This is a genomic window from Hymenobacter sp. ISL-91, from assembly GCF_018613725.1.
In the GTDB taxonomy this organism is placed as follows: Bacteria; Bacteroidota; Bacteroidia; order Cytophagales; family Hymenobacteraceae; genus Hymenobacter.
Genome location: NZ_JAGGPS010000004.1, coordinates 57,672 through 115,342 on the forward strand (window position 1 = coordinate 57,672; position 57,671 = coordinate 115,342).

Consider the following 57,671-nt stretch of genomic DNA (forward strand, 5'->3'; position numbering starts at 1 on the left):
TCGCCATTGCCTCCAACGAGAAGTCGGCCTTTATCAGCTACCTCAAAGTGATGAACGGCAGCATCGTGCTCACGCAGTCGGTAGAGGTGCAGAAGAAGCTCGATGAGCCCGACGACGAGATTCTGGCCCCGCTGGTGATGCAGATGCGCGAGGAGTTCGAGAGCGAGTCGAAGGAAATCCTGACCAACGTGGCCCTCCCCCCGCTGCCGCTACCCGGCGTAACGGTGGCCCAGCCCCAGATTGGCGACAAGCGCAAGCTGCTGGAGCTGAGCCTGAAAAACGTGCTTTACCTGCGCAAGGAAAAGGAGAGCATGAACGACCGGAGCAAGGACCTCAATGAGGTGCGCATCATGGAAACCATCAAGAAGGATTTGCGCCTTACCGAGCTGCCCAAGCACATTGAGTGCTTCGACAACTCCAACTTCCAGGGCGACAACCCGGTGGCCGCCATGGTGTGTTTCCGCAACGCGAGGCCCAGCAAGAAGGACTACCGGCATTACCACATCAAAACCGTTATCGGCCCCAACGATTTCGACTCGATGTACGAAGTGGTAACGCGCCGCTACCGCCGCCTCACCGACGAAGGCGCCTCCCTGCCCCAACTCGTGATTGTAGACGGCGGCAAGGGCCAGTTGGGCATGGCCGTTAAGGCCATCAAGGATCTGGGCCTATGGGGTCAGATGGCCGTTATCGGCATCGCCAAGCGCCTTGAAGAAATCTACGTACCCAACGACCCGCTGCCGCTCTACATCGATAAGAAGAGCGAGAGCCTGCGCCTGTTTCAGCGCATGCGCGACGAGGCCCACCGCTTCGGCATCACCTTCCACCGCGACCGACGCGACGCGGGCACCCTCAAAACCGAGCTAACCGACGTTAAAGGCCTCGGCCCCGTCACGGCCGACAAGCTCCTGCTCAAGTTCAAGTCGGTCAAGAAAATCCGCGAGTTGTCGGAAGCCGAGCTAGTAGCCGAAGTCGGCAAAGCCAAGGCCCGTATCCTAGTTGATTATTTCTCCCAAACCGATGCGGCAGTATAGAAACTATAAGCACAGAAAAGCAGCAGGCCCCAACCAAATATGGTCGGGGCCTGCTGCTTTTTAAATATTGTGTTTCTGAAAGGTATCCGCGCATCTGCGTCATCCTATCATCTGCAACATCTGTGATTTAGAAAGACCACAGGTTGTACTCGTACTCGATAAGGTCGGCGGCGGCTTGCTGCGAGGCGAGGATGCCCTGCTGCTGGCTACCGTAAATTTCATCAAGACGCGAATCGGTCGGGTTAGATACCTTCACGATGTAGGAGTTGAACAGCCACAATTCAAACGCATCAGCCAGGTTCTTATGCTGGGCGTCGTTCTGGGGGTTGAACCAGATGGCTTTGTCAGGGTTAGCCCGGAACACGCGCACCAAGTCGCTGTACTTGAAGCTGGCAATTGGTTTTTCGATACCCGACGTGTTACCGCTCAGCGTAGAAGGCACGAGCAGTGTAATCGACTTAATGTCGTGGTACATGCGCGAACGTTTCTTATCGAAAATCATGTCCTCCTTCAGTTCCATCTGGTAGATGTCCTTGGGGCGGAAAGCGTAGCTCGAAGGCCCGGCCGGAGCAGCATTAGCCGCACCCTTTTTGGCTGGCGCACCCCAATCATCGGTAGTCTCTGACGAGAAACCGGCCGCTTTTTCCTCGTCGCTGAGGCCTGCTGCAGCCTCCTGATACGACATGTTGCTCATCACCTCCGTGGAGGAGAAAGTCGTAGTGAGCGAGTCGTTACGGTAAGCCTGCAGTTCACCGCGCTTCACAGCATCGAGAATGATACCGCTGATTTCCCGTCCTTCGGAGAACATGGGCTTGTTCTGCTTCTCGCGCAAATCAATGGCCCGCCAAATCGTTTTGCGGAACATAATGTCCGACGTCGGAATCGGGCGGTACGAGCCGTTGCTGCTCGCCGTGGTAGCTTGTTCCTGCGCCGAAGCTGCCACCGACAGCGTGAGGCCGGCCGCCAGAGCGGCGAGAGAAAATACCTTGTTCATACCAAAGAAATCAAAAAAGCGTCAGGAATGGTTCAGTGCAATCCTATAAACGCTTAGATCAGCGGAATATTGAACGACTTGGAAACTTGTACGTCCTCCACGTTGCCCTGGAAGTTCTGACGCTGAACGCCTTTTACTTCGATGTAAAGACGGTCGCCTTCGCGGGCCGTGTTCACAACAGAACTTAGGTCGACGTTAGGGCCGTTAACCGTAATCGTTGCCATGGCCGGACGCTTGCCACGTACCAGCGTTACCTCGTAGCGCGATACCCGGAACCGGGCGTCGTCGGGCAGGAAGGTAGCGAAGCTGGCATCCGGAATAGCCTTCAGGTTCATGTTGCGAACAGCCGTAATAGGCGTACCCTGCTTCTCGTTGGCCGGACGACCACCTACCCAGCACTGAATGTCGGGCTTAGGAATACGACGTACTTCAAATTTCTGCGAGCCGATGGGGTTTCCACCGCTGCTTACATTCAGGGTTACTTCGCTGGCATTAGGCACCAGAGTTACCTCGCCTTTGGTAGCGCCCTTGATGGTAGCCGCACCAGTAGCCGAGAAGCTGGGGTCGTACTGGGCACCTAAAGCAGGCACGTTTACGCTCAGCTTGTTGCCGCAACGGAAATACAGCGCCTGCACCGAAGCCGACTGAATCTGCATCACCGGCTTAGTAACGGTGTAAGGCATCGTTACTTTAAAAGTAGTGTCGCGGCCATTCTGCTTGAAACGGACAGTGCCGGTCCAGCTTGCTTTAGCGTTGCCATCCTTATCGAAGTTGCCCGGACGAGCCGTAAACTCCACCTTGGCGCGGCCATCAGGACCCACGGCAATTGGCGAGCCGTTGAGGGTCATGCTCGGGTTAAGGCCCGAAGCCGAAGCAGTCAGGAACAACTCGGCCTTATACTTGGTGCCGGCCGCTACCGTGTTCGACTCAGCGCTGGCAAAAGCCCCAATCTTATCGAATACGATGATCGTGCCACCTACTCTATCCGACAGCACTTTCAGCGCGTCCGACTCGTACTTGAGCACCTCCGCTTCCTTCTGCGACAACACAGCCAAAGCAGCTACTACCGGCGTGTTTTCGAAGTTGAGTTGGGCGAAGTTTTTGTTCTTCTGCTTCTTCTCCGTTACCATCGGGTCCTGCGACGCGTCGAGGGCCAAAGGTGTAACGCCGGGAATGATGCCTTTGATGTAGTCGGAGTACTTGTTCAACTCTCCTTTCATCTTGTAGCCGACACCGTCCTTGTTGGCACCCAGCATCAGCTCGGCCACCTTGTCTTCGGCGCTCATGTTGGCAAACTCGTTTTTGCCTTTGTTCTCCGTTTTAGTGAGGAGCTGGTCCCGCACCGAAGCCAAGTAGGCAATGGTCTCTTTGGTCCGCTCGCGCACTTCCTGGCTCTGCTTGAACACCGCCACATCTTTGGGCTGGTTGCGGGCCTTCTCTACCTGGGCCTGAATGCCCTTTACTGTTCCGTCGTTCGCCTTCGACACCTTTCCGTTGATGGAGGAAAGGCTGTCGTCGAGGAATTTAAATTTTAACAGAATTGCTGAATCTACCTGCAAGGCCAGAAGCGCGGTGAGTACCAGGTACATCATCCCGATCATCTTCTGCCGTGGAGTTTCCTTTTCTCCCGCCATCTTGTATGCCTGTTGCTATACTATATGAGTGTTGACTTGCTATACCGGATGCGGCTTAGCTACCGGCCCGCATGGCGTTCAGCATGTTGCCGTACACGCGGTTGAGCGAACCCAAGTTGGAAGTCAGGTTGGTTACCTCCGTCTTGAACTGGTCGGTTTCCTTGCCGGCTTCAGTCAGGTTCTGCATGGCCTGGGCCAATGTGCCGTAGAATTGGTTCATGGACTTGAGGTGCGAGTTGGCATCCTGCAACTCCATTTCGTACACTGCATTCAAAGCACCCAAGTTCTTGGTTACGTTCTGCACCTGCAGCTGGTAAGCACCTGCATCAGCGGTGGCATCGGCCATCGTGCTCATAGCATCAGCCGTCTTAGAGTACGACTCGTTAATGCGCTCCAGCGACTGAGCAGCCGAACGAACCTTGGTCGTGTACTCGTCGGTAGCATTGGTAGCGTCGCCGAGGCCGGCCAGCTGCTGGGTAGTCGTGCTCAGGCGGTTCAGGCCCTGGCCCAGCGAAGAAATAGCTTCGGGAGTTACATTGGCATCCTTCAGCATGTCGTCGAGCTTGCGGGTCAAGCCCGTGCCGTTGTTATCCTGCTGCAGGAAGCTGGAATTACCAGTGGAAGGATCATAGCCTTCGCTCAGCTCCGGGTATACCATCGACCAGTCAACCTCTTTGGAGGTGGGCTGGAATGCACTCAGGAAAAAGATAACAGCCTCGGTACCAAGGCCAACAATAAGCATTTCGCTGGCACCATCCCAGTGCTGGATTTTGAATAGAGCTCCTACAATTACGACTGCTGCGCCGATGCCGTAGATTTTGGGCATCAATACATCGTACAGGAAATTACCGCCTTTAGCTGCCATCTGATTGTGTTGTTGAAGAAGAAGTGGTGAGGTATAAAGAGTCTTAGACAAAAAGGCTGGCTTAGCCGCCACCCGAGCCAATCTGGATCATGGCAGTGCGGAAACCGATATAAGAGCGCGCCGAATCCTGGTATTCGAAATTGCGGGTTCCGGTCTCTAGGAAATACGCAATATCCTTCCACGAACCGCCACGTACTACTTTGCGGGGCTCGTTGTCGTCGGGGTTAGTTGGGTTCATATCCCATACTACTGGCACAGAAGCCTCCATGTAGGCATCGTCGCACCACTCGCCTACGTTACCCGACATGTCGTACAGGCCAAAATCGTTGGGAAAGAACGAGGCAACCGGAGCCGTGTAGGCATGTCCGTCGGAGGCATAGTCGCCGCGGCCGGGCTTAAAGTTAGCCAGCATGCAACCATTGGAGTTCCGCATGTAAGGACCTCCCCAAGGATACGTGGCGAGGTCGCGGCCACCACGGGCGGCGTACTCCCACTCAGCCTCCGAGGGCAGACGGAAATTAGGGTAAGGGGCCAAACCGGCCTCTTCGTTGGCCTGGTTTTTCAGCTTGGTGCGCCAGTTACAGAAATACTTGGCCGCAAACCAGTCAACGCCCACTACGGGATAGTCGTCGAAGGCCGGGTGCGTGTAATAATACTCCATCAGCGGGTCACCCATGTGGTAGGTGAAGTCGCGCACCCACACCGTGGTGTCAGGGTAGAGCTCGGTCATCACGTACTCTTCGCCCAGTACGTCAATCGAATCCTGCCGGATGGCATTCATAAACTGGCGGTACTGGTTGTTGGTGATTTCCGTCTCATCCATGTAGAAGCCGGCAATTGTTACCTGCTTGTTCATGTTGACCATGGAGGCCGAAATATCCTGGTCGGTCTGTCCCATATGGAACGTACCGCCGGGGCAGGGCACCATGCCGTAAGGCACTTCCTGCGGGTTAAATTCTGGCCGGTCTTCCGCACCGACCAAGTCGCCGGTGGGACCTTTGCTGAAACCGCACCCGCCCAACAGCAGAGCCGAGAAAGCGACAAGGGGCAGGAGGAAAAACTTATTCATTATGAAAAGTAAAAAGACGACCGAGGGGGATAACCAAAGATTACAATTTTTCGGGCTGGCAAATCTAATGAATCATCCGTTGGTACGCAAGCAATCCGCCCAACACCGCACATTTGTCTACCAACTAAAGTATCAGCCGGTTAAACGGCTGATAGGCTCATCTGACCGATTGATTGAGCCAACATTCTGTTTTTTGCTACTGCAGCACATCTTCCTCTTCTCCAAAACAGTCCGTTAGAAGCTATATCGGGGCGTCCGGATAACTGGCCGGATATTTAGACTTGGTTTAGGCAAGCGGTAGCTCAGCATAATCTCAAATGAACTTGTTGCCTTTGCTTCTTGGCCAAATGCAATTAGGTCATAGGCCAATCCCAACCGAAGCACATTGTCCTGAGCGAAGGAAACTCCTCCTAGAGCCGTGAATGCGTCGCCTGAACGGTAGCCCAAGCCACCCCAGAACCGGTCGTTGAACGTGGCCCTAGCTCCTACCTCATACGAGGCATTACGCAGGGTCAGTTTGTCGTTGTCGCCAAATTCTCCCGGCAGCACTACTTTCATCAGTGCCGTCGGGGTAATTACAACGTCCGAAGTCAAATCAATATTGCAGCCACCTGTTAGGTAGGCATGGTTCTCAGTCAAATATTGCGCCGTTTTTGCGTTGGCTATGCCTTCACTCTTAAAGCGGTAGCCAGAGCGCAGCAGGTTGTTCATGCTTAGGCCGGCATAAAACTTCGGGGCTTCGTACCAAACGCCTGCCCCTAGGTCAAATTTAGCATCAGAGCCCTCACGCGGCACGGCTATATCGTTCTCATCATTGGACCGATATTTACCGTGATAAATATTATTGAGCAGGCCCTGCACGCCGAGACCCAATGTGCCCTCGCCCAGTTTGAGATGGCGCGAGTACGAAAGCTGCACGTTGGTCGTATATAACTCAGCAATCCGGTCGCGGTAGACACCCAGGCCCAAACCGCCGGCCAGCACCGGGATGGGCAGCGAGGCCGTGAGCGAGGCTGTAGTAGGCGAACCGCCGGAATCGAAGGAGGCATCGTAGCCGTAATACTGAATGCGCCCGATACCGGTTATTTCGCCAAAGCCTTTCACACCCGCGTAAGCCGGGTTCAGATGCATGCCATTGAACCCGTAGTGGCTGAACTGCGGCTGTTGCTGAGCCACGGCTTTGCCCATCATCAACAGCGCTCCGGCGCATAGTATATATCTTTTCATATAAATCTGCCGTGAGTCAGCCCCGGAGTAGTAGCGGGCCTACGTTCCCAAATGTAACGAAAAACCGCGCTAAATTTTTCATCACACTCACGAAGTAAACGGCTCCTGCAGATGCCTTCTGCTCCTGTCGTAACTGCCCGCTGTTCTTCGATTTATACTTTACCGGCCGTTTTGGGCGAGCCACTATTCTGATGCAACCGAATATAGGCCTCAATAGCGCCCGTCATGGAGGGCGCGTTGGGATGAGGAGCCTCAATGTCGAGTATCAGGCCGGCATCGAGCACGGCTTTGGCAGTGGTAGGACCAAAGGCGGCGATACGCGTATTGTTCTGCACGAAATCGGGAAAGTTGACGAATAGCGAGGTGATGCCTGAAGGGCTAAAAAAGGCAATGCAATCGTACTTCACATCGGTCAGGTCCGAAAGGTCGGCGGCGACGGTACGGTAGATAACAGCCTCGCTGAACTTGAACTTGTTTTCGCGCATAAACTCCGGGATGTCATCCTTGCGGATGTCGGAGCACGGATACAGAAACGTTTCGCCCTTGTGCTTGCGGATGACGTCGAACATATCGGCGGCCGTACGCTGGCCGACAAATAGCTTGCGCTTGCGCAACACAATGTATTTCTGCAGGTAATTGGCCGTCTGCTCCGAGATGCAGAAATACTTCATCTCGGCGGGCATCTCAATTTTGGCTTCCTGGCAGATGCGGAAGAAGTGGTCGACGGCGTTGCGGCTGGTAAAGATGATGGCCGTGTGCTCCGCAATATTGACCTTTTCTTTACGGAAGTCCTTATATGAAACTGGCTGAACGTCAATAAATTCGCGAAAATCTACCTTGATACCATACTTTTCGGCAATCGAGAAATAAGGAGAGACGTCGCTGGTCGGCTTTGGTTGGCTGACCAGGATAGTGGCTATAGGAACGGCATGACGGCCTTTTCCCGGCTGGTCTTTATTATCGGCCATTGGGTAGAGAATGAGGGTAAAATCTGGAGCGATAAGGAAGCGTTAGAGAGCGAAAAAGGGTTGCGTGAGTCCCTGATTAGTAAGTAAAAACGATTAATTTGAGCAAAACGACCAACGGAATTACTTCTGTGGCGCAAAGGTACGAAAACAAATGTAGATTCAGGAGTGACCTTTTGCGGTGTAGTGTGCGGGCGATGCGCCATACGGTGCCAACCAACAACAAGGAAACCACGCCGTTGGACACCCACAGCACGGTTTCGGGCAGTTGCCGGTTGAGCCCCAGATAGAGCAACATAACGCCGGGCAGAAAGAGCCCCATGAATAGCACCGTGCGAATGAACTCGCGGTACTGAATCGTAACCAGCTCGGCTACATCGAAGATATAGCCCATCAGCTCCAGAAACAGGTATTTGCCCAGTACGAAAGCCGCCACGAGGGCCGTATAGAGCAGCACTTTTACCACAATAGTCGATTCGGCCACATCGAAGAGACGGCGCAGGATTACGATATTTTCGATATTGGTGTGGATAGCAACCAACAGCAGCGCAAACGACAGCGCAAATAGCATCACCAGCACTAAGTTGAGCCAGGTAAGCGTGGGCTTAACGAGGAAATCCTGCTCGGCGGTGCCCTGGCCCCAAAGGCCCTCTAGCTGGTAAATGCGTGCAAAGCCGGGCTGATAGGTGGCGCGCAGACCTCCGTAGCCGAGCCCGATGAGCAGCAGAAAGCCCAGAAACACGTTCTGGCCCTGGTGCCCCCGAGGCCGGGGCTGGGCAGCTGTTAGCACATCCCGCACTCCCACAGGACTTTTGACCGGTGCCAGCGCGTTCTGGAATGAGGCAAGGTTAGGAACGGCCTCGGGATGCCACACGCATAGCAGGTGCAGCCCGCCCTGCTGGGTTCCGGCGGGCAGCAGCGCTGCCAGGTCCAGGGTGTAAGAGGCGGGAGCGGGAGCGGTAAAAATGAGTTGGTTGTTGAGAAACAAACTCAGGTTTTCGCGGGCCGTGAATGTGATGGGTAGCGGACGGCCGGGCCGCACGCTCAGCCACTGATAATAGGCCTGCTCGGGGGCATGATAGTCGGGCAGGTACAGTACCAGCCGATTGCGGGCCGGATCCTTAATAAGCCAGTCGGTGGTAAGGCCAGACCGGGGGGGAGGGGGCAGCCGGCGGTACTCGGCGGCTCCGGCAGCCAGCGGCAGTATTGCCATCAGCAACAACCACAGATTCCGGATGAAAAGCGGGCGGCGCACAGATTTAATAAGTGGAGTTATAGAGGCGGGAGTGACCCTGACACGCACAAGTATGGTCGCGGCCGCCTTCCATCAGGAAGCAATACGCTGACGCTCGGCCCTGCTGTGGTACACTCCTAATAGCAGGCTCAGAAGCAGCGAGAAGCCAATCAGCAGCCCAATCAACATCATGCTACCCAGATAAGCAAAATTGATGACCAGCAGGATAACCACAACGTTGAGCAGGCCCAGTAGCATAACCGTGCTGATTTGCTGGAAGCCCATGGCCAGAATGCGGTGATGGACGTGGTTTTTATCGGGCGAGAAAGGTGAGCGGCCGGCCATCATACGCACGATAAATACACGCAGCGTATCGAACAGCGGTACGAACAGGATACCCAATGCCACCGCCGGGGCCGCACTGCCAAATGGCTGGCCCACCTTCAGGCCCATCTCGATAAACTGAATGGTGAGAATGGATACGATGAAGCCACACACCAACGAACCAGTGTCGCCCATGAAAATACTGGCCCGGTGGAAGTTGTAACGCAGAAAGCCCAGGATGCCGCCTACTACACACACCGATACAAAAGCGTAGTTCTGGAAAAACTCGCCGCCGTACTGGTAGAAGTAGTAGCCGAAGGTGCTCACAATAATGAGCACGATGGAGCCCGCCAAACCATCAAGGCCATCGATCAGGTTGATAGCATTGGTGATGCCCACAATGGCGAAAAAGGTGAAGGCGTAGCTGATACCGATGGGTAACTCGCCAATGCCCAGAATGCCCTGGAAGCTGGTAATACGCACGTCGGCCATAATCATCACCACGCCGGTAGCCAGCAGCTGTCCAACAAACTTTTTAGCCACCGAAATGCTCACCAAATCGTCCTTCAGGCCCACGAAAAACAGCACAATACAACCTGCCAGCAGCTGCTGCACGCCATTATCAAGCGGGGCGAAGATGGTGAGGGCCGACATAAAGCCGGCAAAAACGGCCACCCCACCCAGGCGCGGCGTCAGCGACTCGTGCACGGTACGCACGTTGGGCGTATCGAGCATGTTTTTGAGGTGGGCGATGTAGATGATGGACGGCACGGCGAACATAGCTACCAGAAAGGCCCACAGGAAGGACAGGCTTAACTGTATTCCAAGTGCATTCATAAAGGGGGTGGCGCTTATGGTAAGGGGTGGCTACTGCCAGAGCGAAGAAGACAGCTAAAGCTGGCTGATTTAAGAAGCCAGAATCCCTTGCGGAATAAGCAGGCTTATCGGTTTCAGCTGCTTGAAGCCAATAGAGTCAGGTGCGAAAACGAATTTCCTATCAAAGACCTGACCATCTATGTAATAGCTTACCCAATATTGGTTGTGCAGATGAAAAAGCGCCGAGTCGAGGGCTTCAATGGGCGTTGCAGCGTGCGGTGGCACCTCGGGCAGCGCATGGCGCAGCGTGGAAGTACGGATGGCTTCGCCCTGCTCATCAGTACCGTAGCCGTTTGAGCTCACGATAACGTTCTGCAGGGGCTGGTCGTTGTCGTTGATAAGGAACACCTGCCAGCCGGGTGCGTCGGGCGTAGCTGTGGCGGCCTGTTCGTCGGGCGTTATGGCCACGCTAACGCCTACAACGGGTCGGAAGGATATATCTTTTTTCATGCACTCTCAGAAATCAGGTCGGCGGCAAATAATGTGGCCAAGTGGGGCATCAAACGCTCCTGCACTTCGGCAACGGGCACCGCATAGCCCAACTCGCGTTGCAGCGAGGTAACAGCTTTGTCGGTAATGCCGCAGGGAACGATATGGCCGAAATAGCTCAGGTTGGTGTTTACGTTGAGGGCGAAGCCATGCATAGTTACCCAGCGGCTGCACTTTACGCCCAGCGCACAGATTTTGCGCGGGTTGGGGGCACCTTCTTCAAAATCGAGCCAAACTCCGGTAAGCCCGGCAATACGGCCCGCCCGCAGGCCATAGTCGGCTAGCGTGAGGATAACTGCTTCTTCAAGCAGCCGCAGGTAGCGGTGAATATCGGTGAAGAAGTTGTCGAGGTCGAAGATAGGATACCCCACCAGTTGGCCGGGGCCGTGGAAGGTAATATCGCCACCGCGGTTGATGCGGTGGAAGGTGGCCCCATGTGCTGCTAAGCCAGCATCGTCGAGCAACAGGTGCTCGGGTTTGCCGCTTTTGCCCAGCGTGTATACCGGCGGATGCTCGCAAAGCAGCAGATGGTTGGGCGTAGCAACCACCGGCTGGCCTGCTTCGGCAGCCAGCCGGTTTTGGGTTTTCAGGGCCAGCGTTTCGGCCAGCAATTGCTCCTGCAGCTCCCAGGTAGTCTCATAGCCCACCATGCCCAGCCGTCGCACCAGCACTTGGCGGCTTTGGCCAGGGCTGGCCGGTGCGGCGCCGGCGGCTGGTGGTACCTCTGGGGTAGCAGCCGGACTTGCGCAGGTAGAGAAGCTAGTTGACATGGCAGATTGAACGGGCGGGGCAGACGAGGCCAAACATACGGTAGCGGGCTGCCGCTTGGCTTTCAGCAGATTGCCAGTTTATAGCTGGCCGGATGCAGCCGTTTTTCTTTCAGGAAAAGACAGCAACTTACCAGCATAGAACCAAGTATGGCTGGTTTCAAATGGCAGACAAAGGTACTAGATTTCGGCCCAACCCGGTACCCGGATTACTGGCCTTCCCACCTTCCCGAGCTTCTTGCTCTCTATAGCTCACCCGTCATGCTCATTCCATCCCACCAGCTCGGCCACGATGGCGAGGCGGCCGCGTTGCGTTACCTGCTGGCCCAGGGCTACGAGCTAGTACACCGCAACTTTCGCTTCAGGCGGGCCGAAGTGGATTTGGTGATGCGCCGGCCACCCGCGCTGCTGGTGCTGGTGGAGGTAAAAGCCCGCTCGTCGGAGCACTATGGCTACCCCGAGGAGTTTGTAACTGAGCGTAAGCGGCAGCTGTTGCGCCTGGCCGCCGAGCACCTGCAGGAGACGCTGGTTTGGCCCACCGATATCCGGTTTGACATTGTGGCCCTCACTCCTGCCGCCACTGGCTTACGAATAGCGCATTTTGAGGATGCCTTTTATTGAGAAGTGAGAAAAGGAACGTCATTCTGAGCGAAGCCGGAGGCGAAGTCGAAGAATCTCGCGTGCAATAGTAATCCTGCTACTAGGAACTACTGTGGCACGCGAGATTCTTCGCTGCGCTCTGCATGACAGCTGACTCACTTCTTAGCCTCTTTCTCGCGGTTATCGAGCTTGTCTTTCTCGTAGATGAGCACGCCGTTGCGGTTGTACTCCTTTAGAAGCACCGGCTCCTTTACCTCGGGCTCGTAACCCGACTCGCCGTAGCCGAACACGTAGTGGCGGCGGTCTTTCAGGTTACGAAAGCCCCAGTAGTTCACCCACTCCCCCACACGCTTGCCGTTCTCAAACTGGCCTTCCCATTCGCGCTTGCCAGTGGCCAGAAAACGCACATAGTCGCCCTCCATCTGGCCGTTATAATAGGGTACCACTTCTTTCAGTTGCTTGCGCTCGGCATCGTAGTAGGTTACGTTGGCGTCGCGGGGGAAGCCTCGCTCGTAATGCGTTTTGGCAACCAGGATGTTGTCGGGCGTAAACCGTTCCCAGCGCAGGTGGCGGGTACCGTAGGCGAAAAAGCCGGTTTCGATGACCTTGCCGCCGCGCATCTTTTTGTAAGGCCCGTGCATCACCTTATCGGTAGCGGGGTTTAGCTCACCTGTTGCCTTAAATACCTTGCGCTTACGCGGGTTGTAGTAGTACACCGCCAGCGCCATAGGGTCGGGCTGCCGGAAGGTGCGCAGGTAGTAAAAGATTTCCACCTCCTGCCGCTTGCCTTTCGGCCCCGACTTGGTGTAGCCCTTTTTAATAGGCTCACTTAGAAAGATATTCTTCTTCTTTTTAGGCTTGCGCTGAGCGGCTCGTTCCTTGGAACGGGCGGCCCGCTCCTGCTCCTTGGTCAGGGTTACTTGCTTGCCGCCCAGCATTGGGGCCGCGGCTGTGTCGGCAGTCGTGGTGAGGCTATCAGGAGCAGCGGCAAACTGGCCGGCGGCGTCAGGCTGGCTGCTGAAGGAAACCGTTTTGCGCGTGCAGGAAGCAAGGGCACCAGCCAGTAGCAGAAACACCGGCAGAAGCAGGGCTGGCAAAGAAGTTAATCGGAACAGACGCATGTGGAAAATCGGGCAGGATTCGTTCGGAGCCAGAAACGTAAAGATATACGGATTTGGTACCCTCGCTTTTGCGCTACCGGCCATCAGCTTACGGCTGCCGACCCGCAGGTACTTACCACAGCAACGATTCGCTCTGGGTTCCCTATTGCCTCCCAAACACAAAACCCCGACGACCAAAGCCGCCGGGGTTTTATACTCCCTATAACTTTATATACCGTCTAAAGCTATTCAGCAGCCAACAAATCGGCACTGCGCTTCACAAAGGCTGTTAGCGCCTCTCCTTTCAGTAGCCCTTGGGCCAGCAAGGCTAAGTCGAAGGCCTGGCGGGCCAACTGGCTGCCGGCTTCACCGTCGGCACTCAACACGCGCTGGGTAACGGGGTGATTGGCATTTACACTCACGGTGTAGGAGTCAGGCAACGAGCCGAACATCTGCATGCCGCCGCCACCGCCGGTGCGCTGCATATCCTTCATGCGGCGCATAAACTCGGGCAGCGTGATGATAACGGGCGCATCCTGGGGAGAAAGCGCCTCTACCTGCACCTGCATGTGCTCGTTGCTGATAGCCTGCTTGTACACGTCGGTCAGGCGGGTTTTGTCGTCTTCACTGAGCACACTTTCGGGCGCGTCGTCCTTCTCGATGAGCTTGCCGGTTGTTTCGGCATCTACGCGCTTGAAGGTCGTTTTTTCGAGCTTCTGCTCCAACTGGCCGATGAAGTGCGAATCGAGCGGGCCATCGAGCACCAGCACATCGTAACCGCGCTCCTGGGCCGCCAGCACGAAGCCGTGCTGCGCCTCGGCGTCGGTGGTGTACAGGATAACCGTCTGCTCGTTCTTGTCCTTCTGGTTGGCCTGCACGAATTCCTGATACTCGGGCAGCGTGAAAGCCTTGCCGGCTGTGTTTTGCACCAGCACGAAATCCTTGGATTTCTCGTAGAACTTCTCGTCCGAGAGCATGCCGTACTTCACGAACAAGCCGATATCCGACCACTTCTGCTCGTAGCCTTCCCGGTCTTTGCGGAACAGCTCGGCCAGCTTGTCGGCTACTTTTTTGGTGATGTACTGGTTGATTTTGCGCACCGCGCCATCGGCCTGCAGGAAGCTGCGGCTCACGTTGAGGGGGATGTCTGGCGAATCGATGACACCGTGCAGCAGCATCAGGAACTCAGGCACCACGTCCTTCACCTCGTCGGTAATGAACACCTGGCGCGAGTAGAGCTGAATTTTGTTGCGCTGCAGCTGCAGCTCGTCCTTCACCTTCGGGAAGTACAGAATACCCGTCAGGTTGAACGGGTAGTCGACGTTGAGGTGAATCCAGAACAGGGGCGGCTCCGAGAACGGGTACAGCTCCTGGTAGAATTTCACGTAGTCCTCGTCGGTGAGGTCGGCGGGCTGCTTGGTCCAGATGGGCTTGGTCTGGTTGATGACCTCACCCTCGAACTCGATTTCGATGGGCAGGAACTTGCAGTACTTGGTAAGAATGCCCTTCAGGCGGGCTTCCTCCAAAAACTCGTCCGAATCGTCGGCTACGTGCAGTACCACGTCGGTGCCGCGCTCGGCCTTGGCGTGCTCACCCTCGGTTTCTTCGAGCGTAAACTCAGTGCTGCCGTCGCAGGTCCAGTGGGCCGTGGCGGTGTCGTCTTTATATGATTTCGACCAAATTTCTACCTCCTTGGCCACCATAAAAGCCGAGTAGAAACCGAGACCAAACTGACCGATAATCTGGTCTTTTGCCTGCGCATCCGTCTCCTTGTATTTCTCCACAAACTCGGTGGCACCCGAGAAGGCAATCTGGTTGATGTACTTCTTAATTTCTTCGGCCGTCATGCCCAGACCGCGGTCAGAAACTGTGATTTTGCGGGCTTCTTTGTCAACGGTTACGCGCACTTTCAGCTCGCCCAGCTCCCCTTTATACTCGCCCTGGCGGGCCAGGCTCTGGAGCTTCTGGGTGGCATCAACGGCGTTGCTAACCAGCTCGCGCAGGAATATCTCGTGGTCGGAGTAGAGAAATTTCTTGATGATAGGAAAGATGTTCTCGGTGTGAATCGAGATGCTGCCTTTCTCTTGCATAACAGAATCAGAAAAGGTGAGTGAAAACAGAAACCGGCCGTTTTGCCAGCCCATAGGGCCGGCAACGACGCAGGAATCCGAATTCAAACCTTGTTCCAGTCTCCTCCCGGCTGTCAGTTTGACAGCGGCCGGTGCTGCTCGATCCGGCCCCCACCCCTGCCCAGGTGGCCGGCGCCGGATTGCCGGAGCCAGTCGAGGGCCATGGCGGCATCATCGAACACCTGCACTTCGTAGGCAGGGGCCAGGCAACTTGTAGCGGCGAGCAGAGCCTCATGCTGCCAATCTGCTTTAAATACCAGTGCTAAGTGCTGCAGAGGCAACGCGGCCAGCTTCACCAGCAAATGGTATTCCGTCTGCGAATGCCCCATCGACGACAGATCGGGCATATACTGTAAATCCAAGAGGCAGGCGCGCACCGGCGGACGGGCGGCAGCGTCCAGGAGGCTTTGAAGAGCGGACGGAGCGCGGTGAGGATGCGCTAAAAACTGCCACTGCGCATGCAATAGTGTATCATTCCGTTCGTATCTGACTACTAACGGGCTTCCCAGAGTTTCAACTTCCATTACTTCCGCACGAGTAAACGTCTCTCCAACAACACGCATATTAAATACCGGATGCAATATTACGGCTGGCACATCATACTACAAATACAAATTTTTGATAACCCTTCTATTTCAATAAAATACAACTATTCCCATTACCAACTAGCGGTACCAAGCGTTATGATGTGCAAGCTATACTGGGCATAATCCATTTATTGCCATTTTACTTCTTCCCGGCCCGGCCACACCCGAAGCGAAAGAGGTTGGGTATTTTGCCGTACATTTATTCCTCGCCTCGTCACTATCCATGCGCGCTATTCGGTCCCGGCTGGCTATAGTACTGCTCCTGTGCTTTGCACGGGTACTGGTACCCGATGCCTGGATTCTGGCGTTGCACGAGCATCAGCACACGGTAGACGCTGTGCCGGAAACGGCCCTTGGCACTCACCAGGCCGACATTGTCAGCAGCCAGCACCAGCACTGTCCGGTCGACCATTTTTTCAATGCGGCCTTTCAGCCCCCGGCTCCGCTGGTGCTGCCGGCTCCGCCCGTAGCGTACCAACTGCCCCACTCGGTGGTCGCCGCTTCGGTGTGGCACTCGGCCGTTCGTGCCACGGCCGATCTGCGCGGCCCGCCTGCGGCTTAGTACTTCGCATAAGCTATGCTGCCCTGCTGCCTGCAGGAACCCGGTGAGGGCTTGTTCGGGCGGTGGTTGCTGTAGCGTAATCGGACCTCCTTGGCGGCGTTGTGGCTGCGCAGGTCCATTCTTTCATTTTCCTGGTTAAGGCGACTGGCCCTTCCCGGCCAATGGTAACCTGCCTGTTTTCGGCCGATTACGGCGTCGGGCTGAGGCAACCACGGTATTGTTGGCTGCCAAGCCTTTCCTATCTCCGCTTTCTATGCTTCGCTTTTTTATCACGACGGGCTTCGCGCTCGGCACAGGCCTGGCGGTGGCCCAAACCGCCAGCCAGACGCCGGCCGCAATGCGCGCCACGACCACTGCGCCTGTAACCGGCCGCGTTACCGATGCAGCTACCGGCCAGGCTATGCCCGGGGCCACGGTGTACTTCCCCGACCTGCGGCAGGCAACCGCCACCGACGAAAACGGGCAATTCAGTTTCGCTGACCTACCCCGCGGGCGGTTTCTGATGCAAGTACGTTTTGTGGGCTACTCGACGGTGGCCCGCAACGTGGATACGGGCACGAGTACTCCTATTGACGTGGTGCTGGAGCCCACGGCTACCGAAATCGGACAAGTAGTGGTAACAGGCGTGTCGGCGAGTACCGAACTGCGCCGTTCACCTGTGCCTACCACCGTAATCGGGCAGGCCCAACTGCAACAGACTTCGGCTACCAACGCCGTAGACGCGCTGGCCCATGTGCCCGGCCTGAGCCAGATTACTACCGGTGCAGCCATCAGCAAGCCCGTTATCCGGGGGCTGGGGGCCAACCGCGTCATCACGCTAAACAACGGCGCCAAGCAGGAAGGCCAGCAATGGGGCGATGAGCACGGCATCGAAATCGACGAGTTCAGCATTGACCGGGCCGAGATTATTAAGGGGCCGGGCTCGTTGCTGTATGGCTCCGACGGGCTGGCGGGCGTCATTAACTTCCTGCCGCCCGAACCGGTAGCCGAGGGCCGGGTACTGGGCGCAGTGGCCGCTACCTACCAGACCAACAACCAGCAGCAAGGCTACTCGCTCTGGAATGCGGGCAACCTGGGCGGCCTGAACTGGCAGCTGCGCGGCTCGGGCAAGCTGGCCGGCAATTACCGTAATGAACGCGACGGCCGGGTGTACAACTCGGGGGCGCGGGAGCTGAACGGTAGCGGCTACGTGGGCGTGAACAAAGGCTGGGGCTACTCGCACCTCACCTTCAACTCCTTCAACCAGCAGCTGGGCCTGATTGAGGGCGCCCGCGACTCGCTGACGGGCCGGTTTCTGAAGAGCGTGCCCACGCTGGCCGGCGACGTGGCCGATGTGCCGGTAACCCGCGCCGACCTGCGCGGCTACGGTCTGGCTGTCCCCCGCCAGCAAATCAACCACCTGCGCATCGGCACCGATAATAGCTTTATTCTGGGCCGGCACCGCCTCACGGCCAACCTGGGCTGGCAGCAGAACCTGCGCCGCGAGTTTGGCAACCCCGCTGACGCAGATGAAAACTCGCTTTTCTTTCAGCTGCACACCGTAGATTACGCGCTGCGTTGGTTTCTGCCCGAAGCAAACGGCTGGAACACCACGTTTGGCGTGAGTGGCATGCAGCAGGAAAACCAGAACAAGGGTGTCGAGTTCCTGATTCCGGCTTACCGGTTGCTTGATGGCGGCGTGTTCGGAGTAACCAAAAAGACCGTTGGCCGGCTCGATGTGAGTGGGGGCCTGCGCTACGATGTACGCCGCATAAAGGCCGATGCCCTGTACTTGAATGCCGATGAACAGCCGGTGCCGGCCGGCCTGGGCGACACCAAGTTCGGGGGCTTCACGAGTACCTTTCGCAACGTGAGCGGCAGCCTGGGCGCGGCCTACTCGCTGGGCGAAAACCTGGTGCTTAAGGCCAACGCGGCCCGGGGCTTCCGGGCACCCAACATTGCCGAATTGGGCTCAAACGGCAAGCACGAGGGCACGGTGCGCTACGAAATCGGGGAGCCGGACCTGAAGGCCGAAACCAGCTTCCAGCTCGATGGCGGCCTGGCTTTCACCTCCGAGCATATCGATTTATCGGTCGATGCGTTCCGCAACCGCATCAGCAACTACATTTTCCCGCGGGTGCTGGGAGCAGCTGGCGGCGGCGACTCGCTGTCGGTGGAAGGCGACCAGGTGTTCCGGTACGGGCAGGGCGACGCGCGGCTGGCGGGTGGCGAAATCAGCCTCGACCTCCACCCGCACCCGCTCGACTGGTTGCACTTCGAAAACTCGTTTTCGATGGTGCGGGCCGTACAGCTCAACCAGCCCGCAGGCCAGCGCAACCTGCCCTTCATTCCGGCCGACCGGTTTCAGTCGGAGCTGCGGGTGAACTTTGCGAAAGTGAGCCGCTCGCGGCTGCGCAACCTGTACGCCCGCACGGCGCTGGAGCACAACTTCGCCCAGAACCGCGTTTTCTCAGCCTTCGAAACCGAAACCCGCACGCCCGGCTATACGCTGGTAAACCTGGGCCTGGGCTCCGACGTGGTATCGGCCAAAGACCGTACGCTGTTCTCGCTCTACCTCACGCTTAACAACGTGTTCGACGTGGCCTACCAGAATCACCTAAGCCGCCTTAAGTACACCGATGTAAACTACGCCACCGGCCGGCAGGGCGTGTTCAATATGGGCCGCAACCTGAGCGTGAAGCTCATCGTGCCGCTGTCGTTTAAGTAGGCCGGGGCTCCTGCGGCTGGGCTTGCGGGGGATTCGAGATGCGAAACTCCGGCCACTGGCCGGAGTTTTTGCGTATCAGCAGTTCCTCTTTTCTTTTCAACCTGCATCCTATGGCCGCCAAACCGACCAAGAACACGCTCATGTTTTACCCCTGGCACCACTTTGTGCTGCTGCCGGCGGCCCTGATTCTGGCCATTTACGGCGTGCGGCGCTACCTCGATGTGGCCGGCGACGACTCGGAAATTTCGCGCCTCTGGTTTACGGTAGCCGCACTGGCCGTGGTGGGCCTTGGGGTGTTGCTGATGCTGCGCCAGCACTACGCCCTCACGCTGCAGGACCGGCTGCTGCGCCTGGAAGTGCGCCAGCGCTACTTCGAGGTAACCGGCCAGAGCCTGCGCCCGCTCGAAGGCCAGTTGAAACTCGGCCAGATTCTGGCCCTGCGCTTTGCCGGCGACGCCGAGCTGGCGGAACTCACCCAGGCGGCCATCCGCGAAAACCTGTCATCGAAAGACATTCAGGCCCGCATTCAGGATTTCCACTTCGACGATATGCGGGTTTGATGAGTGAGTAGTCGGAGTGGTTCTTGCCCTCCTAACTTTGCACCGCAAGGCAACTACCCCACTGAGGTCTTAGCCATTTACCCCAACCATCCCTTTATGATTCTTTACAACGTAACGACCAGCCTCGACCCGGAAATTGCCGAGCAGTGGCTGGCCTATATGCAGAACACGCACATGCCGGAGGTAATGGCCACTGGTTTTTTCCTCAAAAGCCAACTCTGCCGCATGCTCGACGAGGAAGAAGGCGGTATCACCTACGCCTCGCAGTACTACGCCGTGAGCCTGGAGCAGCTTGAAGCTTACCAGGAATTGGCTGCCCCTGCCCTTCGCGCCGATATGGACAAGCACTTTGGTGGCCGCTACGCTTCGTTCCGCACGATGCTGGAGGTGCTATAATGAACTGCTAGCAGCCCGATGTAGGGGCGGGGCTTGTCCCCGCCCGCCGCTCGCACCGTTTCAGCGGCAATAGTTCAACGGCGGGCGGGGGCAAGCCCCGCCCCTACATCGGGCAACACATTACCCAGCCTCCCGCACGGCGACTTCCACGGCTGGGTCGCAGGGGAACTGCTGAATTTGCGCGGCCGTGAGGGTACCGTTGTGCCATTCGGGGTCGAGGGTAGCGCCCAGCTTCTGGTAGAAACCGATGGCCGGCTCGTTCCACTCTAGTACCTGCCAGCGCAGGCGGTGGGCGCCGCTGTGGCGGGCTTCGGCCACCACGGCCTCGAACAGCCGCCGGCCCAGGCCGGTGCCGCGCATGGCCTCGGTAACTACCAGGTCTTCCAGAAACAGCATCCGGCCCTTCCAGGTGGAGTAGGCGGTGTAGTACAGCGCAATGCCCACAATGGGGCCTTCGGGCACTTCCAGGGCCACAAAAAAGCCGAAGATGGGCTCGGGGCCGAACCCGTCGCGCTGCATATCGGCCAGCGTATTCGTGACCTCCTGCGGGGCCTTTTCGTATTCGGCCAGCTCCTGAATCAGGGCCAGTACCTGCGGCAAATCGGCCTCCCGGCCCCGGCGAATAAACATGGCGGTTTGGTGAGTAGTGAGTAGTGAGTAGTGAGTAGTGAGTAGTGAGTAGGCTACGCGCTTTGAGCTACAGTAGGTGCTCCCATCAACTTTTCTGTTGGCTTGGCGAGAGATGCTCACCGAGCCTAAAGTAAGCATCCCAAACGCAGAAAGAGCAGCACACCCGGCGGGTATGCTGCTCTTTCTGCGTTTGGGAAAACCGCCAGCTACATTACCGGCTGCATTTTCTTGATGGATTCGGTGGCGTTGACAGCGTTAATCTCGCGGGTTTCGTCGGTTTTGCCACCCGTGGTATCTACCGGCGCGGGGTAGGTCAGGGGCGCAACGGTCATATCTTCCTGCCGCTCATAATCGGGGTTGCTACAGGAGGTGGCGGAGAGCAGCAGCGAACCGGCCAGCAGGCCGAGCAGGGACATTTTTTTCATATCAAAAAGCAGAAGACTAAAGCAGTTACGCGGGTTGCAGCCGCAAAGATACGGCAAATGAGTTGTTGGTTGCTAGTTGTCAGTTGTCAGGCTGTTCGATGAACGAGACTGACAACTGACAACTAGCAACCAACAACTCATTTGTCAAACGGCTTTACGCCCATGTTGTAAAAGGCGAATGACCAGATGTCGGCCCACTCCTGAATCTGGAGTTTGGTGCTTTTGCCCGCACCGTGGCCCGCGTTTACATCTACCCGAATCAGCTGGGGGTTGGGGCCGGTGTTGGCGGCCTGTAGGGCGGCGGCATACTTAAACGAGTGCGCCGGCACCACGCGGTCGTCTTGGTCGGCGGTGGTAATCATAGTGGCGGGGTAGGCGGCTGGCTTCAGGTTGTGCAGCGGCGAGAACTTGTACAGGTTCTGGAACTGCTCGTAGCTGTCGGAGGTGCCGTACTCGGGGGCCCAGTTCCAGCCGATGGTGAACTTCTGGTAACGCAGCATGTCCATCACGCCCACGGCCGGGAAAGCCACTTTGCACAGGTCGGGGCGCTGCGTCATGGTGGCGCCAACCAGCAGGCCACCGTTCGAGCCGCCAGCCATGGCCAGCTTTTCGGTGCTGGTGTAGCCTTGCACCTTCAGGTATTCGGCGGCGGCAATAAAGTCGTCGAACACGTTTTGCTTGTTGGGCGTCATGCCGGCTTTGTGCCAGGCCTCGCCGTACTCGCCGCCGCCCCGCAGGTTGGGAATGGCAATGATACCGCCGTTTTCGAGCCACAACATGCGGGCCACCGAAAAGCCGGGCGTGAGCGAGATGTTGAACCCGCCATAGGCGTACAGGTAGGTAGGATTCTGGCCGTCGAGTTTCAGGCCCTTTTTGTGGGTGATGAACATGGGCACCTTGGTGCCGTCTTTGCTGCTGTAGAACACCTGCGTAGTAGTGTACTGCTGCGGATCAACATCCACCTTCGGCGCCCGGAATACGGTGCTGGTGTTGGAGGCCAGGTCGTACTTGTAGATGGTAGTCGGGTACGTGAATGAGGTGAAGGCGTAGTACACTTCCTTCGAGTCGGGCTTGCCGCTGAAGCCCGAGGCCGTGCCAAGCGCCGGCAGGGCCACATCGTGCTTGAACTCGCCCTTCTCGGTGTACACTTTAATCAGGCTGCTGGCGTCCTTCAGGTACGAGGCCACCAAGTAGCCGCCTACCTGATCGATGCCCTCCAGCTTCTGCTGGGTTTCGGCCAGCACGGTTTTCCAGTTTTTCTCCTGGGGCTTTTTGGGGTCGATGAGCACGACGCGGTAGTTGGGCGCGCCGTTGTTGGTGAGCACCAGCAGCTGCCCTCCCACGTTGCCAACCACCGAGTTATCGAACTCGTAGCTCGTGATAATGGGCGTGAACGTTCCCTCCTGCCGCCGGTCGGTCAGGTCGCGCACCGAGAGGCGGTTGCCGTCGGCCTTGCCATCGGTGAGGTACAGGGCCAGGAACCGCTCGTCGTCGGTGGTGCGCACGGTGCGGAAGCCCAACGCGCTTTTGGGGTCTTCGTACACCAGCCGATCGGTGCTCTGGGGCTTGCCCAGTTGGTGGTAATACACCTTGTGGTATTCGTTTTTGCCGGCCAGCTTGTTTTCGCCGGCCTTGGGCGCGTCGTAGCGGCTATAAAAGAAGCCGTTTTTATACCAGGCCGCCCCCGAAACCTTCACCCAGTCGAGCTGGTCGGACATCGGCTGGCGGGTCTTTAGGTCGAGCACCTTTAGCGTCTGCCAGTCGGAGCCGCCGCCGCTGGTAGCGTAGGCCAGGTAGCGGTGGTCGTTGGAGAAGTAGGTGCCGGCCAGGGCCGTGGTGCCATCGGCCGAAAACTTATTGGGGTCGAGCAGCACTTCGGGCGCGGCATCGGAGCCGACGGGTTGCACATACAGCACGGCCTGGTTCTGCAAGCCGTCGTTTTTGCTGAAATACAGCATGTTGCCCTCCTGCTGCGGAATCCCGAATTTCTCGTAGTTCCAGAGCGTGGTGAGCCGTTCCCGGATTTTGTCGCGGAACGGAATCTGGTCGAGGTAACCAAACGTTACCTGGTTTTCGGCTGTTACCCAGCTTTTGGTTTCGGGCGCATCGGGGTCTTCAAGCCAGCGGTACGGATCGGCTACCGAAGTGCCGAAATAATCGTCTTTCTGGTCTGATTTGCGGGTTTCGGGGTAGTTGAGCACGAATTTACCGGGGGTAGAAACAGCAGTTTTGGCGTCGGGGGCAGCGGCCGTAGGCACAGCTGGCTGCGAAGAGCGGCAGGCGGCCAGACTGGCCAGGGCCAACATGGGGACGGTAAGGTGGCGCATAGGGTGAGGACAGAGGGTAAGGACAATAAGGTTGAAAGCCGAAGATAACCGACAAGTTTGGCAGATGCCGCCCCGGGCCCGAATTCTGTGCCGCATTGCCATATTCTTGGCTGCCTCAAGTCAAGTTAAACGAAGGTTTTTTATTTATAATTTTTCTAAATAACAATTCATCCTTTTCTTTGCAGCAACTAAGATTCCTTCTAAACAAACAACAATGCTTCATCTTCGCCTGCTGGGCCTCACCTCTGCCGCGCTGATTTGCGCCCTCACTGTGCAGGCCCAGCAAACGGCCACCATTCGGGGCCGCGTTACCACCTCCGATGGCCGCCCGGCCGAGTCGGTAACCGTGGGCCTGAAGAGTCGTGGCCAGGGAGCCATTACCAATGGCAACGGCGAGTACCTGATTGAGCGCGTGCGCGACGGCCAGTATGTGGTGGTGGTATCGGCAGTGGGCCTGAAAACGACCGAGCAGTCGGTAACCGTGCGCGATGGCCAAGCCGCGGCCCTGAACTTTGTGCTGAACGAAAACGCCGAGCAGCTCCGGGAAGTGGTTATCAGTGGCAGCCGTACCAATAAGTTTGCCCGCAAGCAGTCGGAGTACGTGAGCAAGATGCCACTCAGCAACCTGGAAAATCCGCAGGTATATGCTACCGTGGGCAAGGAGCTACTAACGGAGCAACTGGTATTTACGGCCGACGATGCTACCCGCAACGTGCCGGGTTTGCAGCGCATGTGGGAAGCCACCGGCCGGGCCGGCGACGGCGGCAGCTACTACAACCTGCGCGGCTTCATCACCCAAAGCCAGCTGCGCAACGGCGTGGCCGGCGGTGTCACCAGCAGCATTGATGCGGCGAACCTGGAGAAGCTGGAGGTGATTAAAGGGCCGTCGGCTACGCTGTTCGGCAGCGCGCTTACCTCCTACGGCGGCCTCATCAACCGCGTCACGAAGAAGGCGTATGACCGGTTTGGGGGCGAAGTAGCGTACTCGGCGGGCAGCTTCGGCCTGCAGCGCCTGAGCGCCGACGTGAACACGCCCCTGGATAAGCAGAAGAAAGTGCTGCTGCGCCTGAACACGGCCGGCCAGTACGAGCGCAACTTCCAGAACCGCGGCTACCAGGGCTTCGATAAGAGCCTGGCCATTGCCCCAACCCTCACTTATAAGCCCACCGAGCGCCTGACCATCAACCTGGACGCGGAGTTGTACCGCACCGAGAACGTGGGTAAGCAGCTCATTTTCTTCTACTTCCCCACCAGCGCCCTGCAGGCCACCCGGCCCCAGGAGCTGGGGCTGGACTACCGGCAGTCGTACCTGGGCAACGGGCTGAGTTTGAACTCGCGCAGCTCCAACTACTTTGCGCAGGTGAACTACCAGCTGGCGCCGGGCTTCACGTCGTCCACCAACGTCACGCACAGCCGCAGCTTTTCCGAAGGCTTCGGAGCCTACTTCTACGTGACGCCCATTGCCGACAGCATCAGCTCCGGCGACCCAACGCGCCTGGGCAGCACCAACTTCCTGAGCCGCGCCGACCAGTCGACGCGCGACAGCCGGGCCTTCACGACGGAAGTACAGCAACTCTTCAACGGTGACTTCCAGGTGGCTGGCCTGCGCAACCGCGTGGTGCTGGGCCTCGATTACCTGAACGTGGACAACCAGCAGCTGTTCTTCGGCAGCACATTTGGGGCCCCGGTAGCGCTGGGGCTGGGCAGCCAGGCCTACACCGATTTCAACGGCCGGGCGCTGGCGGCGCAGTACGCGGCCGGCCCGCCGCAGTTCACTTATCCGCTCACCACCCAGCTTACCACCTACAGCGCCTTCGTCTCCGATGTGCTCAACCTCACGGAGCAGCTGAGTGTGCTGGCGGCTGTGCGCGTAGACCGGTTTGAGAACAAGGGCGGCCTGGTGGGCGGTGCGGTGCAGCCGTTCAGGCAAACGGCCGTGTCGCCGAAGTTTGGCGTGGTGTATCAGCCGGTGAAGGACAGGGTATCGGTGTTTGCCAACTACCAGAACAGCTTCCGCAGCCCCGGCTCTTACCGCGCCTACAATACGGCCGCGTTGCCCGACAGCACCGAGCTGCGCACGGCCCAGCTGGAGCAGGCCAACCAGTGGGAAGGCGGCGTGAAGCTGGATGCTTTTGCCGGCAAACTGACTACCACCCTGAGCTACTACGCCATTCGGGTGGATAACCTGCTGCGCACCGACCCGCGCCTGGAAGCCGCCACCAAGTTCGCCCAGACCCAGGATGGCACCCAGCGCAGCCAGGGCCTGGAGCTGAACGTGGTAGCCAATCCGTTCGAGGGTTTCAACGCCGTGGCCGGCTTCAGCTACAACGATTCAAAGCTGACCCGCGCCGATGAGGGAGTGAACGGCCGCCGCCCCGCTACGGCCGGCTCGCCCTACCTGGCCAACCTGTGGCTGAGCTACCGCCTGCCGGCCGGCCCGGTGCAGGGCCTAGGCCTGGGCTTCGGCGGCAACTACGCCAGCGACAATAAAATCGTGAATACCGGCACCAACGTTTTCACGCTGCCCAGCTACACGGTGCTCAACGCCTCCGTGTTCTACGACCAGCCCAAGTTCCGCATCTCCGCCAAGGCCGACAACCTCACCAACCAGCAATACTGGATTGGCTACTCCACCATGAACGCGCAGAAAGTGCGCAGCGTAGTCGGCAGCGTGGCCTATAAGTTTTAGAAGGATGAGCAGCCCACGCCAGCCGCCCGAACCCAGCGCCGCAGTGCCGGCCTGGAACTGCGCGGGCTGCCGGCTCTGCCACCTCACCCCCGACCGGCAGCTGTGCCGGCTGCGCCACCTGCTGCGCTGGCTGGATGCACGGCCGGCACCGCCTCTGCTACCACCGCCCAACCGGCCACCCACTACTCCTCCTGAAGCATGACAGTTAAAAAAATCATCGGTAAGCTGCACCTGTGGCTGGGCCTGGCTTCGGGATTGGTGGTGTTCGTTATAAGCATCACGGGGGCCATTTTTGTGTTTCAGGACGACATCCGGGACCTGACGGAGCCCTGGCGCAAGGTGGCAGTGCAGGCTACGGCGCCAGTAATGCCCTCGCAGCTGCAGGCGGCGGCCCTGGCCCGGCACCCGGGCGTAGCGGCCGAAACGTCGTGGGTTACGTATTTCGGGCCCGAGCGCTCGGCTACTGTATTTTTTACCGACAAGGCCGGCGCGCCCATTCAGGTGTACTTGAACCCCTACACCGCCCAGGTGTTGCACGAACAGGATTTGCGCACCCATTTTTTCACCATCATTCAGGAAATTCATATGCACCTGCTGCTGCCCGAGGCGGTGGCCAAGTGGGTAGTGGGTATCAGCATTTCCATTTTTGTAGTGATGCTGCTGACCGGCCTGGTGTTGTGGTGGCCTAAGCGCAAGCAGGAGCGCAAACAGCGGTTTACCATCAAGTGGGGAAGCCGCTGGCGGCGCATCAACTACGATTTGCACAACGTGCTGGGCTTCTACGCGGCCAGTATCGGGCTGGTGCTGGCGCTGTCGGGCCTGTTTATGCTGTACCCCTGGCTGCTGGAGCCGCTGGTGCTGGCCGTGGATGGTGGCCAGCCCGCCCCGCAGGAAATCATGAAAACCAAGCTCGATACGCTGCAAACCGCTGCCGTCGCCACCCAGCCGCTGCCCGATATCGTGTACCGCACGGCGCGGCGCCTCTCTCCCGACCACGAGATGATTCTGCTGGGACCCACCGGCACGGGCAAGGACCCCGCGTTCTGCTGGACCTACCAAAAGGCCCTGCACTACTACCACCGCGACGAGTACGCCTTCCACCCGACATCAGGCCAGTTGCTGGAAACCCGCTTTCATGCCACCAAAAGCGCCGGCATCAAGCTTGCTGACATGAACTACGACCTACACGTAGGCCAGATACTGGGCTTCGGCGGCAAAATAGTAGCCTTTCTGGTGAGTTTGATTTGTGCCAGCCTGCCCGTTACCGGCACCATTGTGTGGTGGGGCCGCCGCAATAAAAATAAGAAAAAGCCGCGGCTGCAGGCGGTGTAGTACCGACCGATTCGATTAAGTATAAAATAAGGCCGTCATGCTGAGCCTGTCGAAGCATCTCTACTGCTTCGACAGGCTCAGCATGACGGCCTGTTAGCTTCTGGCTTCCGCCTACTGCATCCGCCCCACCTTCGGAATCACCTGAATCAGGAAGCGCTTGTTGTCGCCTTCGCGGCGGCCCTGGTAGCGGCCGGTGCCGAAGAAGCCGCTGCCCCCAATAATCAGCTCGATGTTGCGGTCCTGCCCAAAATCGAGGCCGCTCTGTTTCCAGAAGTTGAGCAGGTTAAGGGCCCGGCGGTAGCTGAGCTGGTAGGTGGTTTGCTCCTCGCGGGCGTTACGCGGGTCGCCGGCGGGGTAGCGGGCGGCCATGCCCTCCACAATCACGAGGTAGCGCACCGGCTGATCGGTTTTAATGCTTTTGAGCACCGTGCGCAGTGTGCGGCCGGCTTGCAGCAGGGCCGGCTTGTAGGCGTCCTGAATTTCGTCGCGGCCAGCCTTGAACTGCACCGGCACCAACAGTTCGTGGCGCTCATTGCGCGGGTCGTAGCGGAAGTACTTGCCCTCCAGCCGCTGCAGCGAGTTACGGATTTTGGTAATCTGCTCCAGTTCCTCGGCCTTGGCTTTCAGCTCGCCGTTGGCCTGTTTCAGCTCCCCTTCGCGGTCCTTGAACAGCTTGAAGCTGTACACAAACAGCACCAGCATCACCACAAACAACGACGTCATCAGGTCCACGTAACTGGGCCAGAAGAAGTCGTTTTGTTGGCGTTTGTTGGAGGTAGGATTGTTCATCTTTGCTTTATCGATATTTGACTTTATCAGTACTCAAATTGCGCACTATGAAAATTGATAGCACAAAGACATTGACAGAAAAAGAGGGGTATGAAGCTATGCTATATATGCTGATGCACTATTGGAAGGCAACAGGCTCCAATGATCTGACGGATATTCTCAGTGGTGGAGAATACATTGAAAAGGATACACCCGCCGACCCCGTATTCTGGTATGACTGGCTGGATGCAATTGAAAAAGTGAGGCGCGAAGGTCCTCCACCTTTTAAAGTATTGTATCCCTTGGATCCTGAAAACTAACAAACCTAAACTCCGAGGCTCTCTACACCGGCTTCACGCCACCAAATAGCTTGTCCATGAACCGCTGGAAGCTGTTCTTGGAGGTAGCCTTTACCAGCACCATGTTCAGGTTGGAAATTTCGGCCAGCAGCTTGGCCTGAATCTGGGAATCCAACTCCACTTTGCGGAGCAGCTCGCGCTGGGTGGCGGTTACGTCGCGGCTGAGGTCGGCCTGCTGGGCATTGAGGTTCTGGAAGGGCTCCAGCTGCTTGAGCAGCTTCTCGAAGATGTTGTCGGCGTTGAGCTGTTGGTAGTACTGCTGCCACTTTTCGTAGGCCAGCTGGGCCTGCCGCTCGTTCTGGGCCTGGCGCTGGGTGAGGATGTCGGCCAGATTCACGCCGGCCTGGTCGATGTGCTGCTCGGCCCGGTCGCGCAGGTTGCGCAGCTCTACCTGGTGCTTCTGGAAGAAATCCAGCATCAGCTGCACGGCGTTATTGCCGCCGCCTACGTACTGGCCCAAATCGTTGATGCCCTTCTCGAAGCCCCGCAACCGGTCGAGTATCCCGTTCACACTCTGCGCCGACTGGTAGCCGTTTTCGAGCATCTGGTTGAGTTGCTGCTGATAGCCGGTGAAGGCGGCAAACATGTCGGCCGACTCGCGCACTTTCTCAAACACGGCAATATTAGCGGCGGCCATCTTGTCGTAGCCGATAGTATCGAGGCGTTCCAGAAAGTCGCTCTGCACCCGGATATTCTCCGTTACCTTGTCCATGAGCGGGTTGAACAAATCAACCTGGCCCACAAACTGCTGGTTGAAGGCATCGAGCACCGACTTGAGGTTACTCAGGCTGCCGGCCATATCGGAGTGCAGAATGGGCAGCAGCCGCACCTGCAGCACGGTGTAATACTGGTTCTGGCGGCCGTCGAGCTGGCGGCGGGCCTCGCGCAGCAGCCCGTTGCCGAGCAGCGTGAGTAGCAGCCCCACAAACGAGCCGGTCATGGCAATCAGTACCCCGGTCAGGAAGGGTGTCAGCGAATTATCATCCGACACGCCGTTGCGGGCAATGCCCACGAGGCCCAGAATCACACCCAGGAACGTACCCAGCAAACCCAAGTACAGCGGAGTCGAGACGTTGGCCTGCACCTCGTTGTCGAGCACCTGGCTGCGGCGCTCCGAAATGTCCTTCAGAATCCCGAAATCGGCCGCCGCGCCCTTGTTGTGGCGCAGGTAGTCGTTGGTATCGAGCAGAATTTCCTCGAACTCTACTGAGGCGTTATCAGCCTTGAGCAGAGTAGCCGGGTAGGCATCGGCGGGCGCATCGGCGGCATATTCGGGTAGGTCGCGGCCATCGGCCAGCACGAGGCGCTGCTCTACCCGCAGGGCCTCGCGGGGTGGGTACAGCTGGCCCAGATGGCGCGTTTTGGCCCGCGTCTGCAGAAACGTGCGAATCTGCAGGCCCACCACCACAACGACGACCAATACTTCGAGGATAATTTCGAGCATAGAACTACAAATAACGCTATTACTCAGCGGCAGGCCGCTAAACATGTCATCCTGAGTGAAGCGAAAGACCTTAACACATGTAAACGAATCGTGGCTACGGTCGTTTTCGCGCGATAAGGTCCTTCGCTTCGCTCAGGATGACTGATTGGTTTTTTTCTACTCGAACCGGATAGCGGCTTTCTGCTCGATCTGCCAGCTGCCGGCTACTTTGCGCAGCACGCCTTCTTCCTCGGTTACAATACGGGTAACCGGCTCGGTGGGCTGCTGATAGCGGCAGGCCTCGCGCAGCGAATACTGGGCACTCTGGATGGCGTAGGCGTGGATAGCGGAGTTAGGCGTGACGTTGAACGTCGCCAACTCGGGCCACTGCGGGTCGAAGTGCAGTTCGTAAATGCTGTCGTGCTGGGGCTCATCGGCAAGGTCGTACTCGCTGAACGCCCCATTCACCGGCACCTTCACGTAGCGCGTAAACTGCGCCCGGGCGGCGGGCTGGGTCGGCTCAGGCGCCGGGGTAACCGGAGCAGGATCGGGCAGCTGTACGGGCGGCACTAAGCTCTCGAACTCGTCGCGCGGGGCAGCAGTGGGCGAGCCGGCCGGAATAGCAGCCGGCGAGGCCGACACTTCCGATAGGCTAGCCGGAGCCTCCGCAACCCGTACTTCGGCCGGCGCCACTGGCTCAGGCGCGGGCACCGGAGTTGGCGCAACGGGTGGGGCCGATGCTGCTGGTGCCGGAGCTGCCGGGGCCGGCGATGGGGCCGGAATGGGCTGAGAAGTAGCCTTAGCGGCGGGTTGCGACGGGCGCTGCTCCAGCTCCTCGGCGACGCGCTGGGCTACCAGTTTCTCCACTTCCCGACGCTGGGCCAGCGTCAGCTGGCCCGCCACGGTGCCGGGGCTGGCTACCGATTTCATGGCGTCAATATCTGTGCGGTGCCGGCCCAGGCGGTTGGCCAGGTCGGCTACTTTACGGCTCTGCAGCCAGAATAGCACCAGGCCCAGCAGCGCCAGAATCAGGGCCAGCGGGGCGAATAGCTTGTCCATCACGCTTTCGCCCACGCCGCTGGCAGCCGTTGGCTGGCTGGCTACGCCCGCATCGTTCAGCCCTGCCTCACCAGTGGCGGTGGTTTCGTCGAGGTTGGCGGCGGTATCGGCCGTAGTGGCGGCTGGTTCGGTACCGGCTAGGTCGCTGATGGGTGTGCCGCTGTTTACGTAGCTGTTGAGGTTCGTTTCAAGAGTCGCCAAGCGCTGCATCCGGGCCGGGTCGGCGCGGCGGGCAGCCGATCCTTTCAGCTTATTGATGATTTCCGACGTCAGCTTTTGCACCCGCGCCTCATTGCTCCCAAGGCCCGCGTACATGGTGCCACGGCCTTCGAGGGGCTGGTAGAGCAGGCTATACACCTTCTGGCTATCGGCTTTGATGCTGGTTTCAAAAGCCTTAAGCGAGCTGCCGCAGCTTAGCTTGTCCTTGAGGTTAGGCCGGCCATTGTCGTCGTACACGTAGCGGGCAGCAGCGCACCAGATCTGCACCTTCTGCTCGTCGAGCGTGGGCTGGCCGGGGGCAGTCTGGGCCGAAGCAGCGCCAGCCATTAGCAATAAGCCGGTGAGCAGAGAAGTAGCGTGGCGGGAAAGAGTCATAGGGAGGGGGAAATCAATATTTCAGAGCGACTACAGATTCGCGAAATAGTAGGTAAAGCTCACCAGCGTATCCCCGTTCACTTGCTCAAGTTTGCGGAGAAAATCCTGCTTATTAAACGGGCCAAGTATATTCTTACGCGCTACTTCTCGGTCAGCCCCAGATATTATTCGAGCAATATAGTATTGCTCATTTGGGGGAGAAGTTAACATGATGAGGCACTTTTTGCTGAAGCCAATATTGCTTAGAGTACGAGGAAAAAGAGCATCAGCAAGGCCAAATTTCTCGTCATGGAAGTGCAGGTAAGCATCTTTCATTGGCTCTTCCCATCCTCCATCCAGACCAGAAACGTAGTAGTTACCCACAATCTGTTCATCCTCATATTCATCGCCCCAAAAGCAGGCCGTCAGAATCAGCAGTAGCGGAAGCAGCAATAAGCTTCTATGAATACTCATGGACCAGCGCTATTTAACTTTTACGCCTGCAACTCTCGGCTTAGGTTATACAACGCCTGTTTGAGCGGCAGGAAGAACAGCGTTTCCGGCAACGTTTCATCAGCGGAGAGCTGACGCTGGAACTGGTGCAGACCCAGGCTCAGACTGTCTTCGATTTCGCGGAGCAGGATATCCTTCACGCGCTGCCGGTCTACGTCGACGCCTACTTCGCGCAGGTAGGGCGCTACTTCGTCGCCTTCGAGCACGAGGGTGAGGTAGTCGCGCACGTTGGCCAGCACCTGGTCTTTTAGGTTCGCATCGACTTGGTTAAGCTTAAGGCGCTGCTGGTTTAGCTCGCCTCCTTCAACAGTGCCGCTGTATTTGACCGATTGGATGCTGTCGTAGTCGGCGTGGCTGGCTTTTTCCTCATAGAGCACACCACCGTTGGTGGTGGCTTCCTTGGGGTTGTCGGCCAGGATAACGCGGAAGTTGTGGGGCGGCTCCACGCCCGTCACGGCCTGGAATATGGCCTTCGTAATCTTTTCGATGGCCACCAACGAGCTTCCGCCGGCCAGCAAACGCAAATACAGGCTGCCCTTGCCCGAGAAGCAGAGGTAGCGCGGCGTTTTCAGGCCGAGGTGCTTGGTGAGCTGGGCCGTGTGGTAGATGATGCTGGTGTAGTGCAGGTAAAACAGCACCCGCAGCTGCCGGCCTCGGCCCAACCCGAGGGCCTGAGTAAAGCGTAGCGCATCATCGTACTTAAAGAGCAGGCTCGTTACGTCGGCCGAGCCGAAATCGGAGTTGCTGAGCGCGGCGCGCAGATAGCCCTTGTACTCCTGGTTCTGCTCCGAGTCGGGCAGACTTTCCACATGGCTCACGCCGAGACGGAGCAGGCCGTTCTGCTTGGGTGCGCCCTGCACGCGGGCGTAGCCGTCGCCCCACAGGTCGTCGCCGGCAAAGCGGAACGAGGTGCTGTAGGCCGGTTTCTGGTCGGCGAAGAGCAGCAAATCGGTGGTGCCGCCGCCGATGTCGATGTTGACCACGTTCTCGTCGCGGTTGGGCACTACCTGGTTGGTGGCGGTGAGGTAGTAGTAGGGAGCCACCGATTCGGTGAGGCACACGGTGGGGCGGTTGGCCTTGAACACCTGCCGGAACGCCTCGTCCCAGACCTGCTGGAACTGGTTACGCAGGAAGCCGTCGAAGCTCAGCGGCGCGAACCACACCACGCGGGTATCTTCCAGAATCCCGCCGTGCAGGGCCGCCTTGTGGCGCAGCAGCAGCAGAATTTCCTTGAAGAACGCCTCAATGCGCGCAACGCCCTTGGGGTCGAGCTCGGCGCTCCACTTCAGGTTGGTGATGAAGCGATTCTGGGGCAGTTCGGCAGTGGTTTCGGTGTTGATGCTGAAGCCGATGTTGATGTTGCTGAGCACCTTGGCCGGCTCGTTGGCAAACGAGGTGGTTTCGCACACCGCAGTCCGAATCGGGAACTCGTACACCGACCCGCCCTCGCCGATAAAGCTGGGCACGAACTCGCGGTTTTGCAGCGTGGCCACGTCGGAGTTCAGCTGCCCGGCCCCAAAGCGGTAGCGCTGGGCGGCCGATTGGCCGGCGTCGGCCAGCGGGGCGCTCAGCCACTCCACCTGCACATCGGCCTCGCCAATGGTGAGCGGGCGCGGGTGGGCGCTCGGCGAATCGGCGTAGGCGACGTGGGTGTTGGTGGTGCCGAAATCAACGGCGAAGGTGAAGCGGCGGGTGCCCCGGTCGAGGGTGCGCCAGCGCGGCACAAACAGGCCCCGGGCCGGCTCGGCGCCCAGCGTGGCGGGTGGGCAGGTCAGTTCGGCCAGGTCGAAATGGGTGCCGGTGATTTCGTAGTAGGTGCTGCCGGCAGTGGCTACGCTTTTCTGGGTGCGCTCGTAGCGGGTGGCACGGCGGGCGGCGCCTTGCTCCGTGATTCGCTCCCCATTTACGAAAAACGTGAGGTCGTAGCGGCGGTTGAGCATGGTGGGCGCGTTGTCGGCATCCACCAGCATTACCTTGCAGAGGTCGTTGAACTCGGGCTGGTAGCTCACCTTGTAGAAGGGGAACACGCCCACGCCCACGTTGGCCTTCACGATACGGCCCTTCTCCAGAATCTCGCGGCCCTGGGCATCCTTGGGGTTCTGCGGATTGGTGTAGTAGCTACGTTCGAAGGTGATGAAGCGACCCGCCTGCACCGGCACCCGTAACTGCACGCGCACGTGGCTCAGGTCGATGGTGAAGGTGAGCAGCTCGGCCAGCTCGTTTTCGGTGAAGTACTCGAAAAACGCCTGCTTCAGGGGCAGCAAGTATGGGAACCGTGCCCGGCCCTGCCCGTCGGCCCCGTACTGGAACGTGACGTTGCCGGTATGGAAACGCTGGGTGTTCAGTTCGTAGGGCAACTCCACCAGCGAGTCTTCCAGTAAGTCGCCCACCGTGATGTAGGGGTACTTGAAGCCCTTGCCGGGCAACACCCGGTTTTCCAGGGCCAGCTCATCGTGGTAGGGCACTGGCGTGCGGTCATCCCAGGGTTGGCCGTTGAGGTAGTTGGCCCCGGGCATGGTTAGGTTGGGGCGCAGTACCAATGGGCGCGGCCGGCCGGAGCCAGCTTCGCGAGTGGGCTGGATGAACAGGTCGGAGCTGGTCACGGCCGACTGGTCGGCACGGCCGGGCAGGGGCACGCCCTTCACACTCACTAGGTTGCCCTGCACATCGGCCAGGGCCGGGTAGCGGGCCGCGAACTGCTGGGCCGTCCGGTCGCCCTGCATCTGGAGCTGGTTGATTTTCGCGCGGTCGAGGCCGGCGTACACGCTGCCGGCAAACTCGCGGCGCTGCAAGGCCGGATACGCCAGAAACAGCTCGTACACAAACTCCCGGAACTGCGGGTCGCGGTCCTGGAGCAGCACGGTCTGGTGGTCGAAGTAGTGGCCACGGGCGTGGGGCCGCTCCAGATCCAGCGCCCCCACGCCGGGGCCAGTGAAGAGTATTGTGAGCGGCGAGGTGCCACCCAGCAGCCGCGTCCCGCCTGCCAGCTCTGGCGACTCATAGTACACCAGATACATGTCGGTGAAGTCGCGGAACCGCTCGTCCTGCATATACAGCTGCAAGGTTTCGCCCAGCAGGCGCGTGCCTTCCTGCTGCTTCATCCGCTGAATCTCGGCCTCCGCGTTCCAGCGGCGCAGTGTGATTTTGCGGCCCGCCTGAGTATAGAGGTGGTAGTTGTAGAGCAGCTCCAGCAAGTCCCAGAAATGGGTTGTCAGCTCGTGGTACACCGAGCCGGGGTTTTGCTGTCCCTCCCGGGCCAGGAAATCGAAGGCTGTCTCAAACAGGTGCATCCGCGCAAACGGCGTCGGGATGCTCACCGCCAGGTTGCGCGACTTGCCGCCCGCCGGGTCAGTTACGGTGTTGATTTCGGTGCTCGTGACGGGGGCGGTTTTCTGCCAGCCCTGCACTTGCTGGGAGCCGTTGTTGTGTAAGCGAAGGACTTTGGGCATGTTATTTCCGGGGTTCCAAGTTCCCAGGGTTGAAACCCTGGGCTAGTTAGCGGTTCTATTCTTATTGACCGATGTCTCAGGGCTAAAGCCCTGGGCTAGTCAGCGAGACGTTGAATGACAACGCTCCGTAGCCCAGGACTTCAGCCCTGGGGCACTGGAGAATTCAGGCTGGGCTACGATACCCGCGCCATCTTTTCCAACATTTCCATTTCCTGCCAGTAATCTTGTTCTTGATGGTGCTTTTCCTGATTGCGAATGTAGTTGCGCACCCGCTCCACGTGCGATGGACTTACAGAAAATGCACCGTAGCCATTCTGCCAGCCAAAGGTGAAATCCGTTAGTTGCTGCTCATTCACCCAGTGGGCACTTTTACCCTTGAGTTGTTGCATCACCAAGTCGAGCCGGTCAGTAGTACGCAACGAAAGCAGACAGTGAATGTGGTCGTATATGCCGTTCAGAAAGTCGAGGTGGATGTTATCCTTTTCAGCAATATGCCGAATCTGATTAAATACCAACGGTTTCAACTTAGCCGTCAGCCAGGGCTGCCGGTTTTTAGTTGCCCACGTTACATGTACCCACAACGACTGAAAAACGTGGCTCATGCTGCTGTTTCAACGTCTCGTTCTAGATTCCCAGGGCTAAAGCCCTAGGCTATGCAACCTTTTCATTCAACGACTCGCTGACTAGCCCAGGGCTTTAGCCCTGGGACACAAGGTTACACCACCTTCACCTTCTCCTCAAAGGCCTTGTCCGTCACCTGGTAGAACAGGTTCAGCAGCTTGCGGAAGCTGTCGGGCTCGGCCAGGGACTTTTCGGTTTTGTTGAGACTGTCGAGCAGATAGTTGTGACTGAGACCTTTGTTGAAGAAGTCGTTCCACTTTTTTTCCACCGGCTTGCCCAGAATCATGGCGTTGAAATCGTCGGTTTGAAGGTCGAAGGGGCGGAAGGCGCGGCGGTTTTGGGCCAGTTCCTGCAGCCACTGGTCGACGCCCGAATCGGCGCCGTGCAGGAAGGTGTTCAGCTCCTTGAAAATAGGCTCGTTGCGCAGGGCGTAGTCGAGCTTGAGGTTATCGTGGTAGGGTGCCTTGTCGGTGGGCAGGTGCTGCTTGTGGTAGCGCGTGAAGTATAAGAACTGCGTGAGCTGCTTGGCAACGATTTCCCGGGTTTCGTCGGGCAGGTGGCTGAACTGGATTTCGGGCGAATCCTGGCCCAGGCCGTACTCGTGGAAGTGGGGGCCGCCGGTGCGTAATTCGGCGGGCGAGTAGCGCATGAAATCCACAATGCTCAGGGCCGCCAGCAGCTCAATTACGTGAGCCTTGTTTTTCTGCTGGGTGCCGCCAGGCTGGTTTTCGTAGGGCGTATCGGGCGTATCGGCGAGGTAGTAGAGCGCGTCGAGTCCCGGCAGGTTGTGCTCATAATAGCTGAGCGCCGCCTTGGTTTTCGTAAGGAAGTTGTTGGAGTCGATAACGGCCGCATCCTCGCTCTGCAGGGCGAAGTAGGGCATCACCGTTACGGCGCCGGTGGGCGCGTCACGCAGGTAACGGGCGTTGCTGAGACGGGTGTTCGAGTCCTTCAGGTTCTTGAGCATCAGCGGGAAGCCCGCCGCGCCGGTACCGCCAAAAATGCTCGACACGAAGAACACCCGGTCGCCGTCCTGGAAGTTATCGGCGAAAAAGCGCATTTCGGGGCTTTCCACCAGCTTGTTCAGCACGATGCTGCCTACGTTGGGTGAGCCCCGGAAACCGATGGTCAGCGGGCTTTCCAGGTTATCCTGGGTAAAGAGCAAATCCACCAGTCCTTTGGAGTCCACGCTTAGTCCGTCGTAGTTCAGGTACTGGCGGAAGCTTTGGTTGATGCCGCCGAAATCGAAGATGAACGTGTCCTTCACCGAGCCGTTCACGTCCTGCGAAATGCCGCTTAGCGTACTGATATCGGTCTGGAAGAAGCCTTCGTCGCGGGGGCCGAGGTGCTGGTAAATCTGCTGGTAATTCTGGAGCAGCTGCACCGTGCGGTTCATGTCTCCGTTGTGGGCATCGGGGTCGATGATGATGGGTACCACCCGGTCGCAGTTGGGTAGTTCGACGCCCGCCGCCAGCAGCATCGTAAGCGAGCGAATAACCCGGGAGCCCGTGCCGCCAATACCAAATAAGAACAGTTTAGCCATGAGGAGTATGGAGTAGTTGGTATGGAGTAGCTAGAAATAGGATTGAGCCTATGGGACATTGACTTACCGCCAACTCACTACTCAATACCCGGTACTCAATACTAGAAAGGAGTGGTGCTGGCGTTGGTGGAACCTTTGCGCAGCAGCAGCGAGAAAATAAAGAACCAGGCCAGACTTAGGATGGCGTTCCAAGTAGCCAGCCAGTAGATGTAGCTATGGTCGGTGACCTGCTGGGCGTGGGCCTGCCAGATGGCAATACCAAAAGCCAACAGCGCGTTCAGGCCCAAGAACAGACCCCAATGGCGCCCCTTATTAAAGGTGGCCACGCCCATAGCGCGGTTGATGAGCAGATAAAAGACCACTGCCAGCCCCAACGACAGCCCGATGTTCAGCAGGCCGATGTTGGGAAACACCACGTCGCGGTACACCGGCGTGTCTGCCGGTGGCTGAGGGTTGCCAATTATTTCGTAGAGGAAGCGGAAGAATGCTTTCATGCGGAAGATTAACGCCCGGCATTAGCCCGGCAACTCGTGAAACGATACAACAGAAGCAAAATTGCGGGCCGCTCCCAAAGCCCTGGGCGCTGGTCTTTGGGAGCTCTCCGAACGACTATCGTGCCAACCCTGGCAGTGCCCTTGTAGCAGCGGCAACCTGCCCGGCCCGTAGCACAGCCACCTACCGGGCGGGCTGCAACGTAATCGGCAACTCAAAAACGGTAGGCTGCTCTGCTACAGAAGCTTGGAGGCCGTCGAGCAAACTGCTCAGGGCAAACGTTTTAGCGGCCGGTATGGCGTCGTTTTTCGTCGTCCACTGAGCGGCCCAGGCGGGTCGCTGGTTTTGCAGCTTGAGCACCAGCGGGCGCGAGGCGGGCGGCATTTTGGTCAGACGAATTTTAGCAAAATGCGTGAACCGGCTCTGCGGGCCGCTGCTACCTTTGGTTTGGGCGGTGGCGGCCGTTACACCAACCAGCTTGGCGTCGGTGTCCACGGTTTGCACCTGCAGGTTTTGCTGCAGGTAGGCTAGCTCGCGGTACTGACCGGGCAGGTTTTGCAGGTCGAGGCCCACTACAAACTCCACTGGCTGCTGGGCCGAAGCCTCGCTCACGGCCACCACGCGGTAGCTGTCGGCGGCGCGCTTGCTGGCACCAGCGTCGCCGTAGTACCAGCTGCCTTTGTTCTCAAACTTATCGAGCACCGAATAGGCCGGCCGTGGGTACACCACCCCGAAGTGCGCCTGCCGGGACGTTGCGTCGGTCAGCAGGGCCGCATCAAACTGCCGCACGGCGTCGGAAGGGCCGATAATCCAGTAGTAATACGGGATGTCGGTGTCGCAGCAGTTGGTTTTCTTGCCCGTTGCCACCAGCGCCGGGTAATAGGTGCCCCGGAAGTCGGAGGTGAAGCCATACACCGACACGGCCAGGTCGGGCTGCGCGCCGTTGCGCTGCAGGGCATCCGTAATGTCGGTTTTGATGTAGGGAATGGCCCCGGCGTTTTTAGGCGAGTAGATGAAGTCCGAAATCAGCACATTCACGGTGCCCGGCTGGTAGTAACGGGTCATGAGCGTATCGAGCACGGCGGGCAGTTCGGTGCTCTTGGCCGGCTGCCGGATGCCGGCGCGCACCGTACCCGACAGGGCCGCGTACGACTCGGGGTAGGGCTTGTCCTTGAGCAGGAAAAACGACTTCTGCTGCACAGCAGGTGTACGGTTCACCTCCGACAGAAATTGCGCCACCTGCTGCTGAAACCGGGTATTTCCCCCATCAGCAGTGGTTTTGGGCATAAATCCTTCCATCGAGCCCGATACTTCCAGCAGCACGTTCACGCGTTGCAGTGGCTGATTTGCGGCTGGCGCCGCGGCTACGGCAGCTTCGGCCTTCTGCTTGCTGCCGCCGGGCAGCACGTCGGTCATTTCAATAGCTGTGTCTTGCTCCTGCTTGATATCGGAGCGGGAGTAGCAGCCGGGCAACAGCAGCAGCGCCAGGCCCAATGCGGGCAGCAGGCGGGGCGGAAGGGAGGTGGGGTAGCGCATCGGGTTAAAGTAACGACTTTCTGGCGGGAGGGTTGGGGCCGTTGCAGAACGCTATGTAGGCAGCCTGTTTCTAACTGTAATCTATCTCCGTATTGTCGCCGATGTTGAGGCTGTGCTTGGTGCCTTTGAACAGGGCATCGGAGCCCACGATGCAGTCGTGCATGACAGCCGAACGCAGCTCGGAATACGACCCGATGATGGACTCGCTGATGATGACGTTCTGCACAATAGTCCGGTCGCCGATGGCCACGTTGGGGCCGATGATGGAGCCCGCAATCTGGCAGTCGCGCCCGATGCTGACGGGCGGGATGATGATGGTGTCGGGAAACTCGGGGTACTCGTGACGGCGCAGGAACTCGGGGCGGTTGAGCAGGCGGGCATTGGCCTCAAGCAAGGAGCTTTTACGGCCGCAGTCAAACCAGTTGTCTACCGGTACGGTCACCATTTCGGCCCCGTCCTCAATCATGAGCATGAGCGCGTCGGTGAGCTGAAACTCGCCGTGGGTGCGCCGGTCTTGCTCGACGATGCGCTCCAGGGCCGAAGCCAGCCAGTCGGCGTTGGCAATCTTGTAAAGCCCTACCAGTGCAAAATTCGACTTGGGAATGCGCGGCTTCTCGACCACCTTGGTAACCAGGCCGCGGGGCCCATTTTCCACAATGCCGAACAGGGCGGGCGTTTTTACCTCCTTCACGGCCAGCACATTGCCGGGCATGGCCAGCATTGCCCGCAGATCTACGTCCACAATCGTGTCGCCGAGCAGGATGAGTACGCCGTCGGGCTCGTGGCGGAACTGCTCGCGGGCCAGCCACAGGGCGTGGGCAATGCCCTCGCGGGGTTCCTGCACGGTAAAGGTGACGTTCAGGTCGGGGTATTGGCGGCGCACGTAGTTTTCCACCTTCTCGCCGAGGTAGCCGATAATAAAGACGAACTCCTGCACCCCGGCCTCTACCAAACGGTCGATGATATGGCCCAGAATGGTGTTGCCGGCCACTGGCACGAGCGTTTTGGGCTGGGTGTGCGTGTGGGGGCGTAAGCGGGAGCCGATGCCGGCTACGGGAATGACTACTTTCATAAACAGAATCGGGAAGCGCCGAAGCGCAAAATACACAATAGCCGTCGAGCGGCCCCCAGCACAACCGCCGGGCGGCGAATTCGTACTTTGCAGCGCGGCCAATCTTGGCGGGCGGCTTCTTAAGTATGGGTCCTGCGGGGCCGGTTCTCCTCTCTCCCTCTCTTCCATTTTCCCAAACCTCTCTCCCATGAAACGTTTTCTGCTCTATTTTGCCGGCATCGTGCTGATGCTTTCCCAGTCGTCGTGCGGCTACAACTCGATGGTAACCAAGGACCAGGCTGTGAAGGGCCAGTGGGCCAACGTGCAAAGCTCCTACCAGCGCCGCTCCGACCTGATTCCGAACTTAGTAAACACGGTGAAAGGCGCCGCAAACTTCGAGAAATCGACGCTGACGGAAGTAATTGAAGCCCGGGCCAAGGCTACCAGCGTGCAGCTGAACGCCGACCAGCTGACGCCTGAGAACCTGCAGAAATTTCAGGCCGCCCAGAGCCAGGTAGGTGCCGGCCTCGGCCGCCTGCTGGCCGTATCGGAAAACTACCCCGAGCTGAAGGCCAACGCCAACTTCCAGGAGTTGCAGGCCCAGATTGAGGGCACCGAAAACCGCATCAACGTGGAGCGCAACAAGTTCAACGGCCTGGTAAACGACTACAACGCCTACGTGAAGAGCTTCCCCAACAACCTGTTTGCCGGCATGTTCGGGTTTGCCGAGAAGCCGTACTTTGAGGCCGATGCCGCCTCGCAGAAAGCCCCAACGGTCCAGTTTTAATTCAGTTGTCAGTTGCTAGTTGTCAGTTGTCAGTCGTTAACTGCCGATTGTCAAAAACGACCTGACAACTGACCACTAGCAACTGACAACCAAAATGACCAATCCTCTCACTCCCGAACAGGAAGCGGCGCTGGTAGAAGCCATCCGGCAGGCCGAGTTGCGCACCTCGGGCGAAATCCGGGTGCATCTGGAAGACTCCTGCCCCTCGCCCGACCCGCTCGACCGCGCCGCCCAGGTGTTTGCCGAGTTGGGCATGCACCACACAGCCCAGCGCAACGGTGTGCTGTTTTACCTGGCCTGGCAGAGCCGGCAGTTTGCCGTCATCGGCGACGCAGGCATCAACTCGGCCGTACCCGACGACTTCTGGGAAGCAGCCAAGGAAAATGTGCTCAAGCATTTCCGTACCGAGAAATACGTGCTGGGCCTGGAAGCCGGCATCCGGATGGCAGGCGAGCAGCTGCAGCGCTACTTCCCCTACAATGCCGCCACCGACCATAACGAGTTGGACGACTCCATTTCGTTCGGCGACCCGACCTCCAAGCGCCCATGAAGCATCTGTTAGTGAATTTGAGGCGGCCGGCCGGCTGGCTGTTGGCCTTCGGGCTGGTGTTGCTGGCGCTGGTGGCCACGGCCCAAGATGTTCCGCCGCGCCCTAGCCCGCCCCGCCTCGTAAACGACCTGGCCGGGATGCTACGGCCCGATGAGGTAGCTAGCCTAGAGCAGAAACTGGTGGCCTACAACGACTCCACTTCGTCGCAGATTGCGGTGGTAACGGTTCCCAGCTTGGGCGACTACGATATTTTCGATTACGCCCAGAAGCTTTACCAGGCTTGGGGAATCGGCCAGAAAAGCAACAACAACGGCGTGTTGCTACTGGTAGCCAAGCAGGAGCGCAAGGCCCGCATCCATACTGGCTACGGCCTCGAAGGGGCCATTCCGGATGCTATTGCCAAGCGCATCATTTCCAACACCATCGTTCCGGCCTTCAAGCAGGAGCGCTACTACAACGGCCTCGACCGGGCCACCGACCAGCTGATTTCGCTGGCCCAGGGCGAATATAAGGCCGACCAGACCACCCGACAGCGTACCTCCTCCGACGACGACAGCGGCTCGGGTATCTTGTTCTGGCTTATCATCGGGGTGCTTATTCTATTCATCCTGTTCCGTAACCGCGGCGGCGGGGGCGGCGGGCGGCGCAACCGGGGCTTTGGCGGCTCCATGATTCCGCCCCTCATCTTCGGCGACTTCAGCGGCGGCCGCGGCACCTTTGGTGGAGGCTTCGGGGGCGGAGGCGGTGGTTTCGGCGGCGGGGGCTTCGGCGGTTTCGGCGGAGGCAGCAGCGGCGGGGGCGGCGCCTCCGGTAGCTGGTAGCAAAGTATTCCAAACCAGAGAAGCGAAAGAGTGAAAGCCGTTGAACTTGGGCACTTGGCCCGTTCAACGGCTTTCACTCTTTCGCTTTTTTAGTTAATGGCCTGCCTGTAAACCGGCATTTCATAGAACGGGCGCAACAGTTCGATTACGTCGAGTGCGTCGGCCAGTGCCTGGTGGGCCACGGTATCGTCGGCAAAGCCCGCACGGGCCTTGCAGGTTTGCATGGTGGGCAGACGGGTGTCTTTGCGCCAGTTGAGGTAGAAAGCGGCCGGGTCGAGCATGGCGGGCTCGGCCCGTACCAGCGTGCCGTAGCCGGGCAGCTCGCGCAGAAAGCTCAAGTCGAAAGAGGCAATATTCTTGCCGGCCATAGTTACCGCCACGCAGTCGTTTTTATCGGTTTTGAAGCCCTGAGCCAGCAGAAACTCCCGTAGCTGAGGCAGCAGCTCGGCCGGTTCGCACAGCTCGGGGTTGGGTTCCTTCCGGGCCAGCTCGCGCAGCAGGCCGGCGTTGAGGGCCAGGGCGCCGGCCGTACCCACGTATTCGGGGTGGCGCACCACCCGCCTGAAATACGGAAGCTCGGCCAGCGGCCGCAGGTTTTTGGTATCTTCCACCACGGCGGCCAGCTCTAGTATCTGGTGGCGAACGGGCCGGCCGCCGGTGGTTTCAAGGTCGAGCGAAATGTAGTGCATAGTGCCGAATTGTACGAGCGGAGAGCGGACGTGTTTACACTGGCTATTGGTTTCGCCTGCTTCACTATTCTTGCTTTAGCCATCACTCAACCAAGAGTCGTAATCAGCCTCATTCAACACCTGTATTATGACAGACTCGGGAGTCTGCTTACATTCGGTATTCCTAACGCCCTTATATTAGCAATAAGGACTGTCCAATATCCATTTCTGACCTGTTCGAACGGACTTTATACCTGTCCGCTACTCTATGCATACTCCTTCGCTATTGACCGCGCTATCGATAGGCCTGCTGCTTGGCTTTGGGCCCGGTTACTCCGCCCAGGGCCAGACCCAGCCCGACTCTACGGCCTTTGCCGCCTTGCCGCCGCTTGCTGCACGGCAGGCATACGCAGAGGCGGCGGCGCTGTCAACCAAGCTTTTCAATGGCCCAGAGTACGTAAATTACGCTTTGCAGTATGCCGGGCGTAAGGGTAACCAGTTTTTTGAGAGTGCTGATGCGCGGCCGGGGAGCGTGCATTATAGCGAGCATTTGTTCGAGAATGTCCCGCTGCGTTACGATTTGCTGCTCGACCAAGTGGTAGTGAGTGCGCCGGAAAATCCGCTGCTGCTGTTGCGGCTGGTTGATGAGAAGCTCCCCCAATTTACCATTGGCAGCCACCAATTCGTGCGGCTGCTCGCCGACAGCACGGGCGGCGCGGGGATGGCTACCGGCTACTACGAGGTGCTAAGTGAAGGCGGAGTACAACTTCTGGCCCGCCGAACCAAACGCGAGCGAAAGGAGCTCAACGACCGTTCAGTTGTCGTCGAGTTTTTATCGGCCGACCGGCTATTTGCCCGCAAAGGCAACACCTACTACGCCCTCGGGTCCAAGTCCGCAGCATTGCGACTCTTTACCGACCGCGCAACGGAGGTGCAAGCTTACTTAAGGCAGAATAGAATCAAACTAAGCAAGGCTAATTTTGAAGCTTCGCTGATTCAGGTGGCCAATTATTACAACCAACTGCCCCCGCGCTAAAGGCGCCCTTATCCTTTCACATCGTTTTTGTTACTAGCTATTTATGAAGCACGCTTACTCATTTTTATTGCTATTCCTTTCACTGATGGGAGCCGGCCGGTCAGGTTACGGCCAGCAAGTTTCCGGCGAGAAAACAGTTACCGGCGACTTTGAGCGGGTGCCGTTCAGCCAGTTCGTGCGCGAGGTAGAAACCCAAACCGAAGCGCGCTTTTACTACGATGCCGCCGCGCCACCTGACAGCTTCCGGGTGAGTGTGCGGGCTCGCGAACTGACGCTGCCAGCGCTGCTGGAGCGAGTATTCGCCGGCACGCCCTACCGCTTTGCCGTCGCCTCCGACCGACGCGTGTTCATAACCCAGGCCGCGGGGATTTCTGCCCAGCTGCCAAGCGGCTTTTTCCGGCCCGCAGGCTCACCCATTGAAGGGCCGGTGGCTGCTGCTCCCGAAGACCCCGCGCCCACGGTGGCTCCTGGCCGCTCGCGCTACGTGAGTGCGGCCGAGTACAAAGTGTATGAAATTGGCACAAGTGGCGGTAGTGGCCTGGCTACGCTGGCGGGCCACATCCGCGACGTTAAGACAGGGGAGCCGATAATTGGGGCCACCATCTACTCCGAAAAACCCAGCGTGGGCACCAACACCGACCAGTTCGGCTTCTACTCGCTCACGCTGCCCCCCGGCCGATACACGTTGCAGATCCGGAGCGTGGGCAGCAAAAACACCCGTCGTCAGGTAATTCTGCGCGGCAGCGGCCGGCTGGAAGTTGAAGTGGAGGAAGACATTACCACACTGAAGGAGGTGGTAATTGAGGGCGAGAAGGACAGGAACGTGTCCAGCGTGCAAATGGGGCTCGAAAAGCTCGACATCAAAACCATGCGGCAGGTACCTACGGCCTTCGGCGAGGTGGATATTCTGCGGGTCGTGCTCACGCTACCGGGCGTGAAGTCGGTGGGCGAGGGCAGCACTGGCCTGAACGTGCGCGGCGGCAACACGGATCAGAACCTGATTCTGTTCAACGACATGACCATTTACAACCCCTCGCACCTGTTCGGCTTCTTCTCGGCTTTTAACCCCGACATGCTGCAAGGCGTGGAGCTGTACAAGAGCGGCATTCCGGCCAAGTACGGCGGACGGCTGGCTTCGGTGCTCGATATCAGTACCCGGGAGGGCAACAAGAAAAAGTTCGGCGGGGCCGGTGGCATCGGGCCGCTCACCAGTCGCCTAACGCTGGAAGGGCCAATCATCAAGGATAAAAGCTCGTTTCTGGTGGGCGGCCGCGCTAGTTATTCCGATTGGCTGCTGCGCCAGCTGTCCAACCAGAGCTTCCGCCGCAGTTCAGCGGGCTTCTACGACCTAAGTGCCCACGTAACGCACGAGTTCAATGACCGCAACGCCCTATACGCCACTGGTTACTACAGCTCCGACCAGTTCCGGCTGGCTTCCGACACCACCTACCGCTACCGCAACCAAGCAGCCAGCTTGAAGTGGCGGCATAACTTCAGCAACAAGCTCTACGGCGTACTCACTGGCGCTTTCAGCCGCTACGATTACGATATCACGAGCGAAGACAACGAAACGAATGCTTCGCGACTGGAGTACGCCGTCAACCAAACTAGCTTGCGGGCCGATTTCAGCTACTTTCCTAACCCCAAGCATTCGATTGATTTTGGCGCTAGCTCGCTGCTCTACCATGTGCGGCCGGGCAGCCTGAACCCTCTGGGAGGGGCGTCGCTCATTACGCCCAACGTTCTCGACCGCGAGCAGGCGCTGGAAAGTGCCTTATACGCGTCGGACAAAATCGAACTGACCCAGCGGCTGTCGGTGTCGGTGGGTCTGCGCTACTCGCTCTATAACGCGCTGGGACCGCGCGACTATTACCGCTATGCCCTTGGCCAAGTGCGCTCCGAAAATACTATTATCGACACTGTGCGCACAGGGGCGGGTAATGTGTTGGCCACCTATCACGGCCCTGAGTACCGTGCCACGGCCCGCTATTCACTCTCCGATAATTCTTCTGTCAAGCTCAGCTACAACCGTACTCGACAGTACATCAGCCAGCTCACTAATACGGCTTCTGTGTCGCCGGCTGATACATGGAAGCTGAGCGACGCCAACATCCGGCCGCAAGTGGGCGACCAAGTGTCGGTGGGCTACTACCGGAACTTCAAGTCCAATACCATCGAAACATCGGTGGAAACCTACTACAAGTCGTTACGTGACTTCGTGGACTACAAGGGCGGGGCGGTGCTATTGCTCAATCGGAAAATTGAAGCCGATATTATTAATGCCGAGGGAAAAGCCTATGGGGTAGAAATAATGGTAAAGAAGCTTACCGGAAAGCTTAACGGTTGGGTAAGCTACACGTACGCCCGGGCGCTGGTGCGGGCCAACGAGGGCACGCCGTCGGACCAGATTAACGGCGGCCGTTACTACCCCAGCAACTTCGATAAGCCCCACGACGTGACACTGATTGGCAATTATCGCTTCAGCCGCCGCTTCAGTACCTCGGTCAACTTCAACTACAGCACCGGTCGGCCAATCACGCTGCCCATCGCCAAATACTACGCCGGCAACTCGGTGCGCGTGCTTTACTCCGATCGTAACGCTTACCGGGTGCCCGACTACCTGCGGGCCGACTTATCACTCAATATCGAGGGCAACCACAAGGTGCAGAAGCTGGCTCACAGCTCCTTTACCGTAGGCGTGTACAACCTCACGGGCCGCCAGAACCCATATTCTATCTATTTCAAAGCGGAAAACGGGCAAATTAGAGGATACAAGCTCTCTATTTTCGGCCGCCCCATTCCTACAGCTACCTATAATTTCAAGTTCTAGATGAAGTACCTATATACTCTTCGCCAGCACCCGCTCGTCCTACTGCTGTGGACCGGTCTGATGCTGGCAGGCTGCGTGGAGCCCTATGCGCCGGCCGTTATCAATGCCCCACCTCGCTTCTTGGTGGTCGATGGCTTCGTCAACGCCGACGGGCCCACGCGCATCCTTCTTTCGCGCACGACCGCCCTCAGCAGCAAGGATGCGCCACCCGCCGAGCGCAAGGCCCGCCTCGTGGTCGAGGATGAGGCTGGGGCTGTGGCCTTCAGCCTGAGCGAAACAGCACCCGGCCTGTACGAGGCCCCCGGCCTGCGCCTGAGCGAGGGCCGCCAGTACCGCTTGCGCATCACCACAGCCAAGGGCGAGCAGTATGCCTCGGCTTATGAGGTGGCCAAGTTCACGCCGCCCATCGAGTCCATCAACTGGCGGGCTCAGGATACGGGCGTCAACTTTTATCTGAACACCAACGACCCCAAGGGCCAGAGCCAGTACTACCGCTGGGAATACGACGAAACCTGGGAAATCCGCTCCCCCTACCAGCCCACCGTTGAGTACTCTGATAGGGCCATCCGCCCCATTCGCTCGCCCTATCCGTTTCCGCTCGTGTGCTGGACCAGTAACCAATCAACCAGAATTATTCTGAGCAAAACCACCGCCCTGACCGAGGACCGGGTCAAGGACTTCCGCATCCGGCTGCTGCCGTCCAATTCGGCCCTGCTGAACAGGCGCTACAGCTTGCTGGTGCGCCAGCAAACACTTACGGCCAACGAATACGCTTACTGGGAATTGCTGGCCAAAAATACCGAGCAGATTGGCTCGCTCTTCGACCCGCAGCCCAGCCAGCTCACGGGCAATGTGCGCCGCCTCGACGGTGAGCAGGCTGGCGAACTGGCCCTGGGCTACGTGGGCGTGCACTCGGTGACGGAGCGGCGCATCTTTGTCAGCCGTACCGAATTGCCGGCTGACGTGGTACCGCTGACTGGCTACGAAGACTGCCTACCCCCCGACATCTTTGACCCTTTTGAAATAGAAGTTTCACCCGCACCCTCCTCTCCCGGTCCCGGCGCTTCGGGGCCTACTCCACGAGCTACAAGAGAGGAGGCCAGAGCCAAACTGCATACCGTTTTCGCCGACCAATCGTATCTGCCCATCGATCAACTAACAGGATCGGATATTCCTACCGTCACGGCTAAGTCACGCGACTGTATCGATTGCCGCACTCGTGGTACTGCCGTGAAGCCCTTGTTTTGGTAATAGTCCTCTTGTTTTTTATGCTTGATTCTATTCAATTTTTACGCGGGGTACGATTGAGTCTGCTGCTGGCGGGCCTGGTCTGGCTGGTTGCTGTTCCAGCTTGGGCCCAACTCGACTCATTAGGTGGCCTTACTGGCCAACTCAGCCGCTACATCCAGCGTAACCCGCGCGAGCAGCTCTTCCTGCACCTCGACCGCCCGCTGTACCTGAGTGGTGAAACCATGTGGTTCAAAGTCTATGCAGTGGGCGGGGCTGATACCAAGCCCTTGGCAATGAGCAGCGTGGCCTACGTGGAAGTACTTGATGCCGTCCAGAAGCCGGTGTTGCAAGGCAAAATAGCACTCCAGCAGGCTACCGGCCGCGGCACGTTTGCCCTGCCGGCCGGCCTGGCGTCGGGCCGCTATACCGTACGGGCCTACACCCGCTGGATGCAGAATTTTGCGCCCGAAGAATACTTTAGTACGACTGTTACGATACTTAATACCTTCACCGCCTCTGGCGCCGCACCGGCTCCCGATTCGGCTGTCCTTGAAGCGCAGTTTTTCCCCGAAGGCGGCCACTTGGTGCGGGGGATACGTAGCAAGGTGGGATTTAAGGTTATGGATAAACGCGGGCGCGCCGTGGCGGCTACCGGCACTGTGCTCGATGCACAGGGTAAAGCAGTAGCCACTTTCAGCACCCTTCGTAACGGGATGGGCAGTTTCCTGCTGACGCCCGCCGCAACTGGCCCAGCTACTTACACAGCCATTATTCAGCCCGCTGCCACAGCGGCCGGGGCTCGGCCGCTGGTAACTAGCCGGCCGTTGCCAACTGTACAAAATTATGGCTACGTGCTGAGCATTACTCCGGCTACGACCAACCAGATAACCCTGACTGTACAAAGCACCGAGGGCCAGCCTAACCGGTTACTACTGCTCGTGCATGCCCGGCAACAACCTGTCCTCACCCGACGCTTGGAACTGCGCGATGGGCGCGCCCAAATGACTATTGATGCCGCTCAACTGCCGGGTGGGGTTTCTCATTTCACCCTATTTAACGAAACTTACCGTCCACTTTGTGAGCGGCTCTATTTCCGGGTGCCACCAATGGGACTAAAGGTAGTTTTCCAAACCAACAGACTACAGTACGTACCTCGCGAGAAAGTACAACTGCAGATTACCGCCACTGTGCCCACTCGGCCGGCTAGCATGTCGGTGTCGGTATACCGGCTCGATTCCCTAAATAGCACCTCGGCCCCGAGCATCGATCAATACCTGCACCTGACCGCCGAACTGCGAGGTGTAGTGCAGAACCCGGGTTACTACTTTTCGTCTGCCACCGACCCCACGGTAGCCGAAGCCACTGATGCGCTGCTGCTGACTCAGGGTTGGAGCCGGTTTAAGTGGGACGAAGTGCTAAGTCTTACCCCGCCCCGCCCCGCCTTCGCTCCTGAGCTCTATGGCCCCCAGGTATTGGCCCGAGTTACGGCCGCTGGCACCGACGCCCCGCGCGCAGGCCTGCTCACCTACTTTTCGGTACCGGGCCGCTTATTCCAGTTTGATAATGACCGGAGCGATGAGCAGGGCCTAGTACGCTTCGAGCCGGGTAATTTCTACGGCCCCCATACGGTGATGCTGCAAACTGATCCGCGCCAGGACAGTACCTGCCGCCTCACTTTACTCGACTCATTTTCCGATCGTTTTGCTCGCATTGAGGCGGCACCATTCAGCCTGCATCCGCGCTTCCGCAATGATTACGCCCGCCGCCATTTGCAAAGCCAGGTGCAGACGATGTTTGCGGGGAACAAGTATGATCGGTACGTGGCCAGCGCCGCCACCGATAGCTTGCCGTTCTATGGCCGGGCCAGCGAATTGTATATGCTCGATAACTATACCCGTTTCAAGGTGATGGAAGAAGTAATGCGCGAATATGTACAGGGCGTGCAGGTCCGCATCCGGGACGGCAAGTTCAACCTGCAAACGCTTGATTTACCCAACCGCAGCGTTTTCCAAGACAACCCGATGGTGTTGCTCGACGGGGTGCCCATCTTCAACATGAACAAAGTGATGGCGCTGAATCCCATCAAAATCCGGCAGCTGGATGCCATTACCAGCCGTTATATACACGGCACGGCCGTTTACAGCGGTCTTGTAAGCTTGCGCACCTACAAAGGCAACCTCGAGGGTTTTCAGCTCGACCCGCGGGTGCTGATTCAGGAGTATGAGGGCTTGCAGGAGCAGCGGGAGTTTTATGCCCCACGCTACGATACGCCCGAGCAGCAACGCAGCCGCCGCCCCGATATGCGCGAGCTGCTGTACTGGAACCCGGCCGTAACTGTAGCTGGCCCTGGCGGCGCCCCGCAACCGCTGGAGTTTTTTACCGGCGACCAACCCGGGCGCTACCTCATTGAGGTGCAGGGCCTTGATGCCACCGGCAGGGCCGGCAGCAGCCGCAGCACCTTCGAAGTGCAGCCAGCACTATAGGCCACGCTTTATCAAACAAAACGCGGCCCGCGCAACTCCCTTGGGAGCTACGCGGGCCGCGTTTTGAGCTTTTAGCTTTGTAGAAGCTTACGCCGAGTGCTTGCTCTGGAGCTTCTGGAGCTTGTCGTAGGCCTGCTGCGACTTTTCGTACTGGCGCTCCACTTCTTGGCGCAACTGGCCGGTGAGGCTCTGGCTGTCGAGGGCATCTTTATAGGCTTTGATAGCCCACTCCTCGCCGTACACGTTGGAAGCCAGAATGGCCTTTTCATCAAAGCCGGTAACAGTAGCTTTGGCATCCATCCAGCGGCGGTAGAGCTTGCCTTTGAGCGTAGTGCCGGTTTCGCGGCCGCCACCCAGCTGGCGCAGGTGCTGGTTGAGCTGGTTGGCAAACTGCTGGCTCTGGCTTACCAGCTGCTTGTAGTAGCCGGTCAGCTCCGCGTCCTTGCTTTCATCAACAGCCCGCTTGTAGCCGGCAATCCGGTCGTTTACGAACAGCAGCAGCTCCTGCAGCGAATCCGTTTCGCTGTCGGATACTGCCGTTTTCTTGCTCTGGCTTTTCGTAACAAAGTAGCTTACCCCCAAGGCCAGCAGAGCGCCGCCTACGAGCTTGCCAATCATTCCGGATGACGTGGTGTTGGTCTTTTGGTTGTTGTTAGAGTCGGTTTGAGTAGATTTCATAAGGAAGTGCGGTTAGGTTCATCCGGCTTACGCCAAACCCCGGCACTTGGTTAGCCCAAAACCCATGGGCGGCCTAGTGGTCGTGCCGCACGCCGGCTTCCACGGCCACCGGCAGGCGGTTTTCGGCTGGTGGAATGGGGCAGTCGTAGCCCTGGGCATACGCGCAGGAGGGGTTATACGCCTTGTTGAAATCGAGCACCGTTTGCCCACCCCGAATCTGGCCCCGGCGGAAATCGAGGTAGCGGCCGCCACCGTAGGAGCCGTGGCCGTTGGTGCGGTCGGTGAAGGGAACGAACAGGTAGTCGCGGTAGGCGGGGTTGGCCAGCAAGTCGAGGCTCTGATACATAACCAGGCGCTGGGGCTGGCCATCCAACTCGAAATGCAACTCGCCATACTTACGGTACAGCGGCCGCTTGGCCGTGCTGGTGGGCATAGCGAAAACCGGCCCCAGCGAGTCGGCCACGAACCGGGCCGGTACGCAGGCGGCGTACTTGAGCGGATAGAAGGGCAGCCCCGCAAACGTCTGGCGCGCTTCGGCCGACAGCGGGCTACGGGCCGGATCGGTAAACTCGGCGTTCAACTCGTGCTGGAAATTGGCAACCTGCCGAGTGTGCTCGGCGGGGGCGGGTATTTGGCCGGTGGCAGGCTGGCTAAAGAGTGAACCTACTGCGCAGAGCAAGCCTGCTAGTGTACGAAACGCTATCATGGATAATTTAAGCGCTTCTGGAATTACTCTACTACCACGCGCCGCGTTACCGGCCCGTCGGCGTACTCCACGCGCAACAGGTATATGCCCGCTGCCAAGTAGGCCACAGGTACCTGCATTTGCTGACTAATAGTCGTACTCCGGTACACTTCGCGGCCCAGCACGCTCAGCAAGATGACCGACCGGGGCCCCGCAGCAGCGTCAAGTTGCAGTTGGAGTTGGTCGCGTACTGGATTGGGCCAAACTGCAAGCGCGGCGGACGACTGCGACGAGTTGACGTGTAGCACGGCGCCCCCGGTGAGGCGGGCGAGGCTGGTGCGGGGCTGCCCGCCTACCTGCGTAAAGGCGCCGGCTGTAACGAGACGGCCATCGGTTTGCACTAGCAAATCGGTTACAGAGCTGTTGTAGAGCTCGTAGCCCAGGAAAGAGGCATCAACTGTTCCATCAGCATTCAGCCGGTGCAGGTAACCATCCTCTTGGTTGTCAGCCGCTACCAGTACCTTCCCATTAGGTTGCAGTTCTAGGTCGCGCACCAGGCTGCTCCCGCTGCCATCAGCCTGGTTGGCATCAAACGACTCATCGACGCTGCCATCGGGGTTGAGCCGGGCTATGTTGGGGCGCACGATGTTGTTGTAGCTGTAAAACCGGCCGCCAATAAGTACCTTGTTATCGGGCTGCACGGCCAGCTGCCAGATGGTGCCGCCCCCAGTAGTGGCGGGCACGAAGGTTTCATCGCGGCTTCCATCGGCCCGCAACCGCACGATACCCCCGGCGGGCGTGGTACCGGCACGGTTGATGAATCCGGCCACGTAATGCCGACCATCGGGTAGCACCCCAATTGCCTGGAGATAACCGCCTAGCTGCCCTTCCACTTTCTGCGCGTAGCCCTGGTCCAGGCTGCCATCAGCCAGCAGGCGGTACACAATGGAGGTAATGCTGGGGCTCAAGGAAGCCCCCCCTATGAGAATGGCGCCATCCGTATGCTCGGCCAGGGCTACTACCCGTGAGCTAATAGCGCTAAATAATGTACCAGGTACTTTGAAAGAAGTATCCTCTTGACCATTTGTCAGCAGTCGGGCCACCAGGACCGTGCTTAAGTTGCCAGATTTGGTGAATCGGCCGCTCACCACAATCCGGCCATCAGACAGCACCAAAACTTTCTCGATTGGCCCGTTCGTGCTGGTTGGCGCAAACGTCGCGTCGGGGCTGCCATCGGACCGGAGGCGGGCTAGGTTATTGACGGAACCCCCATTGAGTTCCCAGAACCGACCACCTATAAGCAGTCGGCCATCGGCTTGCTGGGCTACACTGGTCACGGTTCCCGGCTCGTCGAGGACAGGGCGAAAACCGGGTAGCGCCTGGGCCGTAGCGCCGCTTAGCCGTAGCACACTGGCTTGGGGGAGTTCGCCGTAGCTGGTAAAACTACCGCCCGCCAACACCTCGCCGTTTGCCAGCACCTGCACCGTTCTAAGTTGATCGTTGAACCGCTGGGGCACAAAGTCCGGGTCGACTTGCCCGGTTGGGAGCAGCCGCACCAAGTAAGGCCGGGCAGGCTGCGGAGTGGTCGAGGTGAAGAGGCCGCCCAGCAACACGCCCCCGGCCGCGTCTATGGCCAACAGGCCGTCACTTTCCAAAAACCCGACTGTCACATCATTCGTCCGCAGGGCAGCGCTGAAAGTAGGGTCGATTTGCCCCGCAAGGGTTAGCCGCACCACTTCGGCGCCGAGGCTGGCCGTACGGGCTACTAATTGGCCCGTGCGTGGGTCGGATGCCAGCGCCAATACCTGCGCGGTAGCCGTAGGCCGGGTGCCAGGGAAAGGAATAAAGCTGGTATCAACTGTGCCGCCGGCATTCAGGCGCACCAGGCTATGTATGGCGTAGCCACTAACGTTGTCGAACCGACCACCCACCACAATTTTCCCATCGGCCTGCACTACAATGGCCGATACGACGCCGGCCGCACTCGGTCCGTAGTTGCCTCCGGTAAAGCCACTGCCCAAATTGGCCATGAAGTTCTGGTCGATGCTACCGTCGGCGTTCAGGCGCACTAGGCCAACTACTCTTGTCGAGTTGAAATACTCAAATGCCCCCGCGAGCAGTATTTTATTATCAGGCTGTATGGCAACCGTAGTAATCGAGCCATTGGGTTCGTTGCCAGCGTTAAAGCCTGCTGCCAGTGTTCCATCGGCGTTGAGCTTGACTATCCCAGGGCCACCTACAAACAAGTAAGGGTACCCGGTTACCAGCAATTGGCCATTTGCAAACCGCCGCACCTTCGCGCCTGAAGAAGTGACTGCCACTTTTGTTGCAAAGGTTTCGTCCAGCGTACCATCGGCATTGAAGCGGGCCAACCCACTAGCAGGGCGGCCATTGAGGCGGGTGAAGCTACCGGCCACGAGGAGCTTGCCATCGGGCTGCTCCTGCACACTATTCACAGTAGCCGACTGCCATGTTTCAACCGGCGCGAAGGTGGGGTCGAGTGTCTGAGCGTGGCTTGGGGCAACCAGCCCGACAAGCAGTAGTAACCCTGCAAGGCTATGGCGTAATAGTGTAGTCATGCGTCGGCTGATAAAATTAGTGACATAAAACTACTGCTTATTCCAGCAGAACTCCACCCTCTTTTCGCGCCTTCCGTACCTTCGCTTATTATGACCGACTCCGCCGAAACGCCCGCCGTTGCCCCCGTTCGCAAGCTGTTCCTGCTCGACGCCTTTGCCCTAATTTACCGCGCCCACTTTGCGTTTAGCAAGAACCCGCGCGTGAACTCCAAGGGCCTCAACACCGGGGCCATTCTGGGCTTCACCAACACACTGGTCGAGGTGCTACAGAAGGAAAAGCCCACCCACATCGGCGTGGCCTTTGATGCGGCCAAGAAAACATTCCGGCACGAGCAGTACGCCGAGTACAAGGCCCAGCGCCAGGCCATGCCCGAGGATATCGGCCTGGCCATTCCGTATATTAAGCAGATTATCAAGGCTTTCCACATCCCCATTTTGATGGTGGAAGGCTTCGAGGCCGACGACGTGATTGGCACGCTGGCTGGCCGGGCCGAGGCCCAGGGCTTTGGCGAGGTGTACATGATGACGCCCGACAAGGACTACTGCCAGCTCGTAACCGACTGCGTGAAAATCTACCGGCCGGCCTTCATGGGCAACGCCGCCGAAATCCTCGATGTGGCCCACGTGTTGCAGCGCTTCGAAATTGAGCGCGTGGGGCAGGTGATTGACATTCTGGGCCTGCAGGGCGACGCCTCCGACAACATCCCGGGCATTCCGGGCATCGGCGAGAAGACGGCCAAGAAGCTGGTGCAGGAGTACGGCTCGGTGGAAGGCCTGATTGCCAACGTAGACAAGCTCAAGGGCAAGCAGCAGCAGAACGTGCGCGAGTTTGCCGAGCAGGGCCTGATGAGCAAGGAACTGGCCACCATTCACCGCGACGTGCCCATCGAGTTTGAGGCCGATAAGCTCATCCTCGACCAGCCCGATATGGAGGAGCTGCGCCGCCTGTTTGATGAGCTGGAATTCCGCCAGCTGGCCGCCCGCGTGCTCGGCGAAGGAGCCGGCCCGGCCGGCGTTACCAACGGCGGCACCCCCACCCCACGCGGTGCCCGGCGGCCCAAAGTGGCTACTGCCGGTCAGGGCAGCCTGTTCGGCGCGGCATCCGATGCGGCTGTGGCTGTTGGCACCGGCGAGGCCGGCGCGCCTACCGGCCCGCGCCGCACCCTCGAAGATGTGGCCCACCAGTACCATTTGATGGATACGCCCACGTTGCGCGCCGAGCTACTGGAGTTTCTGCTGCTGCAAACCGAGGTCAGCTTCGACACCGAAACCACCGGCCTCGATACCATGACTTCGCGGCTGGTGGGCCTCTCGTTCTGCTGGCTGCCCGGCGAGGCCTATTACGTGCCCGTGCCGCAGGATAACGAGGAAGCCGCTCAGGCGCTGGTGGACGAGTTCCGGCCGTTTTTTGATGCCGAAACCATCCTGAAAGTCGGCCAGAACATCAAGTACGACCTCACCATCCTCAAGCACTACGGCGTCGAAATCCGGGGGCCGCTGTTTGACACCATGCTGGCCCACTACCTGCTGGAGCCCGATATGCGCCACGGCATGGACGTGCTGGCCGAAACCTACCTGCACTACACGCCGGTGCCCATTACGGCCCTTATCGGCCCCAAGGGCAAGAACCAGAAAACCATGGCCGACCTGCCGCCCGCCGAGGTATCGGACTACGCCTGTGAGGATGCCGACGTAACGCTGCAGCTCAAGCACGTGTTCGAGCCGCTGCTGAAGGAAGTGGGCCTGCTGGATTTGCTGAACGAGGTGGAAAACCCGCTGGTGCCGGTGCTGGCGGCCATCGAGTATGAAGGCGTGAAGATTGACTCAGCAGCCATGGGCGAGTATTCGGCCGAGTTGCAGGGCTATATCACGGAGCTGGAAGGCCAGATTTACCAGGAGGCCGGCGAGGAGTTCAACATCGGCTCACCCAAGCAGCTCGGCGAAATCCTGTTCGATAAAATGGACCTGGGCGGCAAGAAAATCAAGAAAACCAAAACCGGCCAGTACGCTACCGGCGAGGAAATCCTGAGCCAGCTGGCCGCCGACGCCCCCATTGCGGGCCTGATTTTGGAGTACCGCCAGCTCAGCAAGCTGCGCTCCACCTACGTCGAGGCCCTGCCCCAGCTGGTGTGCGAGCTCGACGGGCGCGTACACACCAGCTTCAACCAGGCCGTAACGGCTACTGGCCGCCTCTCCAGCACCAATCCCAACCTCCAGAACATTCCTATCCGCACCGAAAAGGGCCGCGAAATCCGCAAGGCCTTCGTGCCCCGCGATGCCGGCCACGTGCTGCTGGCCGCTGACTACTCGCAGGTGGAGCTGCGCATCATGGCCGACTTCGCGGGCGATAAAACGATGATTGAGGCCTTCCGGCTGGGCCAGGACATCCATACCAGCACCGCCAGCAAGGTGTTC

General features: G+C 58.7%; 48 protein-coding genes (2 of these 48 cut by a window edge). 18 read left to right on the top strand and 30 right to left on the bottom strand.

All coding sequences use genetic code 11. From position 1 onward, the window contains the following. On the top strand, positions 1-1,034 hold the 3' portion of the coding sequence (gene uvrC / locus J7E24_RS01095; protein ID WP_215134250.1) for an excinuclease ABC subunit UvrC. The gene continues 778 nt to the left of window position 1, outside the view; only the last 1,034 of its 1,812 coding nucleotides appear in the window; its start codon lies off the left edge, out of view; it ends in the stop codon at positions 1,032-1,034. A 127-nt stretch (positions 1,035-1,161) separates the two neighbouring features. Here the strand turns inward: uvrC and gldN are convergent, their stop codons facing one another. The 10 genes from gldN to lipB form a co-directional block, all read right to left on the bottom strand. After that, positions 1,162-2,028, bottom strand: a complete 867-nt coding sequence (gene gldN / locus J7E24_RS01100) for a gliding motility protein GldN (protein WP_215134252.1) — start codon at positions 2,026-2,028, stop codon at positions 1,162-1,164. A 53-nt stretch (positions 2,029-2,081) separates the two neighbouring features. Next, the gene (gldM, locus tag J7E24_RS01105; RefSeq protein WP_215134254.1) at positions 2,082-3,662 is read right to left on the bottom strand and encodes a gliding motility protein GldM; all 1,581 of its coding nucleotides are present in this window, start codon (positions 3,660-3,662) and stop codon (positions 2,082-2,084) included. Between the two features lie 55 nt (positions 3,663-3,717). Continuing rightward, entirely contained in the window at positions 3,718-4,527 is an 810-nt protein-coding gene (gene gldL, locus J7E24_RS01110; RefSeq protein ID WP_251046955.1) for a gliding motility protein GldL, read from the bottom strand. Positions 4,528-4,588: 61 nt separating this feature from the next. Further along, positions 4,589-5,596: an SUMF1/EgtB/PvdO family nonheme iron enzyme gene (locus tag J7E24_RS01115; RefSeq protein ID WP_215134256.1), complete on the bottom strand. Its 1,008-nt coding sequence runs from the start codon at positions 5,594-5,596 to the stop codon at positions 4,589-4,591. A gap of 234 nt (positions 5,597-5,830) precedes the next feature. Further along, positions 5,831-6,823, bottom strand: coding sequence for a PorP/SprF family type IX secretion system membrane protein (locus J7E24_RS01120; RefSeq protein WP_215134259.1), 993 nt, complete (start codon positions 6,821-6,823; stop codon positions 5,831-5,833). Between the two features lie 152 nt (positions 6,824-6,975). After that, positions 6,976-7,791: a uroporphyrinogen-III synthase gene (locus tag J7E24_RS01125; RefSeq protein ID WP_215134261.1), complete on the bottom strand. Its 816-nt coding sequence runs from the start codon at positions 7,789-7,791 to the stop codon at positions 6,976-6,978. A 76-nt stretch (positions 7,792-7,867) separates the two neighbouring features. Continuing rightward, entirely contained in the window at positions 7,868-9,043 is a 1,176-nt protein-coding gene (locus J7E24_RS17735) for a DUF4271 domain-containing protein (protein ID WP_215134263.1), read from the bottom strand. Positions 9,044-9,115: 72 nt separating this feature from the next. Further along, positions 9,116-10,183: an MraY family glycosyltransferase gene (locus tag J7E24_RS01135; protein WP_251046956.1), complete on the bottom strand. Its 1,068-nt coding sequence runs from the start codon at positions 10,181-10,183 to the stop codon at positions 9,116-9,118. 69 nt (positions 10,184-10,252) lie between these two features. Beyond that, a complete protein-coding gene (locus tag J7E24_RS01140) occupies positions 10,253-10,672 on the bottom strand; it encodes a hypothetical protein (protein ID WP_215134265.1) in 420 nt (139 codons plus the stop codon). Continuing rightward, positions 10,669-11,481: a lipoyl(octanoyl) transferase LipB gene (lipB, locus tag J7E24_RS01145; RefSeq protein WP_215134267.1), complete on the bottom strand. Its 813-nt coding sequence runs from the start codon at positions 11,479-11,481 to the stop codon at positions 10,669-10,671. Before lipB ends, J7E24_RS01140 begins: the two co-directional genes overlap by 4 nt. 258 nt (positions 11,482-11,739) lie before the next feature. On the opposite strand from lipB, the gene J7E24_RS01150 reads away from it, so the two are divergent. After that, positions 11,740-12,099, top strand: a complete 360-nt coding sequence (locus tag J7E24_RS01150; protein ID WP_215134269.1) for a YraN family protein — start codon at positions 11,740-11,742, stop codon at positions 12,097-12,099. Positions 12,100-12,233: 134 nt separating this feature from the next. Here the strand turns inward: J7E24_RS01150 and J7E24_RS01155 are convergent, their stop codons facing one another. The 3 genes from J7E24_RS01155 to J7E24_RS01165 all read right to left on the bottom strand — a co-directional run bounded on the left by J7E24_RS01155 (position 12,234) and on the right by J7E24_RS01165 (position 15,654). Next, positions 12,234-13,175 carry a toxin-antitoxin system YwqK family antitoxin gene (locus tag J7E24_RS01155; protein WP_215134271.1) on the bottom strand — a complete coding sequence of 314 codons (942 nt, stop codon included), beginning with the start codon at positions 13,173-13,175 and terminating at the stop codon, positions 12,234-12,236. 248 nt (positions 13,176-13,423) lie between these two features. Beyond that, entirely contained in the window at positions 13,424-15,268 is a 1,845-nt protein-coding gene (htpG, locus tag J7E24_RS01160; RefSeq protein ID WP_215134273.1) for a molecular chaperone HtpG, read from the bottom strand. Positions 15,269-15,381: 113 nt separating this feature from the next. Beyond that, a complete protein-coding gene (locus J7E24_RS01165) occupies positions 15,382-15,654 on the bottom strand; it encodes a hypothetical protein (protein WP_215134275.1) in 273 nt (90 codons plus the stop codon). A gap of 463 nt (positions 15,655-16,117) precedes the next feature. On the opposite strand from J7E24_RS01165, the gene J7E24_RS01170 reads away from it, so the two are divergent. From J7E24_RS01170 to J7E24_RS01185, 4 genes are all read left to right on the top strand, one after another. Further along, positions 16,118-16,456 (top strand): hypothetical protein, encoded by a 339-nt coding sequence (locus tag J7E24_RS01170; protein ID WP_215134277.1) that lies wholly within the window; start codon positions 16,118-16,120, stop codon positions 16,454-16,456. A gap of 253 nt (positions 16,457-16,709) precedes the next feature. Continuing rightward, entirely contained in the window at positions 16,710-19,163 is a 2,454-nt protein-coding gene (locus J7E24_RS01175; RefSeq protein ID WP_215134279.1) for a TonB-dependent receptor, read from the top strand. A 110-nt stretch (positions 19,164-19,273) separates the two neighbouring features. Next, a complete protein-coding gene (locus J7E24_RS01180; protein WP_215134281.1) occupies positions 19,274-19,723 on the top strand; it encodes a DUF6526 family protein in 450 nt (149 codons plus the stop codon). A 96-nt stretch (positions 19,724-19,819) separates the two neighbouring features. Further along, complete coding sequence (locus J7E24_RS01185; protein WP_215134283.1) at positions 19,820-20,119, top strand: DUF4286 family protein; 300 nt, start codon at positions 19,820-19,822, stop codon at positions 20,117-20,119. Between the two features lie 120 nt (positions 20,120-20,239). Here the strand turns inward: J7E24_RS01185 and J7E24_RS01190 are convergent, their stop codons facing one another. The 3 genes from J7E24_RS01190 to J7E24_RS01200 form a co-directional block, all read right to left on the bottom strand. Next, a complete protein-coding gene (locus tag J7E24_RS01190) occupies positions 20,240-20,749 on the bottom strand; it encodes a GNAT family N-acetyltransferase (RefSeq protein ID WP_215134285.1) in 510 nt (169 codons plus the stop codon). A gap of 206 nt (positions 20,750-20,955) precedes the next feature. Next, on the bottom strand, positions 20,956-21,174 hold the full coding sequence (locus tag J7E24_RS01195; protein ID WP_215134286.1) for a hypothetical protein: 219 nt from the start codon (positions 21,172-21,174) through the stop codon (positions 20,956-20,958). A gap of 137 nt (positions 21,175-21,311) precedes the next feature. Beyond that, a complete protein-coding gene (locus J7E24_RS01200) occupies positions 21,312-23,501 on the bottom strand; it encodes a prolyl oligopeptidase family serine peptidase (protein WP_215134287.1) in 2,190 nt (729 codons plus the stop codon). Between the two features lie 214 nt (positions 23,502-23,715). Here J7E24_RS01200 and J7E24_RS01205 point away from each other — a divergent pair, with 214 nt between their 5' ends. Genes J7E24_RS01205 through J7E24_RS01215 form a run of 3 tightly spaced genes read left to right on the top strand, consistent with a single transcriptional unit; the run spans position 23,716 to position 27,522 of the window. Continuing rightward, positions 23,716-26,190 (top strand): TonB-dependent receptor, encoded by a 2,475-nt coding sequence (locus J7E24_RS01205; protein WP_215134289.1) that lies wholly within the window; start codon positions 23,716-23,718, stop codon positions 26,188-26,190. A 4-nt stretch (positions 26,191-26,194) separates the two neighbouring features. Further along, positions 26,195-26,392, top strand: a complete 198-nt coding sequence (locus J7E24_RS01210; RefSeq protein WP_215134291.1) for a hypothetical protein — start codon at positions 26,195-26,197, stop codon at positions 26,390-26,392. Continuing rightward, positions 26,389-27,522 carry a PepSY-associated TM helix domain-containing protein gene (locus J7E24_RS01215; protein ID WP_215134293.1) on the top strand — a complete coding sequence of 378 codons (1,134 nt, stop codon included), beginning with the start codon at positions 26,389-26,391 and terminating at the stop codon, positions 27,520-27,522. Before J7E24_RS01210 ends, J7E24_RS01215 begins: the two co-directional genes overlap by 4 nt. A gap of 111 nt (positions 27,523-27,633) precedes the next feature. Here the strand turns inward: J7E24_RS01215 and J7E24_RS01220 are convergent, their stop codons facing one another. Next, positions 27,634-28,311: a hypothetical protein gene (locus tag J7E24_RS01220; RefSeq protein WP_215134295.1), complete on the bottom strand. Its 678-nt coding sequence runs from the start codon at positions 28,309-28,311 to the stop codon at positions 27,634-27,636. Between the two features lie 47 nt (positions 28,312-28,358). Between J7E24_RS01220 and J7E24_RS01225 the strand changes: the two genes are divergently transcribed. Then, positions 28,359-28,610, top strand: a complete 252-nt coding sequence (locus J7E24_RS01225; protein ID WP_215134297.1) for a hypothetical protein — start codon at positions 28,359-28,361, stop codon at positions 28,608-28,610. A 22-nt stretch (positions 28,611-28,632) separates the two neighbouring features. On the opposite strand, the gene J7E24_RS01230 is transcribed toward J7E24_RS01225, so the two are convergent. The 9 genes from J7E24_RS01230 to J7E24_RS01270 form a co-directional block, all read right to left on the bottom strand. Further along, positions 28,633-30,093, bottom strand: a complete 1,461-nt coding sequence (locus J7E24_RS01230) for a hypothetical protein (RefSeq protein WP_215134299.1) — start codon at positions 30,091-30,093, stop codon at positions 28,633-28,635. 156 nt (positions 30,094-30,249) lie between these two features. Then, positions 30,250-31,725: a hypothetical protein gene (locus tag J7E24_RS01235; protein ID WP_215134301.1), complete on the bottom strand. Its 1,476-nt coding sequence runs from the start codon at positions 31,723-31,725 to the stop codon at positions 30,250-30,252. A 30-nt stretch (positions 31,726-31,755) separates the two neighbouring features. Then, positions 31,756-32,178 (bottom strand): hypothetical protein, encoded by a 423-nt coding sequence (locus J7E24_RS01240; RefSeq protein ID WP_215134303.1) that lies wholly within the window; start codon positions 32,176-32,178, stop codon positions 31,756-31,758. 20 nt (positions 32,179-32,198) lie between these two features. Further along, a complete protein-coding gene (locus J7E24_RS01245) occupies positions 32,199-35,666 on the bottom strand; it encodes a hypothetical protein (protein WP_215134305.1) in 3,468 nt (1,155 codons plus the stop codon). Between the two features lie 173 nt (positions 35,667-35,839). Further along, on the bottom strand, positions 35,840-36,268 hold the full coding sequence (gene tnpA / locus J7E24_RS01250; protein ID WP_215134307.1) for an IS200/IS605 family transposase: 429 nt from the start codon (positions 36,266-36,268) through the stop codon (positions 35,840-35,842). 113 nt (positions 36,269-36,381) lie between these two features. Continuing rightward, a complete protein-coding gene (locus tag J7E24_RS01255; RefSeq protein ID WP_215134309.1) occupies positions 36,382-37,830 on the bottom strand; it encodes a hypothetical protein in 1,449 nt (482 codons plus the stop codon). A gap of 101 nt (positions 37,831-37,931) precedes the next feature. Further along, a complete protein-coding gene (locus tag J7E24_RS01260; RefSeq protein ID WP_215134311.1) occupies positions 37,932-38,324 on the bottom strand; it encodes a hypothetical protein in 393 nt (130 codons plus the stop codon). A 181-nt stretch (positions 38,325-38,505) separates the two neighbouring features. Beyond that, positions 38,506-39,858: a hypothetical protein gene (locus J7E24_RS01265; RefSeq protein ID WP_215134312.1), complete on the bottom strand. Its 1,353-nt coding sequence runs from the start codon at positions 39,856-39,858 to the stop codon at positions 38,506-38,508. 70 nt (positions 39,859-39,928) lie between these two features. Further along, on the bottom strand, positions 39,929-40,930 hold the full coding sequence (locus tag J7E24_RS01270) for a sugar phosphate nucleotidyltransferase (protein ID WP_215134314.1): 1,002 nt from the start codon (positions 40,928-40,930) through the stop codon (positions 39,929-39,931). A 187-nt stretch (positions 40,931-41,117) separates the two neighbouring features. Here J7E24_RS01270 and J7E24_RS01275 point away from each other — a divergent pair, with 187 nt between their 5' ends. From J7E24_RS01275 to J7E24_RS01285, 3 genes are all read left to right on the top strand, one after another. Next, positions 41,118-41,696 (top strand): LemA family protein, encoded by a 579-nt coding sequence (locus J7E24_RS01275; protein ID WP_215134317.1) that lies wholly within the window; start codon positions 41,118-41,120, stop codon positions 41,694-41,696. 94 nt (positions 41,697-41,790) lie between these two features. Next, the gene (locus J7E24_RS01280) at positions 41,791-42,246 is read left to right on the top strand and encodes a TPM domain-containing protein (protein ID WP_215134319.1); all 456 of its coding nucleotides are present in this window, start codon (positions 41,791-41,793) and stop codon (positions 42,244-42,246) included. Beyond that, positions 42,243-43,067: a TPM domain-containing protein gene (locus J7E24_RS01285; RefSeq protein WP_215134321.1), complete on the top strand. Its 825-nt coding sequence runs from the start codon at positions 42,243-42,245 to the stop codon at positions 43,065-43,067. The genes J7E24_RS01280 and J7E24_RS01285 overlap by 4 nt, the downstream gene beginning before the upstream one ends. Positions 43,068-43,156: 89 nt before the next feature. Here the strand turns inward: J7E24_RS01285 and J7E24_RS01290 are convergent, their stop codons facing one another. Continuing rightward, entirely contained in the window at positions 43,157-43,756 is a 600-nt protein-coding gene (locus tag J7E24_RS01290; protein WP_215134323.1) for a 3'-5' exonuclease, read from the bottom strand. A 358-nt stretch (positions 43,757-44,114) separates the two neighbouring features. Between J7E24_RS01290 and J7E24_RS01295 the strand changes: the two genes are divergently transcribed. The 4 genes from J7E24_RS01295 to J7E24_RS01310 are packed head-to-tail and all read left to right on the top strand — an operon-like array spanning position 44,115 to position 51,314. Continuing rightward, positions 44,115-44,771 carry a hypothetical protein gene (locus tag J7E24_RS01295; protein ID WP_215134325.1) on the top strand — a complete coding sequence of 219 codons (657 nt, stop codon included), beginning with the start codon at positions 44,115-44,117 and terminating at the stop codon, positions 44,769-44,771. Positions 44,772-44,814: 43 nt separating this feature from the next. Beyond that, positions 44,815-47,601: a TonB-dependent receptor gene (locus J7E24_RS01300; RefSeq protein ID WP_215134327.1), complete on the top strand. Its 2,787-nt coding sequence runs from the start codon at positions 44,815-44,817 to the stop codon at positions 47,599-47,601. Next, positions 47,602-48,852, top strand: coding sequence for a DUF4249 domain-containing protein (locus J7E24_RS01305; RefSeq protein WP_251046958.1), 1,251 nt, complete (start codon positions 47,602-47,604; stop codon positions 48,850-48,852). It begins immediately after the preceding gene. Between the two features lie 17 nt (positions 48,853-48,869). Then, complete coding sequence (locus J7E24_RS01310) at positions 48,870-51,314, top strand: hypothetical protein (protein ID WP_215134329.1); 2,445 nt, start codon at positions 48,870-48,872, stop codon at positions 51,312-51,314. An 87-nt stretch (positions 51,315-51,401) separates the two neighbouring features. Here J7E24_RS01310 and J7E24_RS01315 read toward each other — a convergent pair whose 3' ends face one another. The 3 genes from J7E24_RS01315 to J7E24_RS01325 form a co-directional block, all read right to left on the bottom strand. Further along, positions 51,402-51,992 (bottom strand): ferritin-like domain-containing protein, encoded by a 591-nt coding sequence (locus tag J7E24_RS01315; RefSeq protein ID WP_215134331.1) that lies wholly within the window; start codon positions 51,990-51,992, stop codon positions 51,402-51,404. A 73-nt stretch (positions 51,993-52,065) separates the two neighbouring features. After that, positions 52,066-52,698, bottom strand: coding sequence for a DUF1684 domain-containing protein (locus tag J7E24_RS01320; protein WP_215134333.1), 633 nt, complete (start codon positions 52,696-52,698; stop codon positions 52,066-52,068). Between the two features lie 23 nt (positions 52,699-52,721). Further along, a complete protein-coding gene (locus tag J7E24_RS01325) occupies positions 52,722-55,256 on the bottom strand; it encodes a T9SS type A sorting domain-containing protein (protein ID WP_215134334.1) in 2,535 nt (844 codons plus the stop codon). A 90-nt stretch (positions 55,257-55,346) separates the two neighbouring features. On the opposite strand from J7E24_RS01325, the gene polA reads away from it, so the two are divergent. Then, positions 55,347-57,671: the 5' portion of a DNA polymerase I gene (gene polA, locus J7E24_RS01330; protein WP_215134336.1), read on the top strand. 567 nt of this gene lie beyond the right edge of the window; the window shows 2,325 of its 2,892 coding nt (coding positions 1-2,325); the start codon lies at positions 55,347-55,349; its stop codon lies off the right edge, out of view.

Bases quoted from the DNA above. Each gene is read 5' to 3' on its own strand.
- J7E24_RS01195 (WP_215134286.1), bottom strand. From the start codon at position 21,174: ATGAAAAAAATGTCCCTGCTCGGCCTGCTGGCCGGTTCGCTGCTGCTC.
- J7E24_RS01245 (WP_215134305.1), bottom strand. From the start codon at position 35,666: ATGCCCAAAGTCCTTCGCTTACACAACAACGGCTCCCAGCAAGTGCAG.
- J7E24_RS01170 (WP_215134277.1), top strand. From the start codon at position 16,118: ATGCGCGCTATTCGGTCCCGGCTGGCTATAGTACTGCTCCTGTGCTTT.
- J7E24_RS01235 (WP_215134301.1), bottom strand. From the start codon at position 31,725: ATGACTCTTTCCCGCCACGCTACTTCTCTGCTCACCGGCTTATTGCTA.
- J7E24_RS01255 (WP_215134309.1), bottom strand. From the start codon at position 37,830: ATGGCTAAACTGTTCTTATTTGGTATTGGCGGCACGGGCTCCCGGGTT.
- J7E24_RS01230 (WP_215134299.1), bottom strand. From the start codon at position 30,093: ATGCTCGAAATTATCCTCGAAGTATTGGTCGTCGTTGTGGTGGTGGGC.
- J7E24_RS01115 (WP_215134256.1), bottom strand. From the start codon at position 5,596: ATGAATAAGTTTTTCCTCCTGCCCCTTGTCGCTTTCTCGGCTCTGCTG.
- J7E24_RS01210 (WP_215134291.1), top strand. From the start codon at position 26,195: ATGAGCAGCCCACGCCAGCCGCCCGAACCCAGCGCCGCAGTGCCGGCC.
- J7E24_RS01150 (WP_215134269.1), top strand. From the start codon at position 11,740: ATGCTCATTCCATCCCACCAGCTCGGCCACGATGGCGAGGCGGCCGCG.
- J7E24_RS01215 (WP_215134293.1), top strand. From the start codon at position 26,389: ATGACAGTTAAAAAAATCATCGGTAAGCTGCACCTGTGGCTGGGCCTG.
- J7E24_RS01185 (WP_215134283.1), top strand. From the start codon at position 19,820: ATGATTCTTTACAACGTAACGACCAGCCTCGACCCGGAAATTGCCGAG.
- J7E24_RS01165 (WP_215134275.1), bottom strand. From the start codon at position 15,654: ATGCCCGATCTGTCGTCGATGGGGCATTCGCAGACGGAATACCATTTG.
- tnpA (WP_215134307.1), bottom strand. From the start codon at position 36,268: ATGAGCCACGTTTTTCAGTCGTTGTGGGTACATGTAACGTGGGCAACT.
- J7E24_RS01225 (WP_215134297.1), top strand. From the start codon at position 28,359: ATGAAAATTGATAGCACAAAGACATTGACAGAAAAAGAGGGGTATGAA.
- J7E24_RS01305 (WP_251046958.1), top strand. From the start codon at position 47,602: ATGAAGTACCTATATACTCTTCGCCAGCACCCGCTCGTCCTACTGCTG.
- J7E24_RS01190 (WP_215134285.1), bottom strand. From the start codon at position 20,749: ATGTTTATTCGCCGGGGCCGGGAGGCCGATTTGCCGCAGGTACTGGCC.
- J7E24_RS01290 (WP_215134323.1), bottom strand. From the start codon at position 43,756: ATGCACTACATTTCGCTCGACCTTGAAACCACCGGCGGCCGGCCCGTT.
- J7E24_RS01125 (WP_215134261.1), bottom strand. From the start codon at position 7,791: ATGGCCGATAATAAAGACCAGCCGGGAAAAGGCCGTCATGCCGTTCCT.
- gldM (WP_215134254.1), bottom strand. From the start codon at position 3,662: ATGGCGGGAGAAAAGGAAACTCCACGGCAGAAGATGATCGGGATGATG.
- J7E24_RS01240 (WP_215134303.1), bottom strand. From the start codon at position 32,178: ATGAGTATTCATAGAAGCTTATTGCTGCTTCCGCTACTGCTGATTCTG.
- J7E24_RS01260 (WP_215134311.1), bottom strand. From the start codon at position 38,324: ATGAAAGCATTCTTCCGCTTCCTCTACGAAATAATTGGCAACCCTCAG.
- J7E24_RS01270 (WP_215134314.1), bottom strand. From the start codon at position 40,930: ATGAAAGTAGTCATTCCCGTAGCCGGCATCGGCTCCCGCTTACGCCCC.
- J7E24_RS01275 (WP_215134317.1), top strand. From the start codon at position 41,118: ATGAAACGTTTTCTGCTCTATTTTGCCGGCATCGTGCTGATGCTTTCC.
- J7E24_RS01315 (WP_215134331.1), bottom strand. From the start codon at position 51,992: ATGAAATCTACTCAAACCGACTCTAACAACAACCAAAAGACCAACACC.
- gldL (WP_251046955.1), bottom strand. From the start codon at position 4,527: ATGGCAGCTAAAGGCGGTAATTTCCTGTACGATGTATTGATGCCCAAA.
- J7E24_RS01310 (WP_215134329.1), top strand. From the start codon at position 48,870: ATGCTTGATTCTATTCAATTTTTACGCGGGGTACGATTGAGTCTGCTG.
- J7E24_RS01200 (WP_215134287.1), bottom strand. From the start codon at position 23,501: ATGCGCCACCTTACCGTCCCCATGTTGGCCCTGGCCAGTCTGGCCGCC.
- J7E24_RS01320 (WP_215134333.1), bottom strand. From the start codon at position 52,698: ATGATAGCGTTTCGTACACTAGCAGGCTTGCTCTGCGCAGTAGGTTCA.
- J7E24_RS01135 (WP_251046956.1), bottom strand. From the start codon at position 10,183: ATGAATGCACTTGGAATACAGTTAAGCCTGTCCTTCCTGTGGGCCTTT.
- J7E24_RS01280 (WP_215134319.1), top strand. From the start codon at position 41,791: ATGACCAATCCTCTCACTCCCGAACAGGAAGCGGCGCTGGTAGAAGCC.
- J7E24_RS01285 (WP_215134321.1), top strand. From the start codon at position 42,243: ATGAAGCATCTGTTAGTGAATTTGAGGCGGCCGGCCGGCTGGCTGTTG.
- J7E24_RS01120 (WP_215134259.1), bottom strand. From the start codon at position 6,823: ATGAAAAGATATATACTATGCGCCGGAGCGCTGTTGATGATGGGCAAA.
- gldN (WP_215134252.1), bottom strand. From the start codon at position 2,028: ATGAACAAGGTATTTTCTCTCGCCGCTCTGGCGGCCGGCCTCACGCTG.
- J7E24_RS01175 (WP_215134279.1), top strand. From the start codon at position 16,710: ATGCTTCGCTTTTTTATCACGACGGGCTTCGCGCTCGGCACAGGCCTG.
- J7E24_RS01180 (WP_215134281.1), top strand. From the start codon at position 19,274: ATGGCCGCCAAACCGACCAAGAACACGCTCATGTTTTACCCCTGGCAC.
- lipB (WP_215134267.1), bottom strand. From the start codon at position 11,481: ATGTCAACTAGCTTCTCTACCTGCGCAAGTCCGGCTGCTACCCCAGAG.
- J7E24_RS01300 (WP_215134327.1), top strand. From the start codon at position 44,815: ATGAAGCACGCTTACTCATTTTTATTGCTATTCCTTTCACTGATGGGA.
- J7E24_RS01205 (WP_215134289.1), top strand. From the start codon at position 23,716: ATGCTTCATCTTCGCCTGCTGGGCCTCACCTCTGCCGCGCTGATTTGC.
- J7E24_RS01265 (WP_215134312.1), bottom strand. From the start codon at position 39,858: ATGCGCTACCCCACCTCCCTTCCGCCCCGCCTGCTGCCCGCATTGGGC.
- J7E24_RS01140 (WP_215134265.1), bottom strand. From the start codon at position 10,672: ATGAAAAAAGATATATCCTTCCGACCCGTTGTAGGCGTTAGCGTGGCC.
- J7E24_RS01325 (WP_215134334.1), bottom strand. From the start codon at position 55,256: ATGACTACACTATTACGCCATAGCCTTGCAGGGTTACTACTGCTTGTC.
- htpG (WP_215134273.1), bottom strand. From the start codon at position 15,268: ATGCAAGAGAAAGGCAGCATCTCGATTCACACCGAGAACATCTTTCCT.
- J7E24_RS01220 (WP_215134295.1), bottom strand. From the start codon at position 28,311: ATGAACAATCCTACCTCCAACAAACGCCAACAAAACGACTTCTTCTGG.